The organism is Pedobacter folensis (genome assembly GCF_056490665.1).
Map to the genome: position 1 here is coordinate 1 of NZ_JBWJIF010000006.1, position 57,671 is coordinate 57,671.

The following is a 57,671-nucleotide window of genomic DNA, read 5'->3' on the forward strand; positions in this document are numbered from 1 at the left end:
CAAAGCTGTACCCGAAGCCAGGGCTGTTCCGCCTGTTGCCTGTGTATACCATTTAACTGAAGTCCCTGCCGCAGCTAAATTCGCAACTGTAGCATTCGAGATTTCGCAGAAAGTCTGGTTGCTTGCCGTTGGTGCTGGTGTAGCCGTGATCGTTACGGTGATCTGTGCACGGGTTGCACTTTCGCAACTGTTTAAAGTCTGGCTGGCATAATAAGTGCCATTAGTCAAAGCTGTACCCGAAGCTAAGGCAGTTCCACCTGTTGCCTGGGTATACCATTTAACTGAAGTTCCTGCCGCCGCTAAATTCGCAACTGTAGCATTGGAGATTTCGCAGAAAGTCTGGTTGCTTGCCGTTGGTGCTGGTGTAGCTGTGATCGTTACCGTGATCTGTGCACGGCTTGCACTTTCACAACTGTTTAAAGTCTGACTGGCATAATAAGTGCCATTGGTCAAAGCTGTACCCGAAGCCAGGGCTGTTCCGCCTGTTGCCTGGGTATACCATTTAACTGAAGTCCCTGCTGCAGCTAAATTGGCAACCGTAGCATTCGAGATTTCGCAGAAAGTCTGGTTGCTTGCCGTTGGTGCTGGTGTAGCTGTTCTTACAATCACATCGAAAGTAAAAGTAGCGCCGCTACAACCATTATAAATTGGTGTTACGGTATATCTTACAGTGGCATCGGCTCCCGAAGTGTTTGTTAAGGTTTGCGAAATTGGCGCATTAACCGCAGTAGATTGATTCGAAAACCCCGAGGCTGTTCCGTTTGCTAAAGCTGCTGTCCAGGTATAGCTTGTTCCATTTACATTACTATTTGGCGTAACACTAAACGCAGATGCAGAACAGATGCTTGTTCCGCTTGCTGTAGCCGTAAGCGTTGGCACCACATATACAGTAATAGTGAAAGCATTACCCGAACATGATGAATAAGTAGGCGTAACCATGTAGGTTGCCGTTTGTAATGTTGTACCCGAATTGGTTAAGGTTTGATTAACCGAAAGCTGATCATTACCAGCAGTTCCGCCAGTAATATTTGCAGAAGAAAGCGTCGGACTAGACCATGTGTAGGTTGTTCCATTAGGCACATCAATTGGTGCAAAAGTAAAACTACCTGTTTTACAGATGTAATAAGTTTGGTTAGCAATTACCGGACGAGGTGTTACCGTTACATTTGCTGTTCCTGAAGCGGCATTGCTACAGCCTCCACCAGAAACAATTGCTCTGTAAAGCGTAGTTGCAGCAATATTGCTATAATTTAAAGTTGTTGTGGTATTTGCAATTGTCGTCCAGTTTATACCATTATCTGTTGATGATTCCCAACGCACCACAGTTGAAGGCGCACCAGATAAGGTCAATGTTCCGTTTGAACCTGAACATACGGTAGCCGACCCGCTAATCGTTCCTGTCGAATTAATCGTTACGGTATGATTTGCTGTTTTAGTTCCGCATATCCCTACAGCAGTCGCCATAATCGTTGCAGTACCATTATAAACAGACGACCAGGTTACCGCACCGGTATTGGCATTAACTACACCGGAATTTGCCGGACTAATGCTATAGGTAATTCCAGTCGCGTTGCTGGCTGTTGCCGAATAGGTTTGTGTACCGAAGCCCTGACAGCGGGATGAGGTAGCACCTAGCGCAAAAACGGGGGTAGTTACCTGAGGACTTACAACGATAGATCCTGTTGCATTAATAACCGTAACAGATGGGGACGCATATGTTGCCCTTACCGTATAATTATAATTGCCAGCATTAGATACCGTCCCAGCATCAATAGTTAAAATAGTATTTCCATTGGAAGTTGTGGTTCCATAATTCAGCCCTGATGAACCTAAACCTGTTACTAAAACGATAGGTGTTCCTGTAATCAGATATTGGATTGCTGTTGTAGTTCCACCAACACAGATCGATTGGTTATCTGTTCCCGTAGCCGATGTTAATGAAATATTTACCGGTGTAACACTTGCCGAAGCGGTATTATTTGACAATACAGGATCTGCCTGTGGTCCGGTTACTGTTGCAGTATTATTGTAATTTCCAGAATTATTAACCTTAGCGGTTATAGTAAGCGTAAGGCTCTGACCGGCATTCATACTTCCAATCGACCACAAACCTGTAGTTGGATCGTAAGATGTTCCGGTAGCGGCCACACTTGAAACATAAGTATATCCGGAAGGAAGCAAATCTGTTGCCGAAACGGCTATTGCATTACCTGTACCCGTAACTGTACCTGAAGCAACGTTCGAATTTTTTACGGTGATGGTAAAATTAACCGTCCCTCCTTTTGCTGGTGATGTATCGTCAACCGCTTTGGTTAAAATCAAGTCAACATTACATAAGGCAATGGTTACCGGCAGCGATTGTGAACTGATTCCGCAATCTAATGTCGACGTGATGGTATAAGAACCAGAAACTGTGGCCTGATAGGTCCTCGCAGTTGCACCCGCAATAGCCACTCCATTTAGATACCATTGAAAAGGAGCATTACTATTGGCATCGGCACTTAATAGCGCAGATGCACAATCGGCTTGTGCAAAGGTTGGTTTTAGTGCTTTCTCCGGAAATGGGGAAAGAAAATTCGACATCGAAAAACCACCACCCGATTGTACCATGGCAACAGTCCATCTGGTATTACTGCTTAAATAAAATGAATTTGGGTTGCCAATATTCGTATTCTCAAAATCGATAGCATAAGCACCAGAACTTCCCAATTGTCTACGTACCCCCACCCCAGGGATAGTTTCCACATCTGTATTGTTAAATGCCGGCGAACCTCCGTTGGTGGTTAGATAGATTTTATCAGTAGAACTTTTGGTAATCAGATAAGCGAAGTATGGCAAATCTCCCAGATTATTACCTCTAAACTTGTAGGTTTCTGCTTTTAACGAACCTCCACAGGCACTCAGCGGTGCTAAAGTAGCTATATCAACTTCACATTGATTTGCAGTACCCGAATAGGCTACTACATTTTTTGTTGCTACAATCCTCGACCCCGAAGATGCATCCCCCACCTGAACGTTTCCTGTATTGGTTCCAGTAGATACGCCATTGGGAAAAGTGATAAAACTTCCCTCAGCAATGAGGTTATAGGTATTGGTTGATTGCAATACACCATTATGATCAAAATTAGATACGGTCACATTGGTGTTCGCTTCTGAAGCTATAATAGTTGTTTGTTCAGCCGTATTATTTCCTTTTCCCCTGATCACCACATATTCATTGCCCAAAGAAGAAATTGGAGGAACCGGATTATAAGCACCATCACCACAGGCTTCTGGCGCATCTACGTTTATTCCGGTATTCATTACAACAGGGCCTGATGTTTCCACCAAACTCCCCATAGCAGCCTGTAAAATATAACTTTGACCGGCATTTAATGTGGTAATAGCGGTACCATTAAGTTTGATTGTGGTATTATTTTCGATCGCCAGAATACTATATACCGGCCGCTTGGTAGAAACACTGGCTGCCACGCCATTCAAATCGCCATCGCGATAATAACCTACCCTAAAAGCATTACCAACAGCAGCATCTCCAAAGCTGAATAATGAAGCATTCCCTTTAATATACTGATCATTGGTAGAGCTATATGCACCAGCAGGAATATCGTCAGAAGCTACGTTCCTGATATTTACCGCAATTGGATTGTTACCGGTAACAATAATTCCTGCAGCATTAAGTATCGTATTCAGGCTGTTTTTTGCCAAACCAACCGGATCACCGGCAAACCTGTAAACTGCCGGGTTGCCGGGAGTGGGTGTTAAAGTCGTGATTGAACTTCCATCACTTTTCTTAATGGTTGCAGTAGTTCCGGCAGTATTGGTGGAAATGACAATTTCATTGGCGCTACTCCAATATTGCCATGGTGCAGGAGCAATATAGTGTGTTTTGTAAGTTTGCGCAGTAGCTGAAGAATAAGAAACCAGTAAAAATAACGACAATGCCATTAGTTTGAACCTTGTTTCTTTTTGAAAACTGAAGAGAAAGCGTTGTATAATTTTATTCATTTTCCACCTGGAAATAATTGGTTAATCACTGCATGTAAATGATCTCATCCGATGAGCACAAAATCTTCCTAAAAAGGTTGTTTTTCAATAAAAATTTCTCTTTATAGGATGCAGTAAAAACCGCGTTTGTACGCTGATTATAAAACACTTTTGAAGAGATAGAGACTATTATAAAATGCCGTTTTTAAGGGCGGCAAAAGTATGTTATTTTTAACACTCCTGCAAGTACCAAAAAACCACAATATTGTTAACGATTTTTGTACTTAAATTGTCAAAAACTGTATTACCAATACTACAAAGTAAACAAAAAAAGAAATTAACTTTTACTATGCTGGCATACAACAACCAGTCTGCGAAGTGTTTTTTTGATATTAATCAACAACTATCTAATCACATGTAGTATTTATACTACTGATTAAAACTAGAAATGTAATTTTCAGGCATAAACAAAAAGGGTTTAAGATCTGTTAAAATCCTAAACCCTTCACCTTAAAAAAAGCAAGAAAATAAATCGAATGATAAGAATTAAATCTTCGCCCTGATCCTACTCAATGTTTCGAGCCTGATGGCTAAAAAAGAAGCAATATGTTTTAAAGAAACGCGGTTAATTAAATCAGGGAAGGAGAGTAAAAACCGTTTATATCTTTTCTCGGCTGACGAAATCCGGCACAGGTAAGCACGCTCTTCTGCCGAGCGGTAATACAACTCCATCATCTTTCTGCCAACGATATTCGCTTCCGGAAAATTTTCATAAAGATATTCGGATAATACATGCGGGATAGCAACTAAATCTACATCTTCTAATGCCTGTAAATACTCTTCCGAATCGCCATCTATCCACAAATTACGTATGGTACCTACCACTTCATTCTCTTTGGCAATCCATGTGGTAATCTCGTTATCTCCATCTTTTATAAAACCCCTCACCACACCTTTAACAATTAAAAAAAGGAACTTGTTGCGATCAACAGGTGAAACGAGGTATTTATTCTTTTTGTAGCTGATTGGAAAAGTGTGCTGGTTAATCCGCTTTTCTATTTCATCATTAAGCGGGTGAAATTTCTTGAAAATTGAGACTAGTGGCGAAAAATTGTTGTATTTCTTCCACCTATCTTCATCAGATAAATTAACTGCAATCATAGCGAAACTGTTGGGATAGACACAATCCTGCTAAACCGAAGCAAGACCACTATGTAAGTATAGGAAGATTGAATTGAAAAAAAGAATTTTTTTTTGACATTTCTCAATTTCACTAAGCTTATAACAGCTTTTCTACACCCAGGCCAAATAAAGCAAAATCATACTTCACCGGATCGGACGGATCAAACTGTTTCAAATTCTCGGTTAATTCAATTGCGGTCAACCAATCCGTTTGCTTTCTGTTAATCAGCCCAAGCAACCGCCCTACCCGATCTACGTGCACATCGCAGGGACAAATCAGATCTTTAGGCTGAAGTGTATTCCAGATACCAAAATCGACACCCTTTTGATCTACCCTAACCATCCACCGCAAAAACATGTTTAAACGTTTACAGGTAGATTTTTGCTTCGGTGAGGAAATATGTTTCTTCGTGCGGTGAGGAAAATCTTCCAGGGAGAAAAAATACTGCCTGAAATGGTTCAGTGCCTGTTCTATTGAAAAGTTAAGATCAGCAGCATAACATACTTCAGAGGCATAAGTTATTTCTGGTTTTACAGGTGAAACGGCTAAATACTCCGCACGAAAAACATCTTGCCCAGGCACAAATGCCTGCTCTAAACTATCGTAGTTTTGATAGTGCTGTTTAAAAAACGAGATGAAATACAGTAAATCGGTATCGTTAAATGTGCGGTGTTTAAAGTTCAGCAGACGTTTTAAATCGCCATCGGTATGATGAACAACAAAATCGTAAGGTGCATTATCCATCCGCGCAAGCAGTTCCTTACATTTATTAATAATGGTTTTCCGCTGCCCCCAGGCTAAAACTGCAGCAAAAAAGCCTGCAATTTCTATATCCTGTTTTTTTTCGAAAAGATGGGGAATACAAACCGGATCGTTTGCTATAAAATCTGGCTGATTGTATTGTTCAACTTTACTATCCAGAAAATTCTTTAACTCCAGAAATTGCATGATTAGTTTTGTTTAGACGTAAACAGCAGCACAATTGCGGCCATTTAAACCGGATTGAAACGGTATCCTTTTTTGTTTTTCCTCATTTTGATGAAATAGATACCTCCACAAAAAAGATTTAGTGTAAAGCCGGACGAGCACTAATGCTGGCACAGCCTGGCTTTACAAAAAGAAAAACCGGACAGGTATTTATGACCTGCCCAATTGAAATATTATGCCAATGCATTAGCCAGATCTTCTAAAAGATCGTCGATATCTTCTACGCCCACACTTAAACGAAGTAAGTTATCGGTTACCCCTACTTTCTCTCTTTCTTCTTTCGGAATAGAGCCATGCGTCATCGTTGCAGGGTGATTAATCAGCGATTCGACACCACCTAATGATTCGGCCAGGGTGAACACTTTAAAATTAGAAGAAATTCTAAAAGTTTCTTCCAGATCAGCACCCTTTAGCGTGATCGAAATCATCCCACCGAAACCACGCATTTGTTTCTTAGCGACATCATGGTTAGGATGGTCTTCAAAACCCGGCCAATAGATTTTATCAACCTTTGGATGTGTTTTTAAATAATGTGCAATACGCTCCCCATTTTCGCAATGTGCTTTCATGCGAAGATGAAGCGTTTTAATCCCTCTCAAAACTAAAAAAGCATCCTGCGGACCTGGTGTTGCACCACAGGCGTTGTAAATGAACCAAAGATCTTTATACAATTGCTCATCATTGGTTACCAAAGCACCCATCACCACGTCAGAGTGGCCACCAATATATTTAGTAACCGAATGCATCACAATATCAGCGCCGAGATCGATCGGGTTTTGTAAATAGGGCGATGCAAATGTATTATCAACAGTAAGGATTAAGTTTTTCTCTTTCGTAATTTTTGCCACCCCTTCAATATCGATAATCTGCATGGTCGGATTAGTAGGTGTTTCAATCCAAACCAATTTGGTTTTATCGTTGATGTACGGCAATATATTCTCTGGTTTAGAAAGATCCAGAAAGTGGAATTTGATACCGTATTTAGTAAAGATTTTGGTAAAAATACGGTACGAACCTCCATACAAATCATTACCGGTAATCACTTCATCGCCTGGTTGCAATAACTTTAATACGGCATCTGTTGCCCCCATTCCACTCGAGAAAGCCAGACCATATTTAGCATTTTCTAAGGCAGCTAAACAATCTTCCAAAGCTTTACGCGTTGGGTTGGTTCCTCTCGAATACTCGTAGCCCTTATTATCTCCGGGAGATTTTTGCCAATAGGTAGAAGTTTGGTATATCGGTGTCATTACCGCACCGGTGGTTGGATCAGGCTCTTGACCTGCATGTATAGCTTTAGTTGCGAATTTCATTTTTATAATATAGAGATGATTAACAAGTATCGAAATAAGATTTCAAAACATCCCACATCCCGATACTATTTTACATTAAAATTTAAAATCGTTAGCCAGAAGGAGCAAAATTTCTAACTAACGACTTCAAAACTTATTTTTAAAGAGATTGCAGGGAGACTCCAAACGCCAAGCGCCCAACTCAGGACTAATTAATACGCTCTTGCGAACAACACTCTTTGTGTAGATGGTTTTCCTGAATAAATACAAACACCATCTTCCAGTTTATTGTCTAGAGGAATACAACGAATGGTAGCTTTTGTTTCTTCTTTTATTTTTTGCTCAGTTTCCGGCGTTCCATCCCAATGTGCTGAAATAAAACCAGCTTTGGTATCTAACAATTCCTGAAACTCAGTATAACTGTTGGCTTCAGTAATATGCTCATCACGATAAGCCAATGCCTTATTGAACATACTTTGCTGAATATCTTCCAGTAGTTTGATGATGTAAATATCCAATCCTTCCTGAGGAACAGTTTGTTTCACCTTGGTATCTCTTCGGGCAATTTCGACTGTTTTATTTTCTAAATCGCGGCCACCAATGGCAATACGGATGGGCACACCCTTCAACTCATAATCAGCGAACTTAAATCCAGGGCGCTGTGTATCCCGATCATCATATTTAACCGAAACCCCCAGGCCTTTTAAACGCATGGTTAATTCGTTTACATAGGTAGAGATTTTGGCTAAATCTTCGTCACCTTTGTAAATTGGTACAATAACCACTTGAATTGGTGCTAATTTCGGTGGAATAATCAAGCCTGAATCATCACTGTGTGCCATAATCAAAGCCCCCATTAAACGTGTAGAAACACCCCATGAAGTAGCCCAAACATGGTCTAATTTCCCGTCTTTACCTGTAAACTTAACATCAAAAGCTTTGGCAAAATTCTGCCCTAAAAAGTGAGAAGTACCTGCCTGTAAAGCTTTGCCATCTTGCATTAAAGCCTCAATACAATAAGTATCTAAAGCACCTGCAAATCTTTCATTTGGCGATTTACGACCTCTGATTACTGGAACGGCCAACCAATTTTCGGCAAAATCGGCATAGATATGTAACATACGTTCTGTTTCCTCGATTGCCTCTTCTGCTGTAGCATGCGCGGTATGCCCTTCCTGCCACAAAAATTCGGCTGTACGCAGAAACAACCTGGTACGCATTTCCCATCTGACCACATTCGCCCATTGATTGATCAATATGGGTAGATCACGGTAGGATTGGATCCATCCTTTATAGGTGTTCCAAATAATGGTTTCGGAAGTTGGGCGGACAATTAATTCCTCCTCTAATTTTGCAGTTTCATCAACCACAATATTTCCGTTACCGTCATTTTTAAGGCGGTAATGTGTTACCACTGCACATTCTGTCGCAAAACCCTCAACGTGAGAAGCTTCCTTAGAGAAAAATGACTTTGGGATGAATAATGGAAAATAGGCATTCTGATGGCCTGTATCCTTAAACATCTTATCTAAAACAGCCTGCATTTTTTCCCATATAGCATACCCATTTGGCTTTATAACCATACAACCACGCACAGCAGAGTGCTCTGCTAAATCTGCTTTTAACACAATATCATTATACCACTGGGAATAATCTGCTTCTCTACTTGTAATTTCTTTGCTCATGTTATGTATTTGGAACGTAATTTGTATGTTAAAAAGTGTAAAATTCGATGGCAAATTTATAAATTTATGCCTACAAACGATTAACAAAATAATATCAATTATTTTATATCATTTTTTTTGACTAAATAAATAGTTAATAATTAGTTACTTTTGAAACTGTTTATTAAATTCGTGAACACACACAACTAAATATAAACACAATGAAACCAATTAAATTTTTACCCATTGTAATGATTGCTGCTGCAGGGTTGGTGGCATCATGCTCTACATCAAAATTGGCTCAAACTAAGCCAGCAGATGATGTTTATAACTCTGTAGCAAAAGCTAGAGAGGTTGAAGTAATTGCTCCCCCTCAACGTCAGCAGGCACAAAACCAGGCTCAGGGACAGGAAGAATACGATGAATATTATGGAACCAGTAATCCTTATTACGATATGGATTACTCATCTAGAATAAACCGTTTTTATAATGGTTATAGCTTTCAAGGCTACTACGACCCTTACTTTGACAATTATTATTACGGAAACAGTTACGGTGCTTCAAACTATTTAGGTTATGGCCTGGGCTGGAACAGCGGATACGGTTTAGGTGGCTGGGGCGGTAGCTTTGGTTATGGCAGTATCTGGAGCAATCCGTTTTATTATGGCAACTTTGGTTACGGCTGGAACAATCCTTATGGCTGGAACTCCTGGGGACCATATTCATACTACGACCGTTACGGTTGGGGCGGTGGATACTACGGCGGTGGCTGGGGTATCGGCGGCGGCTATTATGGTGGTGGTGGTTTCGCCAACAGAGGTGGTTCTTACAGACCAAGGCCAGGAAGCAATGATAGAGGTGTGCCAAGATACGGTGGCAATACAAACGCCGGAAACGCTGGCAGACCGAGCAGATCGGGTGTAAGCAATCCAAATGGCGGCGTAGGTTATGTACCAAATAATAATGCAGGTAGACCAACCAGAAGCCAGGCTAATGGTAACTATGCTCAACCTCAGGGCTCGCAAGCTGGCAGACCGACCAGGAATGACAGTTATAGTCCTCAAGGTACTCAAAGTAGCAGACCTACCAGAAACGAAACTTACACACCTTCACAACCTACCAGAACCGAGAGCAGACCTAGCTACTCTCCTCCTCCATCAAGTGGCGGCGGAAATAGTGGTGGTGGTTCAACCGGCGGTGGCGGCGGTGGTGGTGGTTCAAGACCATCTAGAGCAGGAAGAGGTTAATTTAAATTTAAACACACAACATGAAAAAATATATTTTAGCTTCACTAGTAGCTACAGTAGCTGCTATGGGAACGTCATACGCCCAAAGTTATGCACCTGATGCATTCCGTTTCTCTCAAACCAATTATGGTAGCTCTGCCCGATTTAAAGGAATGGGTGGTGCACAAATTGGGGTTGGTGGCGATATCGGTTCAATTAATGCAAACCCCGCGGGATTAGGCCTCTTCACCAAATCAGAGTTTAGCCTTACGCCAGAATTTAATTCAGTTTCTAATAACAGTGCTTATTTAGGCAATAATACAAAAGCCAATAAAAGTCAGATTAACCTGAATAATATCGGTGTGGTATTTTACAGTCCGGCAGCAAGAATGAAAGGTGCTGATGTGAACAAAGGACTGGTAAGTACAGTATTTGGCTTAAGTTATACCCGGAATAACGATTTCTTAAATAACATCAACTATAACGGAACAAATAGCAATAGCTCAATAAGAGATGCTTATGTTGACCAGGCCAATGGTGGTGGAATTGATAATTCGATAGCCGGTGATGCATACGACAGTTATTTAATCAATAAAAATGCAACGAACTACCCAAACCGATATTCTGCAGAGCCTTACAACAATGCGAGTTTTAAACAGAATTGGGATGAATCGAGATTAGGTTCAACTTCAGAATTTAACGTTGCAGGAGCCCTTAACTTTGGCAACAAAGTATATATTGGCGCAACCGCTAGTTTTGTTAATGTAAAATACATCAGTGATGCCACTTTTACTGAATCGGGTATTGTGAACTCTTTTGATGATGGCTTACCAATTCCTGCGTATACCGGAAATGAAAATTATAACTTAACCCATTTCAGAAACCAGGAAACAAAAGGTGGTGGTTTTAATTTAAAACTGGGGATGATTTTCAGACCAGTTAATGAATTAAGAATCGGCATCAATTTTCAAACACCAACCTGGATGAATGTTGAAGATAATACTGCTGAAACCTTACAGGCAAATTTAGCAGGAAATGCAACAAATGCACCTTCTAGTTCAAATAATCCAACTAAATATTATACGTTCAGTTATAACTTACGTACGCCATTAAAAGCTTCGGCTGGTATTAGTTATGTAATAGGTGGTACTGCATTAATATCTGCAGATGTGGATTATGTAGATTATGCTTCGATGCGTTTTTCTGATGTGGATGGATATGACCGTAATACCATAAACGATAATAATGCTTTCATTAAAGAATCGTATAAAGAGGCGATTAACTACAGGGTTGGTGCTGAAGTAAAAGTTACTAACGAGTTTAGCTTAAGAGCAGGTTATGGCGTAAATGGAAACGGCGTTAAAGGTGGTGACAATAAATTTTATCAGGGTCAATACTACACCGGTGGTATTGGATACCGTATCGATAACTATTATTTCGATTTAGCCTATCAGAACTACAAAACAAATTTCAGCTCAAGCCCTTATTTATTAGACGATTATACAGAACCTGTTGCAGATGTTAAAAGCAATAGAAACAACGTATTCTTGACTTTTGGTGTAAGATTTTAAGCGCTAACACTAGCATATCAAAAAAGGCATCAGTAAATTTACTGATGCCTTTTTTGTTTATTCCAATTAACATCTACCCTATAAAATCCTTAACGTTATAGCTCTAAATCACCTGTTAAGCAAAGAATTCGCTTAAATTTTAACTATACCATTTTTAACGGCATAAAGTGCCAGGCCGGTACGGCTTTTTAATTGTAGTTTTTCACATAAAGAATTTCTATAACCATCAATAGTACGTGGACTCACAAACATTTCAGCTGCAATTTCATTATAGGTTTTTTCAGTGCAGGTATATTTTAAAAATTCCATCTCCCGCTCTGTTAATTTCACAAAATCGGATATCTTTGAACCTGATGACAATGCACTTAACGACTGCATGACCTTCCTTGTAACCAAATCATTGTAGAAATATCCTTTACTCATTACTTCATCAAAAGCACGTTTTAGCTCTTCCGGTTCAGCATCTTTTAACACATAGCCTTTAGCGCCATTGGTTATCATTTTAATAATAGCACCTTCGGCATCCATGGTACTCAAAGCAAGTATATTTACCTCAGGGTGATTGATGCGAAGCCAGGAAGCGGTACTGTAACCATCCATCTCGGGCATATTGATATCAAGCAGCACAATGTCGGGCACTCCATAGATCTTGAGTTGCTGCATAAGATCTTTTCCGTTTGCAGCTTCGAATAGTATTTTGTAATCCGGGAAATAGCTGATTAGGGCTGCCATTCCTTTTCTGAACAGGACGTGGTCGTCAACCAGGGCTATATTTTTAATTTGATCAGACATAAGGGATGATTAGTATGATATGAGTTCCATGATTAATAACACTGGAAATGGTAGCTTCTCCCATAATCAGGGCTGTACGCTTTATAATATTCTGAAGTCCGAGTCCAGTTTCTATTTTATCTTTTCCAGCTGAGCTGAATCCGATGCCATTATCTTCAATACTTATTTTAAACCGCTCTTTTAAAAAATCAAAACCAATGTTGATTATAGTGGCATCTGCATGTTTAAGTATATTTTGCAGGCTTTCCTGCACGATACGGAAAATGATAATTTTCTTTTGTTCAGCAATTTGCTGTTCATCACCTGTTACCACTACATTACATTTAAGAACGCCTGCCTTTGCTATCCGCTGCAGCTCCTGCTCTACAGCCTGCAACAAGGTAAGTTCCTGTATGCGGCTTGTACTCAAACTTTTTGCGATATCCCGCAAATCGGTAAGCGCATTTCCAACATTGCCCTTAATTTCCATAATTAACGGTCTATTGCTCGTCTCATTTTGTTCTACAACGCTCAATTGCAGTTTGGCCAGGCTCAATAACTGGCCTACATTATCATGTATTTCCTGGCTTATGGTATCAAAAGTTTGCTCCTGCATCTCCAAACGCGATTGAAGGAGCTGTTCTGCATATTGTTTTTCCATCTCCCCCTTTTCCTTTGCGTACTGAAATTTCTTTTTCTGAAAATAGAGCATCAGGAAAACGATTGCTGTTGAAAGAAACAGAAATATAAATGAGGTGAGTAATACCCCTAAGAATACTTCATTGTACTGGTCTTTTTGCATAGAAAAGCGTAAGTAAACAAAGAATACATAATAATATTAGCAACCTGAAGGCCCATCTGAAGCTTCATAATCAGTGAAGGATAATTCGTTCTGAGAAAGTTAAATACCCCCATAAAAGGCAGCTCACAAGAATAAAAAATAATAATTCCAAGTGCAATCCAGAATTCACCACAACTGCTGAGCGATATATCCTCTACTGAAGTTAACAATTGATAACAATAAATCAATGCCCAAACAATGGTAATGGTACCACCAACCAAAAAAACGTAACTGTTCCATTCGGTAATCTTAAAGATAAAGAAAACACATATATACCAAAATACAGGAAAAAGAATCATGAAAACCGATATTAGCTTTTTTACGAATGCAGAAATAATAATTTCCCTAAAAAAATAAGCAAACACCAAAAACTCAACCAGCATAACGATATTGTATTGCGGTAATACATTATTGTCTTTAATCAGCCTTCTAAAAAACACTACACTTATTTCTACAAGCAAAACATAAGGCAATAACAAAATAATACCTTTTAGATGAATCGGAAATTCCTTACGAAATTTCATTATTCCTGCTATTGTTGCTACAGTCAGTGATGCTATGTAAAAATAAGTTAGTATGGACATGTTGACTTAATTAAATTTCATAATCTAATACAGCCATATTATCATTGGTGGGTGGCGGCGGAGCTGGTACACCGGTATCGAAAGTATCTCCAAAGAATCTCTCCTTATTTCTTCTTGTAGCTTCAAGCCTTTCTTTAAATTCTACAGGGTCGATATCTTCAATTCCAATATCATTTTTCCCAGACATAAAGGTAAAACCAATAGTAAGTCTTTTGTGGTATTGAATTTTTTTAGAAAAAAGGTCAATATAATCCGCATCAGTATATGATGTAAAACGAACACCAAATCCGGTAGCAACGCTAGAATGTGTCGACATTTGATATCTTATTTCGTTAGTTATTGATTTTATTTGCTTTAAAGAGAAAAATATATGTTTAGTTTCTTTGCAAGGATCATTGGTATCCATTGTATATTTTGAAAGTGTATCTCTTTTATTCTTCTGATAATTATGTACCCATGTTCTTGCGCTGTCAACTCCAATGGTGACTAAAATATCATCTTTAAATGCATAGTAATTTCCAACATCGATATTCTTTTTACCTACAGTAGCCGTAAAAATAAGGGTGAGCTTTCCACAACCACCTGATTTTATCGGTTGTGATGCAAAATAAACACGAACCCCTGTCGTTGTATCTTTATTTGGCTTATTAATAATGAGTGAATCTAAAAAATTAGCCGCCGCTTCTATACCTTTAAAATTGAGACCTTTAGCCTCATTCAAACTCTCTTCTTTCATTGTCATCGCATCTAAAATTTGGTATTTATGCCTGTAAAACCAATTTTGCCTTTTTTCACTTTCAATTTTTGTAACATAGGTAACTGGTAAAGGGATTGTATCTGCCGCAATTGAAATTTTCGCCTGCTGATTTCTACATGATGTAAGTGTTAATGAGATGGAACAAATAAATAGTCCCCCCCATCTGACTGTTTTTTTGAAGTCAATTAATTTTAGATAATTCATAGCTTTTAATTTAGTTTGAGGTTTATAAAATAGTTTGTACCTAAATATACATGAACCTTATTTGAATTTAAAAGAACAGATATAGGTTAATAGTAATGTGAATTTTAATTTTTCTTTTGAAATACTGCCTTCCAACATCTTTTAAACTATTTTCTAGTTATAGCCTTCCTTGCCATTTATTTTAAAATACCGCGATTTTACGGTACACCATTGCGCTTTTCACGCGTATAAATTCGCATGTTTTCACGCTTGATTTAGATATAAGCTCAATGGTAGTTTTGGATAAGAAAATGGCTGAACAAAAATTCATCTTTTTATAAAGTCCGCCTTACCTAAAAGCGGCAAATTAATTAGGCAGGAACCAAAAACTAAAATCATGACAAAACTATCATTAAACAAGGTTGAAACCTTTATTAAAGGTCTCGATCAAAACCCTCAACTAAAGCAGCAATTCGATGCTGACCCAAAGGATACATTAATTAAAAATACAGCTATAAATCCTAAAAATGATGTTTGGATTTATAGGTTAGTTGTAGCTGCCTTAAGTCTGGTTGTGATAATTATAACAACGGGTATTCTTACCAACATTCAAGCAATACAAGAAGCCGACAAGGTGATTACTATTATTGCATCTTTAGCTTCCGCAGCTATTGGCGCATTAGCGGGATTGTTAGCACCATCACCTGGAACTGAAGAACAGTCATAAACATTAATACATTATAAAACACTTCAAATCAATCATTTAATTAACTCAATCATGGCAAAAGGAATCTCATTACACATTGGTCTCAATTACGTAGACCCAATTCATTATTCAGGCTGGGACGGCAAACTGAATGCTGCTGAATATGATGCAAACGATATGTATTTAATAGCAAAATCCCAAGGAATACAAGCTTCTAAATTGATTAGAACTGAGGCAACAAGAAATGCAGTCATTTCTTCAATCAAAAAAGCTGCTACAACTTTAACCACAAATGATTTATTCGTAATCACGTATTCTGGGCATGGTGGACAAGTACCAGATGTAAATGGAGATGAAGATGATAGCTTAGATGAAACATGGTGTTTATTTGATGGGCAATTAATTGATGACGAGTTGCATGAATTATGGAATTCATTCCAGAAAGGGGTGCGTATCTTAGTTATATCTGATAGTTGCCATAGTGGCACAATTACAAAAATGGCACTAAACTGTACCCAGCTAGTTAAAGGCCTGGCACAAAAATTTATGCCCGACGAAATTGCGGCAACAACATATTTCAATCATCAGGAATTTTATGATAATATCCTCAAAAAGATCAAAGGCGTAGATCCACAAAACATCAAGGCAAGTGTGAAATTAATCTCGGGATGTCAAGATAGTCAATATTCCTATGATGGCCCTTTTAATGGTCGGTTTACCGGAGCGTTAAAAAAGGTTTGGAATGGTGGAAAGTTTAGTGGTAACTACCTGTCTTTTCATAAACAGATTATGAATTCATTGCCACCAGAGCAAACTCCGAATTATTATAATACAGGTCAGCAAAACCTGGTCTTCGATAATCAGAAACCATTTCTAATTTAAAAGATTATGAAAAATATAATTTTATTGATTTCACTATTTTTTATATCAATATCTTCAATCAGGGCACAAAAGACACTGGATTTTCATGGTCAAAAAATAACAGATTCAAGAATCTACATTATTTTAAATGGCACTGAAATAGAATGCTTCACATACAACACCTCACAAGATGGCAAATTCAAAATCAAGAACAACGAGAAATTTTCTTTAATGAATGGCAATAACTGCAATATCTATATGGATTGGCTAAATCCACTGAAATACCAAATTATTTGGAAAGATAGCATCTCAATTGATGGTAGAGATAAGATTGTTAAAGATTTTGTTGATTTACTTGCAGGTCAGTTTGGATCTACAGTAACTTCTTTAAATAAATCTAAAAATATGGATAACCTGAAAAGATCGATACAAATCCTTAAAAGTAAAGAAACTCCCCTGATTGGACTTGATAAGGGCTTTAACAGTTTAGATTTAACTTCATTATTTGTTCAGATCAATTTAAGTATTAAAGATTTAACTGAAGAAGAAAGAAAAAAGATAAATGAGTTAATCCCTTTTCTGGTTACACTGGATGAAGCTAATAATAAGAATATATCAGATGAGTTAGATAATCTTTTTATTGAATTTTTTAATGAATCGGATCCTGTTGAAGCTAAAAGTAAAGTTGAAAAATATAAAATCATAAATAAAGACTATGAATTATATTTTAAAAATGATATTGAGGCAAATCTTAAATTAATTGCAAATAAACTTACTGAACTAAAAATATCAAACCAGTTACTCAATTCATTGGTAAACTTATCTGTAAATAAGTTTACCAATGAAGTAAAATCAAACCTGGTAAAGAACAGGGCTTTGGTAAGTAAATTAAATCCAATAATTACACTTGTAAATAATTCCTTACTAGACAAATCAATCCATCCTTTCACCACCAATTATTACAAGATAAAGGACATCACATTCAATGATGGTGAAAAACTCGAAACATCGGTTAGAATTTCACAATTTAAGTACGATGATGAAAAAAAGGATTTTATCAAAGAAAAAGACATTGTTTCAAAAAAAATGCTCTTTGAAAAATATGATTTCTTTGCCATTACTGTTAGTACAGGGTTATTTTATACAAGCAGTACATTAAAAGGCTATGGGATATCAAATAATGGAAATGGTCAATTTAATATTGTTGAGGATGATATAACAAAAAATGGTGTTGCTCCAGCATTATTCTTAAATTTCAATTTCGGCATTAATTCCAGATACTTCTCTCCTTTGATCCAGCTAGGTATTGACCCTACTAAAAAAAGGCCACTTATGTTAGCGGGTGGTGGATTTTCTATACCTAGTGCTAGAATTGCATTTTCAGCTGGCCCTATCTGGACCTGGAACCAAAGTTTGAATAAGCTTTCTATTGGACAGACAATAGATTCTACAACAGATCTCGAGCAAGATATCAAATATAAATTCGAAATTGAACCAAAAGGTTGGTACTTGGGAATACAATATAATTTCTAATAATGCTTAAAACATCAAATAATCCCAAATAACGCTTTCCCCTCTTTACCCAACTCATCAACCTGAGCCTCTACCACTGCATCCTTGATCAACTCGGGTGCGTGGTGAGGCTTTTTCCTGGCATCGATAATCAACGAGCCTTTACAGCCCCAGTGTTTATTGATGGTAAAATCATTAATACCATATATATCTGCCGCTGGGTTACTCCTTGTAAAAGCTACCCAAACCAGATTATCAATGTTAGCAGCCGTAAACGTTGCATCATCTGCCAATATAATCAAAGGCAGGCCCGATAAATCCTGACTCATTAAAGCCATGTTCAATAAAGCAATTTCGGCGGCTGTTTTCTCAGGGTTTAAATATTTGTTGCTTTCCAAAACCAAAATACCTGGAATGGCTATTTTTGGCTGATAGAATCCATCGCTTAATGTCAACGCCTCCGGAATTTCATCCCACAGTTCACGTCGCTTATCCCCTGCTGCTGCAATTACAACCTTCGATCCGCTGTTTAATCCATCGCCACTATAATCAAGCGTATCAATAGTGGTATTGGTATAAAAGTGAACATCTCTCGTTAAATCAATCCTTTCTAAAATGTGGGTTAGAAAGGCTTCTATATGATGTGTGCTTAAGTGCAGGTCATCTTCTTTGGCTGCAATAAACAGGTATTTAGCCAAACTCAGTTGGTTTTTCCCTAAAATATGGTTGGCTATGGTTAAAATTTCCTGTGGTCTGCGCGCTTTTAAATATGGGGTATAACGTTCGCTACCAATGGCAAAAAGCAAAGGATGAACGCCGGCAGCATCAACCGCATGAACTTCTTTTAAACCATGTATTTCCTGCGGTATTGCCGAGCCTGTAATTTCATGGATCAAAGCCCCAAAACTGGTATCCTCCTGCGGTGGGCGGCCAACAACCGTAAACGACCAAATGGCATCCTTTTTATGATAGACGTTGTGCACCTTCATCAAAGGAAAAGGATGCGTTAAACTGTAATAACCCAGGTGATCGCCAAAAGGCCCTTCTGGTTTATTTTCGTTCGGATAAACGGTTCCGGTAATGATAAAATCGGCATCTGCCGAGATGCAAAAGCCTTCGTCATCGTAAAAATAACGAAATCTTCTGTCGCCTAAAGCACCAGCAAAAGTCATTTCGGATAAGCCTTCAGGCAAAGGCATTACAGCAGCTAAAGGGTGTGACGGAGGTCCGCCAACAAAAATGCTCACTTTTAAGGGTTGACCCAGTGCATTGGCTTTCGATTGGTGCACCCCAATCCCCCTGTGAATCTGATAGTGTAATCCAATCTCCTGGTCCTGAATATAATCGTTCCCACCTAACTGGATGCGGTACATGCCCAGGTTTGCATTTAAAACACCTGGTTTATCTACATCCTCGGTATAAACTTGTGGCATGGTTACAAAAGGGCCACCATCCATAGGCCAGTTTACGATCTGTGGCAGCTGGCTGATACTGGTTTTTAAAAATTTGCTTTTTGCAGAAGGTGTTTTAAGTGGTAAGGCCGATAAAGCCGACATGGCAGAACCCGCATATTTGAAAGGATTTTTCAACGCTTTTATAGGGTCGTTCCGTAAGGCCACCAACTGCTGTACTTTTGGCAAAGTATCTCTAAAAATAAACTTCGACCGTTCTAAAGTTCCAAACAAGTTTGAAACAGCAGGAAAAGGACTTCCTTTAACTTTTTCGAATAAAATAGCTGGTCCTTTATTTTCATAAACCCTTAAATGGATGGCTGCCATTTCTAAATAGGGATCTACTTCTTCTTTTATTCTGATTAAATGACCGTGCTTTTCAAGATCGGATACACATTCTGCTAAACTTTTGTACGCCATGCCCAAAGATAAATAATTAGATTTTTTCAGAAACAAAAAAGCCTCATATAAGCAGATTTTACAATTAAGCTACTTACATGAGGCTTTTAACCTAAATTTTTAATGTTATTTTTTTCCTGCAAAAGAACGTAACATCCAGGTATTTTTCTCTTTAAACTGCATAAAACGATTAACCATATCGTTAGAGCCATCATCTCCGGCAGCATCTGTAGCTTCTAAAAGTTCTCTTTCCAACTCAATTAACGAGGCCATATCATCTAAAATGGCGTCAACCATATCGAGGTCTTTTAACCCAATGGTATCAATCTCTTTAATTTTAGATTCTTTGATATAATCGGCAAAACGGCTGTGTGGTGCTTTACCCAGGGTTAATACACGTTCGGCTATTTCATCAATAGTTAACTGTGCGTTGGTATATAATTCTTCAAACTTAACATGTAAAGTAAAAAAGTTTTGTCCTTTAATGTTCCAGTGGCAACCTCTTAATTTTTGATAATGAATGTGGTAATTAGCCAAATAATCGTTTAACAGATCTACAACTGGTTTAACTTCTTTCTCGTTTAAGCTTATTTCTTTAGCGTCCATTTTTTTATTATTTATGATGTATTTTAATGTCTGAGTAACAACTCAAATTTATAAAAGTTTTGCTCAAAAATCGCTTTTGAACAATACCTTATTTATAAGATCGTTTAATATTCAATGTTGTACAAAATAACAATTTTATAAACATTTGTTAATGAATAGCATATTGATATTACGAAGCTAAAGTCATCTAATTTTTACTAAAAAACGAACAACAGAACTTAAGATGGTTAACAATATTATTCGTATAATTGCTCCCTTTGACTAAGAAATTTACATAAAAATAAATGCATAAAATATATTTATCTGCTGTAGTGTTATTTGCCTTAAACATTGCAAATGCCAAAGCCAGTACAGTGAGAGACTCTATCGGTGTAGAAAATAATAAAGGCAAAAAACTGATTGTTCATCAAACCGTAGCAAAAGACACTTATTATTCTATAGGAAGAAGATATAATGTTTTGCCTAAAGATATCATGAGCTTTAATGATAACAAATACCTTCAGGTTGGGGTAATTATTAAGGTACCTACCAATATCCCTTTTACGGGTAATGGTTCGTCGAATACCGCACCAAACACATCAACTTCAAATGTTATCGAACATACCATAAAGCCAAAAGAAAATTTAAATATGCTGGCCGAAAAATATGGCACAACTATAAATGAGATTAAGGCTTTAAACAACCTCAGCGGAAATAATTTAAGTATTGGCCAGGTTTTAAAAATTCCTGCAAAAAACACAGAACAGACTGGTACTTCAGCTCCGGTAACACCACCTGCAAAAAACAATACGGAGACTGCAACAGCGAATACCTCATCGGCAGATCAAACCATGATTGAGCATACGGTGGCACCAAAAGAGTTTTTAGGCAAAATAGCCGAAAAATATGGTACCACAGTTGAAGAGGTAAAAAAAGCCAATAACCTTTCGGGAAACAACCTGCGCATTGGGCAGAAACTTAAAATTCCGGCAACAAAAAATATCGACGAAAACAAGGTAGTAGCTGCTGCAGAAGAAAAACCAGTACAGGAAAACAAATCTGCAGATGCTGCCGGTACACATACGGTTTTAAGAAACGAAACCATTTTCACCATCGCCAAACAATATGGCATTACGGCTTACCAGATTAGAAAACTGAACGATTTACCCGATAATGCCATTACCATTGGTCAGGTTTTAAAAGTACCCGGAGGTATCATTACGGATGTTCAGGTTCCAAAAGAAAAGCAGGCAGAAGCTAAAGTTAAAGAGGTAGAAGCAAAAGTTAAAGAAGCCCCTGCAGCAAAAGAAGAGAGTTTTATCCATACCGTGGCTACCGGAGAAAACATTTTTACCATTGCTAAAAAATATAATTTAACCGCTTATCAGATCAGAACGGCAAACAAACTTGAAGATAATGCCATTAAAGTTGATCAGAAACTGATCATTCCTAAACCGCCACAACCTAAATCGGTGAACGATTTATCGAAAGAGGAACAGGAAAATGAACCAGATAGCACAATGGTTAAAGACCCTAAACTTCGCCGCGATCCGAGCGTATATGGCTTAAGTCAGATCGAAGAAAAAGGTACCGCAGTTTGGATTGCAGATCAGGATCTTGATGGCACAAAAATGTTGGTTTTACACCGTACAGCACCTGTAGGCAGGGTAATTAAGATTACCAATCCCATGACCAACCGTACTACCTTTGCCAAAGTTGTTGGTAAATTTACAGAGAACGAATCCACAAAAGATGTTATCATTGTAATGACTAAAGCGGTAGCCGATTCATTGGGTGCTTTAGACAAACGTTTTTTCTGCAATTTAACCTATAGTGCTCAATGAGTTTGAACAAAAAGCCATTTATAATTGGTATTGCCGGTGGTAGCGGATCGGGTAAAACATTTTTCTTAAACTGCTTTCTTCATCATTTTAAACAGGATGAAGTAACACTCGTATCGCAAGATGACTATTATATTCCTGCAGGCGAAATGACTCAGGAAGAAAATAAACTATATAATTTCGATCTCCCCTCAACAATTGATAGCGAGCAGTTTTTGAGAGACATTAAGCAATTGATGAGTGGCGAAGTGGTTTATAAAAAAGAATATAACTTCAACAATCCATTAGCTGTTGTTAAAATACTGGAGATCAAATCGGCTCCAATTATTATTGTTGAAGGGCTTTTTATCCTCCACTTTAAAGAAATTGCGGCATTATTAGATCATACCATTTTTGTTGATGCGGATGAGCAGGTGGCTTTAGATCGCCGTATAAAAAGAGATGGTTTAGAGCGTGGTTACCCTGAAGAAGATGTATTGTACAAATGGCATAACCACGTGGTACCTGCCTATAAAGAGTATTTATTACCCTACCGCGACCAGTGCAATAAGGTGGTCATGAATAATACCAATGAACCTGAAGAAATTATCGGTATCACAGAGGATATTTCGAATGATTTAAGAAACAGTATTTTAGTTGATATACAATAAATATCAAAGAAGTCAAGTTTTTAAAAACTTGACTTCTTTTTTGTAGGTAATCATAATGCCTGGATAGGCTTACAGTATACATTAAGGTTCCAGCGTGTGCGGGAATGACGACCGTTTTTTAGCATCAGCCACCAGTTTAATCCAGTCTCATTTCCGGGATGTCTCCTTCAACAATCAATCTCCCTGCTGTAGATTGTTGTATAAATTCGATACTTACACCAGGTGCACGTTCTAAAAGTTTAAAACCACCTTCAGGTAGAATATCTAAAACCGCCAGTTCAGTTACAATTTTTTTAATGCATTTTACCCCGGTTAATGGCAAAGTACATTTTGGTAACAATTTGCTTTCTCCAGCTTTATTAATGTGCTGCATTGCCACAATAATGTTTTTGGCTGAAGCCACCAGATCCATCGCTCCACCCATTCCTTTTACCATTTTCCCAGGTATTTTCCAGTTGGCAATGTCACCATTTTCTGATACCTCCATGGCTCCGAGAATAGTTAAATCCACTTTTTGCGCACGGATCATCCCAAAACTCATGGCCGAATCAAAAATAGATGAGCCTGGCAAGGTGGTAATGGTTTGTTTCCCCGCGTTAATTAAATCGGCATCTTCCTCTCCCTCAAAAGGAAATGGTCCCATGCCTAATAAACCGTTTTCTGACTGTAATACTACGTTAATTCCCTTTGGAATATAATTGGCCACCAAAGTAGGTATGCCGATACCAAGGTTAACATAGTATCCGTCTTTTATTTCTTTAGCAATACGCTGTGCAATTTCTTCTTTTGAAAACATAAATAAATGTAAATGAATGAATTTGAATGATAGAATGAGTAGAATGATCAGAATCTGCAAGCCGACCTCGGACTCCGGACTTCAGACTTCGGACTTTCTAACTGTCCGCTGTTCAATTCTTTTCTCATAATCTTTACCCTGGAAAATGCGGTGAACATAAATACCAGGCGTATGAATATAATCCGGGTCTAGTTCACCTGCTTCTACCAATTCTTCTACCTCGGCAATGGTTATTTTACCTGCCATAGCCATAACCGGATTAAAATTCCGACTGGTAGACCTGAAGATTAAATTCCCGGCGGTATCGCCTTTCCAGGCTTTAACAATTGCAAAATCGGCATCAAATGCATATTCCATCAAATAATCCTTACCATCAAAATTGCGTATTTCTTTGCCTTCTGCCACTTCCGTACCGACTCCTGCAGGTGTAAAAATTGCTGGCATCCCATACCCGGCTGCCAGGCAACGGGTAGCTAAAGTACCTTGTGGGATAAGGTCTACCTCGAGTTCACCACTCAGCAATTGTCGTTCAAATTCTGCATTTTCACCTACATAAGAAGAAATCATTTTTTTAACCTGGCGTTGTTTCAGCATTAAACCAATACCAAAATCATCAACCCCCGCATTATTAGAGATACAGGTTAAATTTTTCACCTGTTTGTTGACCAAAGCTTTTATGCAATTTTCCGGAATACCACAAAGCCCAAAACCACCGAGCATGAGGGTCACACCATCTGATATATCTTTGATAGCCTCTTCAGCTCCAGATACCACTTTATTTATCATCTTATGAATTTTTGGTTAGTTCGCTAAATTACAAATTGCCTTCAAAATTGCTGCATTTAAAATTTTTAAATCTACCTGGAATGTTAATTAATTGGAATTAATCTAAATAACTATTACCTTTGTGCTGCAATGATTTACGAGAGAGAAGAAAGTCTATTCATATTACCCACCGACCCTGAATTTCAAAAGGGCATGGGTTTTATTTTCAGCTGTACCGCTGAGCACAAAAAGTGCTGTGAGAAATTTAAAAAAGGTAAACGCTGTAAAAAGTGTCCGGGGCGGAAAAAATAATTCGTCTACTTCGCTATTTCCACTATTTTATCGTCGCTTCCATTACTGGTACAGATATAAATTTTCCCTTCAGATGATTGACAAATCGCCCTGATCCTGCCATAAGTATTCACATAAAAATCTTTCGTTCCTGTGATTTTTGTTTGTGCATCATCCAATTTAAGCTGCATTAACTTAGTTCCTTTTAATACAGCCAGCAACAACGAATTTTTAAACTGCGGAATATAATCGGAATTGTAATAAGCCAAACCGCTGGGTGCAATGGTTGGTGTCCAATTGATTAGCGGCTCTGCCACATTGTTCGAACTGCAAAACGACTGCTCCCCGCTTTCATTACAATAACCTTTAATATTTGGCCATCCATAATTTCTTCCCTTTTCAATGATATTAATCTCATCATCAGAATCAGGTCCATGTTCTGAAGAGAAAATTTTATTGCCCACCTGGGTCAATCCTTGTGCATTTCGATGCCCTAGAGACCAAAGCGGGTTATTGGGATATGGATTATCGGCAGGGATAGTGCCATCTAAATTTATCCTTAAGATTTTCCCTGCTAAAGAATTAACATTTTGAGGATTGCCAGTATCAGCAGCATCACCGGTACTGATAAAAAGTTTACCACCGCTGATCAGCAAACGTGAACCATTATGGATAGAAGCAGCAGGAATCTGATCCAATAAAACCTGAGGACTTGTTAAACCTCCTCCGCTGTAGGTATAACGTACAACCTTGGCTTTATAGGTGCTTCCATAGCCATAAACGACATAAACATAAGGATTGCCGGCAAAATCGGGATGTAATGTCATTCCAAGCAGGCCACCTTCTCCGTTAGTCCGTACTTCAGTGATGGTAAGTAAGGGTGTTACTTGTCCGTTTGCAGGATTTAAACGGCTAATTTTACCTGCTTTTTCGGTAAACCAGATAAAATTATCCGGTCCGTATACCATCTCCCACGGGAGACTTAATCCGGAAACAACTACTTTTGATTTGAGATCTACATCAGGCAAGGTACCTGGATCTTCATTATCATCACCATTCTTTTTGCAGTTTGTAACGAATAGCATTACAAACAAGCAGAGTAGTATTGCCCTCATAACCGTAACGTTTTAGAAATAACAACGTTACGGTTATAAAGTTTTATTGTTTTACTGGGCGGACGTCATTTCGAGCGAAGCACAGCGCAGCCGGGAACAACGAAGTGCTCAGCGTAGCTAAATCTAACTCGAGATAGATCTCTCCATTCCACTGCGTTTCAGTCGAGATGACGATTACATCAGTATTTTACCCACTTATCGTCATCCCAGCGCATGAGCGGATCTTATAATCAAAGTATTATAAGGCATTAAGGTTCCCAATCAAGTTGGGAATGACGCCTACACGAGAACAGATGAGTTTTCCATTTTCCATCCTCCATCTCACTCCTTCCATCAATTCAAATACACATACGTAATCCCATCCCCGCCTCTATCAGCGTGTTCATCTTCCATCCTGTTTACCTGACTATATTTACGCAAGTATTCCCTGATCATTTTCCTCAGAATTCCATCACCTTTTCCGTGGATTAGTTTAATGGATGGGAAACCGAGCATAATGGCCTTATCTAAATATTTCTCTACTTCGAACAAGGCATCTTCTGTACGTTTTCCACGAAGGTCGAGTTCGGCCCTAAAGCCCGATACAGCCTCGTTCATCCGCCCTGCAAATGAGTTCGCACTGCTTTGGATTACTTTTTTAGCTTCACGGTTACTTACCTTTTGAACGCGGTTCTTTTTCACCGTCGATCGTAAATCGCCTATGGCCAAAACCAGTTCGTTGCGGTTAATCTCTAAAACCTGACCAATGGTTTCACTATCGATAAATTTCACTAAATCACCAATTTCAATTTCACCACCCACAACGACCTGCACTGGTTTAGGTCGTTCTTTCGGAACCGTATTTTTAACCAGTTCTTTTTGCAAATTCTGGCGAAGTTCTTTCGTTACTTCTTTATCAGCTTGCTTTTCCTTAATCTCCGCAATGGTATTCTCGACCAGTTTATTGGCATTTTTAATAATATTCTGCGCTTCCTGCTTCGCCTCCTTAATCAGCACCTTTTTGTTTTCCTCTAAAAATGCTTTTAACTTTTCATTTTCTGCAACCAGGTTTTTGGCTTTATTCTGTTGGTTGGCCAGGCTTACTTTGGCATCGTAAACATTTTTCTTTTCGCGCTCCAGATCAACCAGCATGGTATCTACCCGATTCTGGTTCGAGCCTGTTTTTTCTTTCGCCAGCTGGATAACTTCCTTAGGCAAACCAATATTCTGCGCAATTTCGAAAGCATAAGAACTTCCTGGTTTACCCATTTCTAAAACGTAGAGCGGTTTCATTTTGGCATTATCGAAAAGCATGGAAGCATTTTCCAAACCAGGGGTATTACCTGCAAAGAGCTTTAAATTAGAATAGTGGGTGGTAATTACCCCCCTCACCTTTTTATTGTTCAATACCTCTAAAACAGCCTCGGCCATTGGCCCGCCAAACTGCGGATCGGTACCGGTACCAAACTCATCAATCAGCACCATCGTTTTTGGCGAAGCATGTTCTACAAAATAGCGCATCTTTTTCAGGTGTGCACTATACGTACTCAAATCACTTTCTATCGATTGATCATCGCCGATATCGGCAAAAATATTTTCAAAAATACCCACTTCGCTGTTTGCATCAACCGGAATCAATAGACCTGTTTGCAACATAATCTGCAAAAGGCCAACCGTTTTCATACAAACCGATTTACCGCCGGCATTTGGTCCTGATACCAATACCACCCGGGTTTCGGCATCGATATGAATATTTAAAGGTGTAACGGTTTTCTTTTCGGCAGCAAATGAGATCGACAACAATGGGTGTCTGGCATTTATCAGCCTGGTTTTAGGTTCTTTTAACAAACCGGGCATTTCAGCTTCAATATCCATGGCAAATAAAGCCTTGGCTCGAACAAAATCCAGTTTGGTCAGGAAACCATGATAAGAAAGCAATAATGGCGAATACGGGCGTAAATCATCCGTTAAAGCAATTAAAATCTTAATAATTTCACGGCGTTTATCAAATTCTAAATCGCGTAGCTTATTATTTAGCGTAAAAACTTCTTCAGGCTCAATATAAACGGTCTGCCCTGTCGCCGATTCATCGTGTACAAAGCCTTTCAGCTTACGTTTATTTTCGGCCAAAACCGGTATACACATCCTGCCATCACGAATGGTTAAACTACCATCGGCAACCCAATTATTGGCAATAGCCTGTTTGTAAATCGAATCCATGCGCTTACGCACATCTTGCTCTGCTTTGGAAATGGCAGAGGTAATCTCCTGCAATTCTTTTGATGCATTGGGTTTGATCTTTCCTTTGGCATCGATTACGGTTTCGATCTTACGGAGGATTGTTTTTTCGATGGGTAAATGCTCAAACAAAGCTTCGAGTGTGGGGTATACTTCTGCACGTTCTTCGAAAAAACGAAGTACCGAGAAAACAGTATGCAATGAAGTATATACCTGAAACCACTCATCCTCTAAAAGGTAAGTGCCTTCAACCCTGATTTTTTCAACCAGCGATTTAATATCAAAAAAGGTATTAATCTGTAGCGGTTCCTGATTTTGCAGGATGCTCTTAAATTCGTTTGTTTGACGTAAAAATTTATCAATCTGATCAAAACGGTTCATCACCTGCATCTTCTCTACCATTGTTTGCCCCATAGGGCTTAAACAATGTTTGCTAATCAGTTGCCTGATCTCTACAAAACCTAAACGTTCTAAACAGTTTTCGGGATATAACATATTAGTGTACTATAGCTGGAGTTGGGGTTGTAACCACTTCCGGTGCCCCAGCTTTTTTTATATTTATGAGTGAATCGGCCTGCTTTTTCTTCTTTGCAATTTCAGCAACTGCTTTAACTTTTGACAAGGAATCTGGTTTCATTTTTTTTCTGATCGCAAGAGAATCGGCCTTAAATTTCTTTGCAATCACCAACGAGTCGGCTTTAAATTTCTTTTTCTTAATCATTAAATCGGCTAACTCAGTTCCTTTTTTTTGCCTGGCTAAAGCTTTTTGAATGTTTTTATACATTGCTTCCAGCTCTTTAGGGTTGGTGTTATACCAAATTAAACTCCTGTTATATTCGGCAGAATCCGTTTCAAATTTTTTATAAATCCCCTTATAATAAGCTGCAGCCACCTTCTTTGCTGAATCTACCATGTAAATACTGGAAAGGTAGCCATCTACAATGTGCATATCGTATAAAATCTTCTCCATTTTATCGGGTTTAATAATGCCATCAGGTATGCCAGGCTTACAGCCAAACCATAATATAGCAGTCATTAAAACCCATATTAATCTCTTCATGCTTAATTTAAATATTATTTTTTGCCCAAATTGCGGCAAGGTTATTAATTTTACCAAAAATAGTTATAAATGAGCATAGCTGATAATCTTAAACAATATAAAAGCGAAGTTGAAGCAGACGGGGTTAAACTCATTGCAGTTTCCAAAACACAACCAGTAGAATCAATTTTAGAAGCATACAATGCCGGACAGCGCATTTTTGGAGAAAACCATGTACAGGAAATGGTTGATAAACAGGCGCAACTCCCTAATGATATCGAATGGCACCTTATTGGCCATTTACAAAGCAATAAGGTAAAATACATTGCCCCATTTGTCCAACTTATCCACGGCGTAGACAGTTTGAAATTGCTCCAGGAAATCAACAAACAAGCCGCTAAAAACAAACGCGTAATTGATTGTTTATTACAGGTTTATATCGCTGATGAAGACACTAAATTCGGACTTGGTTTTGATGAAGTGATCGAACTGTTACGTGCCGAAGAGTTTGCTGAATTGAAAAATATCCGTATTGTAGGTCTAATGGGAATTGCCACCAATACCAGGAACGAAAAGCAGATTACGACCGAGTTTCATGAACTGAAAGTATTTTTTGATGGTATTAAAGTGAGCTTCTTCCGTAAAGATGATGCTTTTAAAGAAATATCTACCGGAATGAGCGCAGATTATAAAATCGCCATAGAAGAAGGAAGTACAATGGTGCGTATTGGTAGCAGTATTTTCGGCAAAAGGGTAATTAAACATTTCAAAAACGACATTACAACCAATTAATATGGATTTTAACATCAGGTTTGCAACCGCTGAAGACTGTCCGAGAATATTAGAGTTAATTAATGAGCTGGCCGTTTATGAGCGTGCTCCGGAAGAAGTAACGGTTAGTTTAGACCATTTTATTGATGCTGGCTTTGGCGAAAATCCGGTTTGGAAAGCTTACGTAGCTGAAGTAAATGATACGGTAGTGGGCTTTGCATTATATTACACGCGTTATTCTACCTGGAAAGGATGCAGATTATACCTCGAAGATTTTATTGTAACCGAAGAATTTAGGGGAAAAGGCCTGGGCAAGGTATTATTCGAAAAAGTAATAGAAGAAGCCAAAAACGGTAATTACAGTGGCATGGTTTGGCAAGTGTTAGACTGGAATGAACCTGCAATTAATTTTTACAACAAATATAAAGCACATTTAGAAAGTGGCTGGTTAAACGCGGCTTTCTCTAAAGAACAAATCAAGGCATTTTAATATGGATATTTTTAAGTTTGGTGGTGCCTCGGTAAAAGATGCAGATGGAGTGAAAAATGTGGCCAATATTGTCCGCGATTACAAAAAAGGAAACCTACTGATTGTAATTTCGGCGATGGGTAAGATCACTGATAAACTGGAAAAGTTAACGCAGGCATTCTTATCACAAAATGATGAAGCGCATGCAATTTTTGATGAGATTAAACATTTCCATTTCAGCATTATTGATGAACTGTTTCAAGGCAAAGCCAATCCGGTTTATGATGATGTAGCGAACACCTTTGTTGAAATTGACTGGTTGATTGAAGATGAACCCGATAACAATGAAGATTATATTTATGATCAGATTGTATCTATCGGTGAAGTGGTTTCTACGAAAATTGTGGCGGCCTGGTTAAACGAAACCGGCAATAAAACCCTTTGGGCTGATGCCAGGAACTATATCCAAACGGATAATAGCTACCGTGAAGGAAAAGTAGACTGGGCTAAAACCAATCAGATGATACAAAAAGATTTATTGCCGTTTTTAAACGACAACATTATTGTAACACAAGGCTTTATTGGTGGTACCAGCGAAAACTACACGACAACTTTAGGTCGGGAAGGTTCTGATTACTCGGCTGCAATATTTGCCTCCTGTTTAAATGCTGCTGCACTAACCATCTGGAAAGATGTTCCCGGTGTATTAAATGCTGACCCGAAATGGTTTGATGAAACAGAGAAAATTGCCCAGTTATCTTACCACGATGCAATAGAGCTTACCTATTATGGTGCAACGGTAATACACCCAAAAACTATAAAACCACTTCAAAATAAAGGTATTCCACTTTTTGTAAGGTCATTTATCCAGCCGGAAGGTTCAGGAACGGCAATTACCAAAGAAAATAACCCATTGCCTATCCCCTCTTTTATTTTTAAGGTGAATCAGGCATTGATTTCTATCTTCCCAAAGGATTATTCTTTTATTATCGAAGAAAATCTGAGCAATATTTTTGAACTTTTTCATACGCACAGGATCAAAATCAACACCATGCTCAATTCTGCGATCAGCTTTTCGGTCAGCGTTGATGATCATCCGACTCAGATTGAAAAACTGATCAAAGACCTGTCGGAAGAATTTACCGTAAAATACAATAAGGGCCTGGAGCTGGTAACCATCCGTTATTATAACCAACAAACGATAGATCGAGTAACAGTGGATAAAGATATCTTATTAGAAGTGAAGAGCCGCCATACCTGTCAGATGGTGATGAAAAATAAATCCGCATAGAATTGGTCATTGTGAGCATTAAATGTGTTCGTCATTTCGACCGCAGTGGAGAAACCTATCTAAATAGATTTCTCCATTTCGTTGCACTACAGTCGAAATGACGATCTCTTTTGAAATAACCGATTAACACATGAACAATAAACTTTTAGCTAAAGCTGTACAAGATTATATCAATGCACATTTGAATGCGGATGTAAATCAGATTGCTTTAGCAAAAAGTCCGTTCGAAGGTATTACGGCAGCCGAACTGGCCACCCAGATTACCGCAAAAAGAAAATCGGAAAAGAAATTACCAACCTGGTTTAATACGAAAGATATTTATTATCCCCCAGTACTATCCATCGAACAAACTTCTTCTGAAATTACTGCTCAATATAAATCTAAACTTGCCAAAGGCAATACTTTAATAGATATAACCGGAGGCTTTGGAATAGACAGTTATTACTTTGCAAAACAGATAAAAGCGGTTACGCATTGCGAAATCAATCCCGAACTCTCCACAATCGCACAACACAATGCTCAGGCTTTACAAGCCACAAATATCGAATTTAAAGCAGAAGATGGAATTGCTTATATCCAGACCAGTGATACATCATTTGATACCATTTATGTAGATCCTGCCCGAAGAGCCGAAAAAGGAAAAGTTTTCATGCTAAAAGACTGCACACCAGATGTTGCAAGCAACCTGGATGCCTTATTAGAAAAATCTTCGAGAATAATGATCAAAACTGCCCCATTACTCGATATTTCTGCGGGATTATCAGAATTGAAACAGGTAAGTGAAATCCATATTGTCAGTGTGAAAAATGAGTGCAAAGAACTTTTATGGATCATCGATAAAGATTACAATGACGACACGAAAATTATCGCTGTAACTTTAAATAACGGCATTGAAAAAGATTTTTCCTTTTATAAATCTGCTTCAAATGGTTCGGTGCAGTTTACAGACAATTTAAACATTGGCAATTACCTGTACGAACCAGATGCTGCTTTACTAAAATCAGGTGCTTTTAATTTAATTGGCAGCACCTACGATCTCTCAAAATTACATCCTCAAACACAGCTTTTTAGTTCGGCAATAGCAAATGAAGATTTCTCCGGCAGGATTTTTAAAATTGAAGCTGTACTCACGACCACAGCTCTTAAGAAACAAGGTAATTTAAAAGGAAATGTAATTGTGCGGAATTATCCGGCAAAGCCTGAAGATTTGGTTAAGAAATATAAAATTAAAGCAGATCAGGATCAGTTTTTAATTTTCACCAAAGTCGCCAATGGCGAAAACATTGTGATTAAAGCGTCGATTATTCAATACTATTAAGGAGTTCAATGATCATTCATAGTTTGCTTTACGTCATGCTGAACTTGTTTCAGCATCTTTATAAGCAGCCCCTGAAATAAATTCAGGGTGACGAACCATTTAATACAAAAAGCCTCTCAACTGAAAGGCTTTTTGTAGGGATGAAGAAATAATTATGATATTATTACTTAAACTTTCTTAACGTTTACTGCTTGTAAACCTTTTCTGCCTTCAGCTACTTCAAATTCTACTGTGTCGTTTTCTTTCAAGCTTTCGATTCCACCTAAAACATCTTTAAAATGTACAAATAAGTCTTTATTGTCTTCTTGCACAATAAATCCAAAGCCTTTTTGAGTGTTAAACCATTTAACTTTTCCGGTTGCCATAAAAAAATAAAAATTGTATAAAATAAATAAACATTTTACGCCTTGATCAGCATTTCATTTAACCAATTGCGTATTAATATGAATAAAACAACCAGTTTAAGCGTTAATATTGAAACAAAACTACCAAATATAATAATTTACGAATATAATGCAAGCCATTTCGGGCCATTCAACAAGAATGTTGCGTTTCTAATTAAATTTTCTTTGAACTACTTATTTGGCTGAGGTGTGGTACGTAAATACGGTTTGATTACCTGATGTCCTTTAGGAAATTTAGCCGGAATATCTTCAGTTTTAATGCTGTTTACCACAATTACATCTTCACCATCTTTCCAGTCGGCCGGTGTAGCTACACTATAATTTGCCGTAAGCTGTAAAGAATCAATTACCCGTAATACTTCATTAAAATTTCTGCCGGTTGATGCCGGATAAGTAATGGTTAACTTCACCTTTTTATCAGGACTGATTACGAACAATGACCGAACGGTTAACGTTTCGGAAGCATTTGGGTGAATCATATCGTATAGATTTGCCACTGTTTTATCTGGATCGGCAATAATTGGAAATTCTACAGATGTATGCTGCGTTTCGTTAATATCGTTAATCCAACCTTTATGCGACTCAGCAGAATCAACACTTAGTGCCAGAACTTTAACGTTTCTTTTTTCAAACTCACCTTTTAAAGCTGCAGTTCTACCCAGTTCTGTGGTACAAACAGGGGTATAATCGGCAGGGTGCGAAAACAATACGCCCCAGCTATCGCCTAAATAATCGTAAAAATCTATTTCACCAATGGATGTGTTGGCTTGGAAATTCGGTGCGGTATCGCCTAATCTTATACTCATGATATTATTAAATTTAAATTTGACTAAAACAAATCTAAACAATAGTATAGTAAATACATAGACTTAATATTAATTTAAGACCTCCAAATTACAATTCCAACAAAAAACCCTGAAGAAGCAATCTCCAGGGTTTAAGAATATTAATTTGTTTGGGGTATTACATTTAGTATGCTTTTATCATAAATACATAATCTTGTATTTTTTCAATCTGTTTGGTCCGTTTTAAACCAGACAGCAAGCTTTTTTTGCTGGCAGAAAGTTTATTTACACCTAATGAATCCTGAGGAATAGCCCTCATCGCTTCTAAAATATATTTTGATTTAATGGCAAAGGCTGCACCTTCGGTCTGATCTGGCTTACCACTAATAATACCAACCAAATTTCCGTTATTATCTAAAACAGGGCCGCCGCTATTTCCAGGATTAACTGAAATGGCTACCTGATACTGAGTGGTATCTCCAATAAAACCATTTTTAGAACTCACATAACCCTCTCCAAGTACAGCATCATCTTTTGGATAACCTAAGGTATATACAATTTCGCCTATGTTACTTGTATTCCTTTTAATGGTGTAAGGAATAGAAGATAAGTTACTGAAGTGTTTATCGTTTATTTTAAGAATGGCGATATCGTTTTGAGGATCTGTATAAACCGATTTTACTTTAAACGATTCTCCTTTACTGTTTTGCACATATAAAGAATCAGCACCATTAATAATATGCAGGTTGGTTAGGATGTAACCATTTGTAGAAATGGCAAAACCAGTACCCCCAAAACTATTCTGTGCATTTGGCTTATCAGAAGTGGTATTATTATGCTTAATTTTTCTGATTAAGCTATTTTGTGTTTTAATGGCATTATTTACCTGATTACTTAACTGTCTGTAGCGCTCAGCCTGTTGCGTATTATGTTGGATAGAGTAAATAGAAACCAGAGAGAGTACCACGAAAGATGCGGCAACTGCAATAGCAGATTTATGTTTGCGCCATAACTGAACCACACGTGAAGGATGAGGCCTAAGCGTAGAGGCCAAACTTTCCACATCAATTTCGGCATGAATATGATTCAACTGCTCTTTTAAGCGTAACTGCTCAGCAAATATCCCCATAGATTCTAAAAAGAACTTATGTGAAACTACTTTATGATCTACTGTGGCATCATTACGACGTAACTGTTCAAAAGCTTCAGTTTCCTGTGCATTAAGTTTACCTAAAAGATAATCTTCAATAATTGCATCTAACTCCAAATCGTTTCTCATTTCAAATTATGGTTGAAAAAATATTTTCTTTAACCTTTGCAGGCATTTATATTTCTGCGTTTTTGCATTATCGGTATTGGTATAGCCGAACTTTTCGCAGATATCCTGCATGGATAAATTGTGGATATAAAAATCCTGAATAATGGTTTTACAAGGTTCGCCCAGGTGATCGAGTGCGGATTGCATTTTTACAAAAGCAGCATCTTTCTCTTCGTGGTGTTCTACATCTTCCTCAACAGCAAATACATCTTCATAATCGGTAATACTACCGGTTTTTTTACTGTTTAGGCTAAGTTTCTTTAGCCAAATACGCCTGCAAACCGAATAGATATAAGTTTTCAGTTTGCTGCTGAGCTCAAAATTACCTGCCTTAATTTTGTTATATAAAATGATTATGCCTTCCTGGTAAACGTCTTTTGCATCATCTTCATCACCGTTATTATTCAGGATAAACTGCAAAACCATCGCATAATAAGCCTTGTATAACTTGTTAAGTGTATCTTCTGAGTTATTTAGAATACCTAAAATAACCTCTCTATCTGTTGGAACTGAACTCTTTAAACTGTTATTCACTAGTTAATACATTTTTCTATAAATAGTAACCCAATATTAGACAAAAAAATATTTATAGCTACTATAATTGCTTAATACAAACTTAAAGCAAACGGTAACCCAATATGCCGAAAAAAAATATTTTAACTTTTTTGTAAATTATCGGGTTACCTTTTTACCTTTGCGGCATTAATAAGAAATTAATTACTTAAAAAAATTCAAAAATGAAAAATGCATTCAAATTAGGCTTTTTAGCTTTAGCTTTATCTTTATCAGTTGTTGCTTGTAACTCAGAAAAAAAAGCTGAAGGTGCTGATACAACTTTAACTGATTCTTCTACTATCGTTACTGATACTACTGCAAAAGATACTACAGTTAAAGATTCTACAGTAAAAGATACTACTGTAAAAACTACTACAACTACAGAAGAAGTTAAACACTAGTCTAACTTTACTTATAAAAAAAGGCTCCTGATCTAGCATCAGGAGCCTTTTTTATTTTTTTTTATTTTTTTGGGTTACCTTTTCGGGTTACCGGTATTAAGGATAAATTAATTAATTACTTAAAAAATACTCAAAAATGAAAAATGCATTCAAATTAGGCTTTTTAGCTTTAGCTTTATCTTTATCAGTTGTTGCTTGTAACTCAGAAAAAAAAGCTGAAGGTACTGATACAACAGCTACAGATTCTTCAACTATCGTTACTGATACTACTGCAAAAGATACTACAGTTAAAGATTCTACAGTAAAAGATACTACTGTAAAAACTACTACAGAAAAAACTGAAGTTAAACACTAGTCTAACTTACTTATAAGAAGAGCCTCCCGATGTAAATCAGGGAGGCTTTTTTATTTTATCAAAATTAAAAGGGTTACCTTTTAACATTTTAGGTATTAACAGTAGATTTAACCCTAAAACTAAGATCAAAATGAAAAATGCATTCAAATTAGGCTTTTTAGCCCTTGCTTTATCTTTAACAGTAGCTGCTTGTGGCGAATCAGGTAAAAAAGCTGATGGCGCTGATACAACAGTTACAGATTCTTCAACTATTATTACTGACACAACTGCTGTTGATACTACGGTAAAAGATTCTACAGTAAAAGATACTACTGTAAAAGCGACTACTACTACTGAAGAAGTAAAACACTAATTTATTTCACAATTTTTTATAAAAAAGCTCACGATTTCAAAATCGTGAGCTTTTTTATTTAGGATAAACGGATTAATTTTTAAGTATTTTATATAAATTAGCATTAATTAACTTTTCAAAACCAAACAAATTAAGAAAAAAAATGAAAAATGCATTTAAATTCGGCTTTTTAGCTTTGGCGCTATCTCTATCTGTTGTTGCCTGTAACTCAGAAAAAAAAGCTGAAGGTGGCGATTCATCTGCCGTTGATACTTCAGTTGTTGATACCACAGTAAAAGATACCACAGTAAAAGACACAACCGTTAAAGACACTACAGCAACTGATACAACTAAAAAATAGTTTATCGGTTACCGAAAAAAGGCCTTAGAAATACTAAGGTCTTTTTTATTTATATTAATTTCTAGCAATCAAGACCTTAAAATCCATCAATTGTAGTAAATTTGCGGCAAAAATATAATCCGCATAATGAATTTAACATCACTACAAGCTATTTCACCAGTTGATGGTCGTTACAGAAAAACAACCGAAAGTTTAGCTGCTTACTTTTCTGAAGAAGCTTTAATCAAATACCGTGTTTTTGTAGAAATCGAATATTTTATCGCACTTTGCGAAATCAACTTGCCTGGCTTAGAAAATTTTGACCGAAATCTTTATGCTGAATTACGCAAAATCCACGAAAATTTCTCAGAAGTTGACGCTTTAGAAATTAAAGAAACTGAAAAGGTAACCAATCATGATGTTAAAGCTGTTGAATATTTTATCAAAAGTAAATTCGACGCCTTATCACTTCAAAATTATAAAGAGTTTATCCACTTTGGCTTAACCTCTCAGGATATTAATAACACGGCCATCCCATATTCAATAAAACTGGCATTGAATGACAGCTATTATCCGGCAATTAACACTTTAATCGAAAAAATAAATGCCCTGGCTACCGAGTGGAAGGATATTCCGATGTTGGCACACACACATGGACAGCCAGCCTCTCCTACCAAGTTGGGTAAAGAGTTTTTGGTTTTTGCTGAGCGTTTGGCTATTCAGGTAGAAAGTTTAAAAAACATTCCGAATAGTGCAAAATTTGGTGGCGCTACCGGCAACTTCAATGCACACCATATTGCTTACCCTGAGGTTAACTGGGTTAATTTTTCGAACCAGTTTGTTAACGAGACTTTAGGTCTGACACGTGCACAGCATACGACTCAAATTGAACATTACGATCAGTTTGCAGCGCAATGCGATGCCTTAAAACGTATCAATAACATTATTATAGATTTAGACCGCGATATCTGGACTTATATTTCTAAAAACTACTTCAAACAGAAAATCAAAGCAGGAGAAATTGGTTCATCGGCCATGCCGCATAAAGTTAACCCAATCGATTTTGAAAACGCTGAAGGAAATGCCGGAATTGCCAATGCTTTATTCGAGTTTTTCGCCGCTAAATTACCAATCTCACGTTTACAGAGAGACTTAACCGACTCTACTGTGTTAAGAAACGTAGGTGTTCCTTTCGGACATACCTTAATTGCCATTAACTCTACGCTACGTGGATTAAACAAAATTTTATTAAATGAAGCTGCTTTACATGCCGATTTAGACGAGAACTGGGCGGTTGTGGCCGAAGCGATTCAAACGATTTTAAGAAGAGAGAACTACCCTAACCCTTACGAAGCCTTAAAAGAATTAACCAGAACAAATTCAAAAATCAATGCAGCAAGTATTGCCGAATTTATTGAAGGTTTAGCCGTTTCCGAAGCTGTTAAAGTACAATTGAGAACCATTACACCTTTTAATTATACCGGCGTTTTCTAGTCAAATTAAATTGACGTTAAGCAGACAGCTAACCAAGGTTTTATTAGTGAGTAATTGTTAATTTTGTTTATTCAAATTGATTAAGACATGACGATTAACGTATATACAGAACAGACTCCAAATCCAGCGACCATGAAATTCATGGTAAACAAGCTGTTAATAAACGGCAGTGAGGATTTTGCAACAAAAGAGAGTGCAGAGCATTCGCCTTTTGCCAAAGAGTTATTTAAGTTCAACTTTGTTTCTGGCGTTTTTTTCGCCAGCAATTTTGTGACCATCACCAAAACAGATGATGCAGAATGGGCTGATATTGAAGCTATTTTAAAAGAATTTGTTAAAGGAGCTGTAGAATCTGAATTAAAAATTAAAGAAGCAACTACCGAAGAAGCACCTGCTTTTGAAGGTACTGAAACTGAAATTAAAATTCAGCAGATTCTACACGATTATGTACGTCCGGCTGTTGAGCAGGATGGTGGTGCAATTACATACAAATCTTTTGATGAAGGTGTGGTTACCGTAGAGCTGCGTGGCTCTTGCAGTGGTTGTCCGTCTTCTACCATTACGCTTAAATCGGGTATCCAAAACTTATTGCAAAGAATGGTACCTGAAGTTACAGAAGTGGTTTCTGAAGCGCTTTAAAATTGTGCATTTTTCATAGTATATATAGTGAAAAGGTCCCGATGAGAATCGGGACCTTTTTTTTGTTATCGTGTTGTTAAGGCTCGTCATGCTGAATTTATTTCAGCATCTTCAAGAAAAGACCCTTAAATAAATTCAGGGTGACGGCATTAATTAAAATACCGTTTAATCGCAGCCAACATTTCATCTGTAAGTTTACCATTGGTAGCCAATATTTCCCTTTTTTCAAAGTAATCATTTCCACCGGCGAAATCGTATACCTCTCCTCCTGCCTGCTGCACAATAAAACATCCGGCTGCAAAATCCCATTGCTGTAGATTGTATTCAAAAAAAGCATCGAAACGTCCGCAGGCTGTATATACCAAATCTATTGCCGCTGCACCAATTCTACGTACCCCATGGCTTTTCTGCATCATCTCCGTCAGTAATTTTAAGTACTGAGGTTGTTTATCAAACTGATAATATGGGAAGCCTGTGGCCAACAAACTCGATTTCAGATCAGGATTAGCGGAAACTTTAATTTCTTTCTTATTCATAAGCGCAGGTCCGCCTTTATACGAATAAAACATTTCTCCCCTGTTTAATTCATAAACCACGCCAATAACGGGCAATCCATCTTCATAAAGCGCTACGCTAATGCCGTAAGCCGGAATGCCATGGATAAAATTGGTGGTACCATCCAAGGGGTCAATTATCCACGTATAGGTTTTACCTGTGCGGTTAATCGTTTTCTCTTCGGTTATAAAACCTGCATCGGGAATTAATTTTTCGAGATTTTGAACCAGTTTCTGCTCTGCTGTTTTATCAACATAAGAAACCATATCATTTAATCCTTTATATTCTATTTTTTGAACATCAAACTGCATCGCTTCTTTACGGATAAAATTTCCGGTAAGCCTTACAATCGATATCACCTTTGTGCACAGTAATTCGTAATTCATAGCTATTTAACAATAAAACGAGGCGTTTATCGGATGATAAATGAACTTATAAAAATTTTTAAGCCAGTTGATTCTTGTTCCTTAAGGCATAAGCACTTAGTGCAATACCGCCAACAACAAGAAAAGTGGAAATCATTTCTGCCTGAGTAAAAGACAGACCAAAAACATGATATTTTGAGTTTACACGAATTAATTCGATGCAGAAACGCTCCAAACCGTTTAAGATCATGTAAATACCAAACATTAAACCCGGTGCTTTTATTTTATCCCTGATCTTCCACAAGAAGGCAAAAAGGATTAAACAGATAATGACTTCGTAAATCGGTGTTGGATATACACCCTGCGCCAATTCGTTACAAAACTTACCGGTACAACCAGGAATTGGAATGCCTTCTCCTACCACGTTATTCGGGTATTTGTACGACCACAACCAATCTGGCAACCAGGAAAATGGTTTTGGATTATTATTGACAATACCCCAGTCGCCATCTCCAGCTAAGTGGCAACCAATACGGCCCACAGCATAAGCCAGCATCATTCCCGGCCCGCCTACGTCAAGCATATGCAGCGGTTTAATGCCGTTTCTTTTGGCAATAATTAATACAGCCGCTCCACCACAAATTAAACCACCATAAAAAGTTAAACCGCTAAATGACAATAACCGCTCGATAGGATGTTGAACAAAATCATCCCAATACTCTAAATTATCGAAAAATTTAGCGCCTAAAAAACCCCAGATGGCTGCCCAAACAATCAGGTTGCTCATCGTTTGGTATGGATGGATGGTTACCTGTGTTTCTTTTGGCTTATCCAGCTTGTGTTTATTCTTTTCGGTATAATCCCAGTAAGCAAACAAACCGGCAAAAAACAAACCACCAATGATATTTCCTTTGGTCGACATTAAAATCGACTGTGCATCGTTTACAAAAAGTTTATAGTTCAACAACGCATAAACCAGTTTATAACCAATAACGAAGCCGAAAAGGCCATTCATGATCAGTTCAGATGTGGTAGCAGGTTTACCCACCACAATTGTTTTTTTAATGGGGTGAAGTATGCCTAACGCTTCTTTACGCTTAAGTTCTTTGGTAAAAGCCCAGTAGCCAGCAACAAAAGCGAGCGCTACAAAAACACCAAAAGTATTAAACGGAAGCGGTAAATTAATGCCGAATAAATATTCTAAGAAATGTGAAACGGTAGGAAACATACAAATAATTTGTTGCGAAGATAGGAAAGAAAGACCAAAGCTGAAAGATTAAAGAGGAAAGCTTAAAGACTAAAGGAGAAAGGCTTCAAGCTCAAACTGGAAAGACCAAAGTTGATCGTTAATAGCTAGAAAAAGTATGTAAATCTCTTTGTTTTTTTTGAAAAGAAAGGTTCTGTTGTTATCGGTTAGTACAGTCCTGCGCTCCGCTTTACTCACCCGATTGAAAAAATCGGGATTCGTGCCCGCTCCGATCAGGTTTAATTAAATTATTACAGTAGTTCTTAGGTAAAATTAAAGAAGAATATCAATTCCATCATCCATCTTACCTCATCCATCTTACATCTTACATCATCAAAGATCTTTCAACTCCGCTCAGAATGGACCGACAATGGTATTATAGACTTCGGACTGAGGACTTCCGACTAAGGACTAAACTAATGATGTGCGTGAACAGTTTCCAGCTCAGCTACTTCCACTTCTCCATCGGCAGTAATTTCTAAAAGCTTAACCGCTTTCAATTCATTTACCATTACCGGATCGTATTTGGCGCGTACTTTTACATAGTTCTTGGTAAAACCATGCATGTAACCCGATTTCTGATCCGCTTCGAAAAGCACTTCAGCTTCAGTATCCATTTGAGATTCGTAGAAAGCCCTGCGTTTTTTATCAGATAAAATATGGAGCATTTTACTGCGCTCATTACGCTCGCTGCCAGCCACAACACCTTTCATTTCGGCTGCAGCAGTTAATTCGCGCTCCGAGTAAGTAAATACGTGCAGATAAGAAATATCAAGCTGATTTAAGAACTGATAGGTATCCAGGAAATCTTCTTTCGTTTCACCAGGGAAGCCAACAATTACATCTACGCCAATACAACAATGCGGCATTACCTCCTTAATTTTGGCAACACGCTCCACATACAAATCGCTACGGTAACGACGGCGCATTAAACCCAAAATTTTATCAGAACCCGATTGCAGGGGAATATGGAAATGCGGGACAAACCTTTTTGAAGTAGATACAAACTGAATGATCTCATTGCTCAAAAGATTTGGTTCAATAGATGAAATGCGGATTCTTTCAATTCCTTCTACCTCATCTAAAGCTTTAACCAGGTCGAAAAATTTATCTTCACGCTGGCCATTTCTAATGCCGAAATCGCCAAGATTTACACCGGTCAAAACAATTTCCTTTACACCGCCTTCTGCAATCATTTTTGCACGGTTAACCACATTTTCGATGGTATCGCTACGGCTAGCACCGCGTGCTAAAGGAATGGTACAGTAGGTACAAGGATAATCGCAACCATCCTGCACTTTCAAAAAAGTACGTGTTCTATCGCCAATTGAATAAGAGGCAATAAAATTATGATTTACTTTCTCTATATTTTGTTGATGGATAAGGGTTTTCGGTTGCTTGGTTAAATCGGTAATATATTCTACTATCCTGAATTTTTCTGCAGCACCCAAAACCATATCAACGCCTTCTATTTCGGCAATTTCCTGCGGTTTTAGCTGCGCATAACAACCCACAATGGTTACAAAAGCATTAGGAGAATATTTTAAAGCTTCCTTAACAACTTTACGGCATTTTTTATCAGCATGCTCAGTAACAGAACAGGTATTGATTACATAAACATCAGCCTGGTCCTGAAATTCTACTACGGCATAACCTGCATCGGTAAATAAACGACCGATGGTGGATGTTTCAGAGAAATTGAGTTTACAACCTAATGTATAAAATGCGACCTTTTTCATTGAGGCTGCAAAGATAGGAAATTTGTTCGGAGTTGTTGGTTTTGAGTTTTGAGAACTGACAAATTACAGACTATAAATTGTTTGGAACACAGATTGTAGTACCATCTTTTAAACGTTGTTCATGCATGCCTTCTGGGCAAGCTCTTTTTTCACAGCCAAACAAACAGATAACTGAAGCGAACAAAACAACTACAATAAAGCTTAATTTTAACATGAGTGTCGGCTACTTAGTTTGAGTTATATAATTTAATGCATTCTTTTACAGCTTCAAAACTATAACTATCATCTTTTTTAAATTTCTCTAACAGTTCGGGTTTATCACTGATTCTATCTTTACGTTCAGTGCGAGAGCCAAAGATATGGTTACTCTTTACCTCCAACAGTTCTCCATTTTCTTTACTTGCATACCAAACGATATCAACCTGATTATTACCAGTCTGTCTATAATATTCAAACAAATCAATTTTGCCCTTAACTAATCTTTGTAAAAAATCAGGGCTTCTTTTATCGGGGCGTACTTTAACCAGATAATTTATCTCTTTTTCTACTTTATAAAACTCTTTTGTTTCACGGATTGGGATCTTATTAAAGCTGGTGCCTCCTTCGGGCTTAAATCTATAAAAACCAATAAATTGTTTTTTTATTTCGCCTTTTAAAGTGTCGTTTTTTGAATTAATTAGAAAATCCTGCTGAGCATTAACCTGAGAAAAAAAAGTGCATAACATTGCGCAGCATAAGATAGAGCGTAAAAATAGTTTCATGATATTGGTTTAATCGGCCAAAAATATCTAAACTTTGGTAAAATACCAACTACTTCTCCTGCCACCGGTAACTTTCCTGTTCGAAACCTGCCAGGTCTAACACCCTGCTAATTACCGTTCCGGCAACTTCTTCTATCGTTTGAGGCAAACTGTAAAAAGATGGATTGGCGGGGCAAATGATTCCGCCCGCTTCAGTTACTGCTTTCATGTTATTGATATGGATTAAGCTAAACGGGGTATCTCTTACTACAGCTATTAATTTCCTCCGTTCTTTTAACACCACATCTGCAGCCCTCGAAATCAAATCGTTCGATATGCCGTGTGCCACCCTACCCAAAGTACCCATAGAACAGGGAACGATAATCATGGTATCATATTTTGCCGATCCCGAGGCAAAAGGGGCATTAAAATCGTTTTTGTTATAAAAGGTAAAGTCTTTAAAAAGGTTATAATCCTGGTTCCCCAGTTCGAATTGCCAAACCGCTTTTGCATTATCGCTCATCACTACACCAACCGCCTCCATCTGATCTTTTAATTTTAACAACTGGTCAAATAAAACCTTTGCATAAATAGAACCACTGGCACCAGTAACCGCAACAATCACTTTCTTTTTTATCATAACACAAAAATAGTTTTTCTAAATCCATTAAAACAAAAAAGGGCCAGAACATTGTTCTGACCCTACATCTACCTATGAAAAACATACCCTCGAAAGGGTAAGAACAAATATATATAAATTTTTAAAAAAATGTAAGTGAGAAATGTTAAATCGCTTAAATCGAATATTTAATTCAAAAACACAATGTAACATACTGATTACCAAATAAATAATTTTCTTAAAAAATGTATAAAAACTTTTTTTCTGCTTAAAAAGACACCATTTTTAACAAAATAAAGCTTAAGATTGTCTTACAAATCAGTCATAATCGCCAAGTAAAGCCCTAATTCATCTTTTCGTTTTTCATTTTATGCTTTAAACTTTACATTTTTTTGATATTGATCTAACATAAAATAAAATCGATTGCATAAAAATATCAAGGCGGTTTTTAAAAACTTAATCATCTTTACAGGCTTTAAATTTTCTTACACCAAAGCCAATTTCGATCGTACGCGGCTTAATGTTTCCAGGCGCATACATAAAAATGAGGCAATATATTTAAGTGGAACCCGATCTACCAGTTCAGGATAGGATTTAATAAAGCGGATATACCTTTTTTCTGCTGATTGTAACCTCGAAATGAGCGCCCTTTCGCAAGCTTGTAAATAGTGAAGCTGTGTTACTTTTCGGCCGATATAATTGGCTATATGATAATTTAAATATAGTTGTTTCGACATGGTATGTGGAATGGCAATTGCCACAACGTCTTCTAAAGCCTGTACATACCCGTCAATGGCCTCATTATTATTCCAAACATTACACACATTTCCTACCAATTCATTTTCTTTCGCAATCCAGGTGGTAATTTCTTTATCCTCATCTTTCATATACCCCCTGGTAATCCCGTTAAGGATGAGGTACACATATTTATCGTGGTGCAACGGGGAAGAAATAAATTTGTTTTTTTTAAAAGTAACCGGAAAAGTTTCGTTATTGATGATAAATTCCATGTCCGGGGTCAAATCATGAAATGATCTAAAAACGGTAATTAATGGCGAAAAACCATTAAATGGCAACCACTTATCTTGGGTATTATAGTCGTATTCGGGATTCATGATCTTTATCTATTGTGTAACTGCTACTAATATTTATTGAAGAACAAACGAAATAATATCTACCTTTTTTTATAACACCCATCCATCTGAAATGTTTTAAGCTTAGCAGACCAGACACATCTCACAAGATCACTAGCCACTGAAATACAAGAACTTACAAACAATTAAAAAGGAAATCCACTTACAAGTTATACCATTTTGTATGATAAATATTATGCCATCTTTAGAATTCGGTTGGCGATTAACTGCCTAACGATTATATTTGGGAAAGTGTCAACTTAAATTTATGATAGATTTAGCCTCTCCATTCTTAAAAGCACTGTTAAAACATTCTAAAAACCCGATAATCATTTTTAAAGTGAAACCGATATTGGTGGTGGTAGAACATAACGATGCTTACCAGGCTTTAATAGCGCGGGTGGGTGGCAAATTAAAATTCTATGATATTAACATTATCCCAAACCTCCTGTCTGATACTGAAAAGGTAATCCTGGTTAAAACCGTTCAGAAAGTGAGCGACCTTAAAGAAAAGCACACGCTGGTTATTCATCCCATTTATTCTAATTCGCCAAACGTAAAATGGGAATTGGAATTTTCGCCGGTATTACAAAACGATCGTCCGGTTGAATACATCATTTGTTCATTAAGGGAAATTCCATTGGATGAAAACGACCTTGAGCATATTTTATTCGAACTTTCTGAAAGTGAAGCCCGTTTTAGGGGATTTTTCGAGCAGGCCCCTTTGGGCATGTGTGTATTAAAAGGTCCGGCACTTATTACAGAATATGCAAACGATAACATCTTAAAACTTTGGAATAAAAGCAGAAAAGAAGTAATCGGGATTCCGCAGGAAGAGGCACGGCCAGAACTCGAAAAACAGCAGGCACTTGTAGAGCGTGTAAAAGATATTTTTAAAAACGGACAACCTTTAACGCTTAATGAATTAAAGCTTTCAACACCGGTTTCTGACGGCTATTTCATCGCATTTTATGAACCCTTAAAAAACGACAAAAATGAAGTAACCCGGATTTTAGTCATTATTAAGGATATTACAGAGCAGGTAAATTTCAAAAAAGAACTACTTAAAGCTAAAGACATCCTAAAAATAGCTATGGATGCATCAGAAATGGGTTCATGGAATATCGATCTGGAAAGTAAACAGGTGCTTTTATCCGAAAGGGCGCAACAAATTTATGAACTGGAAAATAACAGGCTGGGTATAGAAGAAGCCAAATCATTGATCAGCCCGGAAGACATGGGGCATCTTACCAGCAGTATTAGGCGTGCCTTACACCTCCGGAGTGCTTTTAATGTCGAATACCAAATTAACCTGAACGGCATAAGCGCAAAAAGCAAATGGTTAAGAACGGCGGGAAAAGCTTATTACAATGAAGAAGGAAAAGCCGTTTATATTGCTGGCGCCGTTTTGGATATTACAGAACATAAACAGGATGAAATTAGGAAAAACGACTTTATCGGCATGGTAAGCCATGAGCTTAAAACACCCTTAACATCCTTAAGCGCATACATACAACTTTTACAGTATAAATTTAAAGAGACCGATAACGATTTTACCATTCAGATACTGGATAAGGTAAATGTTCAGTTAAAGCGGATGTCGTTAATGATTGATGGTTTTTTAAATGTATCCTTATTAGAATCGGGCAAAATTTTATTAAACAAAACAAATTTTAACCTTGTTGATTTAATTAAAACCATCGCTGAGGAAAATAGAACTGTTTTACCCAGCCATTTTATCCAGGTGATTGGTTCAGAAGAAATGATTGTATATGCGGATATCGAAAAAATTGGCAATGTGATCAATAACCTGATTGGCAATGCAGCGAAATACTCAAAAAAAGAATCTTTAATTGCCATAAAGTGCGAAATACAAAAAGGTTATGTAATTGTTAGCGTGGAAGATGAAGGCATAGGCATTAAAGAAAATGATATCCCCAGACTTTTTGACCGTTTTTATCGTGTAGAGAGTCCTGACACTAAAACAATTGCAGGATTTGGAGTAGGCCTGTACATTTGTGCCGAAGTAATAGAAAGGCATGAAGGAAAAATTTGGGTAGAAAGCAAATTCGGGGAAGGTTCTACATTTTATTTCAGTCTACCTATATCAAATGATTAATGATATCGTATAAAATTTATTGCGAAGTAATTAAGCCCTGATTTCTGCCATTGCTAACTTAACTTTAACGGCTGCTAAGCCATGCTCGCCTAATTCTATCTCAAAAATTACTTTCGAATTTATATTAATTTGACCAGATACGTTATCTAACTGAAAGTGAATATCCTGGCCATTTTCATCAATAATGATCCCATGTCCGTATTCAAAATCAATCTGAGTAACCTCACCCTTCCTCATATCGCCCATTACAGAGTATTTTTTTTTATAAATAATGGACAATTATAGTCAATTTACGTATAATTAAAAATACATAAATTCATTTTTTTGAACAATTATTAATTTGATCAGGCAATTTTAATGACTACTAAAACGAATTAACGACACCAGATAGAATCATTCCTCTGTTTTGTTATAAATAAAAAAACTAAGATAAAATTTTAAACAGCTGTTATACAGCTTGTTATTTCAAATAAAAAAATCTATTTTTATAGAACCAAATCGAGCTTGTGCGTGTTACTAACTGAATTAATCATCCCAATTATGAAAAATCTCACCCAAACCCCGAGCCTTAAAGAAGAAATCATCTTATTATCCGAAGAAACAGACCGAAATTATTGGGCAAACCGCTTAGGCGTAAGTTCTGAAGTTTTAAAATCTGCAGTACGGGCAACAAGAAGTATTATGTTAAATCAAATCGCGGCTTATTTAAGCCAGCAAAAAAATAAAATCAGTATTTCTTGATTTTATTTGTCAGTGTATATCTGATTAGAAATTTATTTTTCATTTTAGAAAAGTATTAACACTGGCAGGTGCTTTTTGTATTTGACTGGGATTGTTTTAAGCTTTGCATCAATGTACTGGTTCTTTACACACAAAGCAGAAAGCTTTTTATAAACCAGGGCGATGCTGCTGAGTAAACAATTAAATCTAGATAAGAAAGTTCTTAAAGCTTATTTAAGAACTTTCTTATTTTAAATGTAACCATTACTTTAATCTGCCTGTACAATAAGCTAATAAATGGGCTGGCTCTTTTAAGCTTTTTTTGACGCTTAGACTATCTTTGATATGATCTACGGCCTTTCCAAGCTTCTCTTGTAAAAGATCAAGCATATCCACCATATTTTCAGGCGCAATGTTTAGTGATAATACGGGATAATATTTATCCTCCAGGTCTTTCTTCTGACCATTCGTTACCAAGTCAAATGTCCATTCTTCGTTTGCCGAAAAACCATATTCATGTCTGGTGTTATTTAGTTCGTACAAAAAATCCTTTGCCTGAGCCCGTTGGTCGCTATTTACCATTTTTACCAGGTTTTTTAGCGAAAAGATCAATTTCAGTTTTTACCGATTTACCTTTTCCCGATTGATAATCTGAGGGCGCTTTTTTGTTTACACTTGCCTCTTTCTTTTTGTCTCTACTCATTGCATTAAACGATTACAGTTTCATAAGACCCATCATCATTGCATAAACAATTCGGTGATCGGAATACCCATTTAAGATTAGCGCATACCGCTATGGTAAATCAGTGAGAGAAAAGTGTTGTAAAAGATTACTGATATAACCAAATATACATTTATAATCAGGTATAATCGTCATATCAATATGGTTATCGAGATATATTTTACCTGCGGTAACGGTGCCAGACCCTATACCATTTTTTATTATTGGGATAACTGCGGTGTGAGGTCCTGTTGTTTACTATAATGGCCACCAGAAGTAAAATACTCGCGCCGGATAATACCGGGCATAATACATACAGGTAACCTAAAGATTGGATTTTGGCAGATCCGATGTTGGCTATCAGTGCGGTTGCCCCACCCGGGGGATGCAGTGTTTTGGTGATCTGCATCAATACAATCGATAAAGAAACCGACAAAGCAGAAGATAACCACACTTCGCCGGGAATAAGTTTGTGGATAGTAACGCCTACCAAGGCACAAAGCACATGCCCACCGATTAAATTCCTCGGCTGTGCCAGCGGGCTATTAATAATCCCATAAATAAGTACAGATGAGGCTCCAAATGAACCGATTAGAAATAAATTATCGTTGGCCGTAAAATATTTGGAATGGAGTAAGCCGATAATGCCAATACCTAAAAATGCGCCTATAAATGTCCAAACGTGTTCTTTAAAATCAACTAAAGTTTCTTTATACACAATATATTTTGCTGTCCGAAGGTGTCTTCTTATCCGTTTTCTCATAACCACATAATGGAGCGCGTGCAAAATTAGCAAAATATTAGGCAGAAGTTGAAAGCTGTTTATACAAAAAAGGGTCGGAAAAATAAATTCCAACCCTTTATATGCTTAATTATTTGCTTTTATTTTTGAGATTGCTCAGGCGCTTTTCCGATCAGATCCATAAACTGATCTAATTTAGGGGTAATAATAATTTGTGTACGTCTGTTTTTCGCTTTTCCGCCTGCGGTGGTATTATCGGCAATTGGATTAAATTCTCCACGTCCACCAGCAGTTAAACGTTTGGGATCGACAGCATACTTAGTTTGCAATACCTGAACTACTGATGAAGCACGTAAAGCACTTAAATCCCAGTTGTTGCGGATATTGGTTTGCGCGATAGGCACATTATCGGTATTACCTTCAATCAATACATCGTAGGTATCATAGTCTTTAATAATTTTGGCAATTTTGCTAAGCGTTTCTCCAGCTTTATCAGACACTTCGTAACTACCTGATTTATACAACATGTTATCGGCTAAAGAGATGTATACTACGCCTTTAAGTACCTGCACATCAACATCACCCAGTTCTTCCCTGCTTAACGATCGTGTTAAGTTATTCGTTAACACCATATTAAGCGAGTCGCTTTTGTTTTTCGCATTAACGAGTTGTTTGATGTATTTATTTGAGCTATTAATCTCATCAACCAGTTTTGAAATGTTAACATTTCCCTGGCTACTAGAATTTAAACATTTGTTCAAAGCATCTTGTAAGGCGGTTACATTGGCTTTTTCTGATGCGATTTGCTCCTCTAAACTTTTAACCCTACTGGTGCTGCCACTAAGCTCACGCTGGCTGTCCTGGTATTTATTGCTTAACTCCTGATTTCTTTCTCTCAGCTTTGCATAAGTATCCTGCAGTTCGGCATATTTCTTATTGCTTACACAACCTGCAGCGAGTGCAAGGGTAAAGAGCATTATGGGTATTGATTTGTATAATTTCATAATTTACTTTATTTATTGATAATACATTAACAAATTCCTTGCCGCAATGTTTAAAATCGCCTTGGGCTGACGTTAAAAAGCGTTAATCTTCACTGAATCGAAACTTGCCAATGCTTTATATGTTCTTAATCCTATACTACCAGAGGGGTATTGATTATCTGTTGCAGAAAGAACGGGCTGAGCTGATCCGTTAATAAAAATATCAAATTTATCTCCCTTCGCCACTATCTTTAAGGTATACATTTTGTTCATTTCAACAGGATATTTTCCTGAACTGATCACGGTCCATTTTTGCCCGCCTGCTTTCCCTAATACTACCGTTCCATTGAGTTGATCCAAACCCACGTAATAGCCTTCGTAAGCATCTGGGCCAATTGCCGGATGAGAAACCCTGAACATTAAACCTGCATCGCCTGCAGTATTGATTTTAACATCTGCCTGATAAGTAAAATCTTTAAAGTCTGTTCCATTAGCCACATATTTAGATCCATTTATGCCATAACCACCAGAACCTGCGTTGGATGCCGCGTTAACCTGTCCATCTTTCCAAAACCAGCCACCACCATAAAAAACCCAGTTGCTCGCCATTCCCTGATCAAAATTTTCAACCAAAGTTTTATTTATTTTTTTTGGCTGACCGATGACAGGAAAACAGCTCAACCGTATATTTTCAGATCCGTAAGGTACAAGGGTAATTTCTTCCAGTTTTTCGGCAGATGCAATTGGACTAAAGGGCACATCAAAAGCGGCCACCTTATTGTAGCTTAGGCCCCATGATGGAATCTTTTTTGCCCGAACCTTTAATTTAACCGGTGCATTTTCTGCAATAAAAGGGTTTTCTGGCATTGTGGAGTTCAACACGCTCACCTTACTTAAGTTACCTTTATCCAATACCAGGCCATAGTTCCATGCTGATTCAGGACGGATTTCGTAATCTGTAAAGCCAGCAACCGGATGCGTTTTGGTGACCTTATTTACGGCCTTAATTTCCAGGGCATAAACCATAGGGCCGCGTTCTACACTTAGCGAATTGTTTACTTGTACCTGGGTGGTAACCTGCATCGGAAAATCCAGCTCTAACTGATCCTGATCTTTCCATTCACGGGCTATGGTAAACATTTCTCCTGCTTTTACGCTTTTTAATATTGTTCCATTTAATTTTATACCTGGTTTTACACTCCAGTTCGGGATCCTTAAAATCAAAGGAAAGGATACCGAACTGGTAAGTTCTACTTTTAACCTGATCTTTTCTTCGAAAGGGTAATTGGTTTCTTCAGTAATTTTAATTTTTTTGTTCCCGGCTACCACAGTTTCTATTTCCATCGGGCCATAGGTAATGACCGCCAATCCCTTTTCAGGAGTAGCCACTACACTGCTTTTTACAAAATAAGGCCAGCCCATGTGCATATTATAACGGCAGCAGCCATAACCTGAATAGGGACTAGAAACGATCCCTGAGCTATAATCCTGATTAAAGCCATGCTCTCCATGAATACTTTGAACCTGATTAGGTAATGTATAATACGAGTGGTTTTTAAAATCCCGGTTAAATTGCGCCGGCAAAGCATTAAAAGCTATTTTTTCCAACTGATCGCCAATTTTCGCATCATGAATAACCTTTGCGGCAGTTTCTAAACTTTGCATCCATTCTACCACGGTGCAGGTTTCTACACCTTCAATACTGCTGGTACCCGCCAGGAATTCAGTTCCAGAGCCTAAACCTTCCGGCTGACCGTGGTCGTGCATAATGTGAGCGACGCCTTTAGAAAGTGCTTCCAGATTAGCAGGAAGATCCTGAACTTGTGCATAAACCACTGGAAATTTTAAGGCCTGGGCCACATTAACCATATGTTTCGGTTGAAAATCATCACCGAAAAAGTAAAATCCGTTGTTACTATAAATATCTATCCAGGGGTAAGCCTGTTGTTTTAACTTTTCTACCAGCTTTAATAAATCCTGATCACCGGTTTTATTGTAAAGCCAAATGGCTATTTCCATATTATCGCCGGCTCTTGATTTAGCCCATTCTTTTAATGGATCAGCATCGAGGTTGTCGAGTTCGTATTTAAAATATTTGGAGAGAAAGGGAATAACCCTTTTATCATTTGTGGCTTCGTAATAGCTTTGCAAAGCATACATCATTGGCATGCGCGGCCACCAATCTTTCATTTTCGGTGGACCGAATAATCCGTTGGCTTGTTGATTGTTCAACGTCCAATCGATATACTTTTGTGCTTTCGCTTTCAGTATAGGATCATCCAAGGTATAAGCCAATGCCACTAAACCTTTAACATAATAAGGTACCCGCTCCCATCCGTTTCCATCGCCCCCCAGCCAATCGGAATTTTTGCCCAGATTATCTTTTTCCGGGTATAGCGCTTCTGCCATTCCTGTTGCACCGTCTCTTTGCTGTTCCAGCTGCTTTAACAACCATCCTTTGGCTTTAATACTGCCTATAGGCAATTGCACATAAACATGTTGTTTTAGCGGTGCCTTATTGAACTCCGTTAAATGTTGAGCATTCGAAGTATAAATAGATAGACAGGAAACCAGCAGATAGACTGAGGCAAATATTCTTTTCATAAAAGGATTATTGGTTAGACAATATTTCATAAAAATAATAAATATGGGCGAATATTAAAACGATTTAGTAACCTAGATTCAAATAATTAAAAAACGATATCCAGTTGGGCCAATGCAAGTGTAAATGATGAGGATAAAAAATTGAGTGATAAAAAATTATACAGTTAGCAAAGCCAGAGGTTTACACCAAGATTGTGATATATGCCTGTTTTTAGCGCGTTGTGGTCAGCACTGACCTGGTTCGCCCATCAGGTTTTTGGTGGAAACGGAGATTAGTTCTATATTAGATTCAGAGAGCGTTAATTTAGAATCGGGGGATAGCCATTGGTTATTCCCCGTTCTTATTTTTAAGCAAATATTTTATATTGAAATGCTTGTACAGCTGGCAGAAATTACTTTCCATTCTTCTTTAACTTTGCCCCAAACCCTTAACCATTGATATTTGCCGTTCAGCAGTAAATCGGCATAATTTCCTTTAATAAAAAGGCTTGCAGAAACAATAACAATAGATTCAAAAACACGTATTTCCCGCTTGGATACATTGATTTTGGTAATTTTTATCCTGCCGCTCCGGTAAGCATCCAGGTCCATCTCTTTATCCAACACATTTCCATACTGATCGTGAAAGAGCATCCCATCGGCAAACAATAAATCGAGTGTGTTCAGGTCTGTTTTTTTAAACCCATCTAATAATTTTTCTTCCAAGTCGGCAATCAGGAGAATGGTTTCCTGGTCTGATAAGGTATTTGGCATAATTTCCGGTTAGCCAGTAAAAATATAAAGTAAGCCACAAAGAATAGTGCAACTTTAAATATTGCCTGCATTGCACGGATTTCACCTCACATATTGCACAAATTTTTATGAATTACTTTTTCGCAAAGGTAATGCCCTGCCAGGTATCTGTTCTGAATGGTGATGCCGGCAAGCCATCGTTACTCACCAGGTTACATACGGGATTATTTCCCCATGCATAACGAACGGCAACAGGATTAGCCACCTGAGGACTACTAACTATAATCTGATTGCCCAGGATGCTGGCTTTGGCCCAATAAAATTTCTTATCTGCCCCAGCGATGGCGAAACCTGTTAGTGCTTCTCCATCCGCAGTTTTTAATCCGTTTTGGCTATTGCCAAAGGTTAAAACGATCTGTTTTCCTTCAATTTTATTTGATTGATAAACCGGGCCAGCATAGTTTATTTTTTGTCCATAGGTTTTAGCCAGCGCAATTAATGCCAGCCTTCTGCCCACCTCCTGTTTATTTTTGGGGTGGATATCTTTTGCATCACCAATATCAATAATAGTTGCCATGCCTGTATTTGGCAAAGCAAGTGTTTTTTGCTGTGCCTCCCTAAGCTCTGCCCATGCAGATTCTATTGGTTTTTGATCAATCTGCATAAAATTGGCTAATTGAACAAAATAGAAAGGAAAATCGCCCTGCGCCCATTTCTGCCGCCAATCTTTAATCATCGTGGGAAATAATTCGCGATATTGATAAGCCCTATCAGCATTACTTTCGCCCTGGTACCAGATAGCTCCTTTAATGGAGAATTGCTGGTAAGGGTGAACCATGGCATTATATAAAACGGTTGGTCGGTTAGGGCCATTTTCTTCGGAAGGTTTAGGCTCAATATTTTTAAAATCCAAACCTATTTTATATTTCCACTCACCAGCTAAGGAAATTTTATCTGCAGCACCATTTGTTAAATTTAAATCTTTAATATCACCGTATATTCCACCGCCTCCTCCGCTATCAAAAACCCTGACAGTGATGGTATTTTCACCAACTTTAAGCAAGTTAGCTGGTATAGTATATTTTCTTTCAATGTTATAACCTACCGTTTCGCCAACTTTTACACCATTTATATAAGTAATGTCGTTATCATCAATAGTACCCAAATTAAGCTTTGCCCCATCCCTTTTCCAGTTTTCGGGAATTGTAATCTTTTTTGTAAACCAAACCACACCATCGAAATTTTTAAGCGCTGCATCTTCCCACAAGGTTGGCAAAGTCATATTTTTCCAGCTGGCACTTTCTGTCAATGCCCATTTCATCTGCCCGTCTTGATTACCTGAATCTTTATCGTTAGTGATTTTAACCCAATTGTAGAGCTTTTCTTCATAGGAAATTGTTGATGGATTTTTAGCTGATTGCTGAATCTTATCAACTGCAGCTGAGAAATCCGCCATCTTTTTTAACGATTCGGCACTTGTCCACGCTTCAGCAATTGTTCCTCCCCACGAGGTATGGATCAGTCCAATCGGAATTTTGGTTTTTTCATACACTTCGCGTGCAAAGAAATAAGCCGTTGAAGAAAACTCTGCAATGTACTTAGGGTTGCATTCCTGCCAACCACCATTAGCCACTTTGGCATCATTAAGCGGGAAATTACTGGTCACATGCTCTGCCTGTAATAAACGGATATTTGGATATTGAGCTGCTGCAATTTCTTTTTCACTATTGAGGATTTTGCCCCAGCCTGCCAATGGCATTTCCATGTTCGATTGTCCGGAGCAGATCCACACATCGCCAATTAATACATTATTGAGCACCAACAATTCTCCATCTGATATGGTGATGGTATAGGGCCCTCCATAACCCGGCGTTGCCACTTTAATTTTCCAATTACCACCGGCATCGGCAATAGCGCCATAATTAATTTTATTCCACGAAACCGTTACTTTAACTGCTTTACCCGCATCAGTTTTACCCCAGATTGCTGCATTGTTTTTTTGTTGTAAAACCATGTTATTGCTAAAAACTGAGGGCAATAAAATTTTAGCCTGTATAAACTGAGAGGTGAAAAGTAAAAACGCGATGAGAAGTATAGATTTTAACCTGGGGATGCTCATATTTTAACCTATTATTTGATGATTAGAAAGCGAATGTACATTTTCTGATGGTCAACATCAATATATATGCCTGCTCTTCACAAATTTATGATAAAAATGAGGCAAAATTCATACAATTAGTTTGGGTAAGAACATCATTTTGCTTATTTTGCAGGTCTAAAAGAACAGCTCTGGATTTAAGATTTATTGACCCAAATGTTCTCTCAAATTAAAGAATTAATGGTTAAGATTTTCATAGGTGGCCTTCCTGACAATATCCAGGAGATGGATTTGGCAATATTGGTTAGCCTTCATGGCAGGGTAGAAACAATTAAAATTGTTCGCGACAGGGCGACGGGCAAATGTAAAGGCTATGCTTTTTTGGAAATTTACAGTCTTCCAGATGCTAAAAACATTGTATCAACCTTAAATGGCGAAACTTTTAAAGGGAATGTCATTACAGTTAAAATATCTGAAGAGGAAAGCGGTGTTCAGGCAGCAAAGCCAAAAGCCAACCAGGCTTTTAAAAGCAAAAGACCCCGGTTACAGCGTTAGTTTCTGATTAAAGTTTTCTTTGTTATAATTTTCCAGTATTTTAAGCTATCGCCTCGTTTCAGCAATTAATTTAGCGTTTTTTTTGTTGACCATTAAGAATTGAAGATCATTAAGGATTTCTTCAATAAATCTAAATGTATTTATCAATCTGAGACTGCTTACAGCGTTAATTTCTCATTAAAGCGTTCCTTTTGTTATAATTTTCCAGTTTTTTTTTTAAAAAAAGAGATACTGCCTCGTTTCAGCAATTAATTTAGC

Annotated in this window: 54 protein-coding genes; 20 read left to right on the forward strand and 34 right to left on the reverse strand. The window is 37.6% G+C overall.

The features are described from left to right. The 5 genes from AC04QZ_RS24025 to proS all read right to left on the reverse strand — a co-directional run. Positions 1-4,005: Ig-like domain-containing protein (locus tag AC04QZ_RS24025; protein WP_478359766.1), on the reverse strand; the 4,005-nt coding region annotated here is incomplete at its 3' end. A 525-nt stretch (positions 4,006-4,530) separates the two neighbouring features. Further along, positions 4,531-5,145 carry a Crp/Fnr family transcriptional regulator gene (locus AC04QZ_RS24030; RefSeq protein ID WP_086545767.1) on the reverse strand — a complete coding sequence of 205 codons (615 nt, stop codon included), beginning with the start codon at positions 5,143-5,145 and terminating at the stop codon, positions 4,531-4,533. A gap of 118 nt (positions 5,146-5,263) precedes the next feature. Further along, positions 5,264-6,115: a TIGR02757 family protein gene (locus AC04QZ_RS24035; protein ID WP_478359767.1), complete on the reverse strand. Its 852-nt coding sequence runs from the start codon at positions 6,113-6,115 to the stop codon at positions 5,264-5,266. A 212-nt stretch (positions 6,116-6,327) separates the two neighbouring features. Continuing rightward, a complete protein-coding gene (locus tag AC04QZ_RS24040; RefSeq protein WP_057934296.1) occupies positions 6,328-7,467 on the reverse strand; it encodes a cystathionine gamma-synthase in 1,140 nt (379 codons plus the stop codon). A 191-nt stretch (positions 7,468-7,658) separates the two neighbouring features. After that, entirely contained in the window at positions 7,659-9,131 is a 1,473-nt protein-coding gene (proS, locus tag AC04QZ_RS24045) for a proline--tRNA ligase (RefSeq protein WP_086545764.1), read from the reverse strand. Positions 9,132-9,331: 200 nt separating this feature from the next. Between proS and AC04QZ_RS24050 the strand changes: the two genes are divergently transcribed. Both AC04QZ_RS24050 and AC04QZ_RS24055 read left to right on the forward strand, forming a co-directional pair. Next, positions 9,332-10,357, forward strand: a complete 1,026-nt coding sequence (locus AC04QZ_RS24050) for a hypothetical protein (protein ID WP_478359768.1) — start codon at positions 9,332-9,334, stop codon at positions 10,355-10,357. A gap of 20 nt (positions 10,358-10,377) precedes the next feature. Beyond that, entirely contained in the window at positions 10,378-11,907 is a 1,530-nt protein-coding gene (locus AC04QZ_RS24055; protein WP_478359769.1) for an OmpP1/FadL family transporter, read from the forward strand. Positions 11,908-12,039: 132 nt separating this feature from the next. Here AC04QZ_RS24055 and AC04QZ_RS24060 read toward each other — a convergent pair whose 3' ends face one another. From AC04QZ_RS24060 to AC04QZ_RS24075, 4 genes are read right to left on the reverse strand one after another with little or no spacing between them, the layout of a single operon-like run. Next, the gene (locus AC04QZ_RS24060; RefSeq protein ID WP_478359770.1) at positions 12,040-12,699 is read right to left on the reverse strand and encodes a response regulator; all 660 of its coding nucleotides are present in this window, start codon (positions 12,697-12,699) and stop codon (positions 12,040-12,042) included. Continuing rightward, positions 12,692-13,480 carry a sensor histidine kinase gene (locus tag AC04QZ_RS24065; RefSeq protein WP_478359771.1) on the reverse strand — a complete coding sequence of 263 codons (789 nt, stop codon included), beginning with the start codon at positions 13,478-13,480 and terminating at the stop codon, positions 12,692-12,694. The genes AC04QZ_RS24060 and AC04QZ_RS24065 overlap by 8 nt, the downstream gene beginning before the upstream one ends. Next, the gene (locus tag AC04QZ_RS24070; RefSeq protein ID WP_478359772.1) at positions 13,447-14,103 is read right to left on the reverse strand and encodes a hypothetical protein; all 657 of its coding nucleotides are present in this window, start codon (positions 14,101-14,103) and stop codon (positions 13,447-13,449) included. The genes AC04QZ_RS24065 and AC04QZ_RS24070 overlap by 34 nt, the downstream gene beginning before the upstream one ends. A 10-nt stretch (positions 14,104-14,113) precedes the next feature. Next, entirely contained in the window at positions 14,114-15,064 is a 951-nt protein-coding gene (locus AC04QZ_RS24075; RefSeq protein ID WP_478359773.1) for a hypothetical protein, read from the reverse strand. A 376-nt stretch (positions 15,065-15,440) separates the two neighbouring features. Between AC04QZ_RS24075 and AC04QZ_RS24080 the strand changes: the two genes are divergently transcribed. Genes AC04QZ_RS24080 through AC04QZ_RS24090 form a run of 3 tightly spaced genes read left to right on the forward strand, consistent with a single transcriptional unit; the run spans position 15,441 to position 18,143 of the window. Beyond that, on the forward strand, positions 15,441-15,770 hold the full coding sequence (locus tag AC04QZ_RS24080; protein ID WP_478359774.1) for a hypothetical protein: 330 nt from the start codon (positions 15,441-15,443) through the stop codon (positions 15,768-15,770). 51 nt (positions 15,771-15,821) lie between these two features. Next, positions 15,822-16,631 (forward strand): caspase family protein, encoded by an 810-nt coding sequence (locus AC04QZ_RS24085; protein WP_478359775.1) that lies wholly within the window; start codon positions 15,822-15,824, stop codon positions 16,629-16,631. A 6-nt stretch (positions 16,632-16,637) separates the two neighbouring features. Next, positions 16,638-18,143, forward strand: a complete 1,506-nt coding sequence (locus AC04QZ_RS24090) for a hypothetical protein (RefSeq protein ID WP_478359776.1) — start codon at positions 16,638-16,640, stop codon at positions 18,141-18,143. Positions 18,144-18,157: 14 nt separating this feature from the next. Here the strand turns inward: AC04QZ_RS24090 and AC04QZ_RS24095 are convergent, their stop codons facing one another. Then, on the reverse strand, positions 18,158-19,993 hold the full coding sequence (locus AC04QZ_RS24095) for a UbiD family decarboxylase (protein WP_478359777.1): 1,836 nt from the start codon (positions 19,991-19,993) through the stop codon (positions 18,158-18,160). Between the two features lie 105 nt (positions 19,994-20,098). Further along, a complete protein-coding gene (locus AC04QZ_RS24100) occupies positions 20,099-20,578 on the reverse strand; it encodes a Dps family protein (RefSeq protein WP_086545755.1) in 480 nt (159 codons plus the stop codon). 284 nt (positions 20,579-20,862) lie between these two features. Here AC04QZ_RS24100 and AC04QZ_RS24105 point away from each other — a divergent pair, with 284 nt between their 5' ends. Both AC04QZ_RS24105 and AC04QZ_RS24110 read left to right on the forward strand, forming a co-directional pair. Then, on the forward strand, positions 20,863-22,401 hold the full coding sequence (locus AC04QZ_RS24105; protein ID WP_478359778.1) for a muramidase family protein: 1,539 nt from the start codon (positions 20,863-20,865) through the stop codon (positions 22,399-22,401). Between the two features lie 2 nt (positions 22,402-22,403). Beyond that, positions 22,404-23,048 (forward strand): uridine kinase family protein, encoded by a 645-nt coding sequence (locus AC04QZ_RS24110; protein WP_478359921.1) that lies wholly within the window; start codon positions 22,404-22,406, stop codon positions 23,046-23,048. Positions 23,049-23,184: 136 nt separating this feature from the next. On the opposite strand, the gene AC04QZ_RS24115 is transcribed toward AC04QZ_RS24110, so the two are convergent. The 5 genes from AC04QZ_RS24115 to AC04QZ_RS24135 all read right to left on the reverse strand — a co-directional run bounded on the left by AC04QZ_RS24115 (position 23,185) and on the right by AC04QZ_RS24135 (position 29,292). Then, positions 23,185-23,844, reverse strand: coding sequence for a CoA transferase subunit B (locus tag AC04QZ_RS24115; protein WP_478359779.1), 660 nt, complete (start codon positions 23,842-23,844; stop codon positions 23,185-23,187). An 81-nt stretch (positions 23,845-23,925) separates the two neighbouring features. After that, the gene (locus AC04QZ_RS24120; protein WP_086545752.1) at positions 23,926-24,630 is read right to left on the reverse strand and encodes a CoA transferase subunit A; all 705 of its coding nucleotides are present in this window, start codon (positions 24,628-24,630) and stop codon (positions 23,926-23,928) included. 296 nt (positions 24,631-24,926) lie between these two features. Beyond that, a complete protein-coding gene (locus AC04QZ_RS24125) occupies positions 24,927-26,015 on the reverse strand; it encodes a PQQ-dependent sugar dehydrogenase (protein WP_478359780.1) in 1,089 nt (362 codons plus the stop codon). A gap of 333 nt (positions 26,016-26,348) precedes the next feature. Further along, complete coding sequence (locus AC04QZ_RS24130) at positions 26,349-28,727, reverse strand: endonuclease MutS2 (RefSeq protein ID WP_478359781.1); 2,379 nt, start codon at positions 28,725-28,727, stop codon at positions 26,349-26,351. A gap of 1 nt (position 28,728) precedes the next feature. Beyond that, the gene (locus AC04QZ_RS24135) at positions 28,729-29,292 is read right to left on the reverse strand and encodes a DUF4296 domain-containing protein (protein WP_478359782.1); all 564 of its coding nucleotides are present in this window, start codon (positions 29,290-29,292) and stop codon (positions 28,729-28,731) included. Positions 29,293-29,361: 69 nt separating this feature from the next. Between AC04QZ_RS24135 and AC04QZ_RS24140 the strand changes: the two genes are divergently transcribed. The 4 genes from AC04QZ_RS24140 (at position 29,362) to AC04QZ_RS24155 (ending at position 33,120) form a co-directional block, all read left to right on the forward strand. Beyond that, the gene (locus AC04QZ_RS24140) at positions 29,362-30,063 is read left to right on the forward strand and encodes a YggS family pyridoxal phosphate-dependent enzyme (RefSeq protein ID WP_478359783.1); all 702 of its coding nucleotides are present in this window, start codon (positions 29,362-29,364) and stop codon (positions 30,061-30,063) included. A gap of 1 nt (position 30,064) precedes the next feature. Further along, positions 30,065-30,532 carry an N-acetyltransferase family protein gene (locus AC04QZ_RS24145; protein WP_478359784.1) on the forward strand — a complete coding sequence of 156 codons (468 nt, stop codon included), beginning with the start codon at positions 30,065-30,067 and terminating at the stop codon, positions 30,530-30,532. 1 nt (position 30,533) lies between these two features. Beyond that, positions 30,534-31,802: an aspartate kinase gene (locus AC04QZ_RS24150; protein ID WP_478359785.1), complete on the forward strand. Its 1,269-nt coding sequence runs from the start codon at positions 30,534-30,536 to the stop codon at positions 31,800-31,802. Positions 31,803-31,932: 130 nt separating this feature from the next. Further along, on the forward strand, positions 31,933-33,120 hold the full coding sequence (locus tag AC04QZ_RS24155; RefSeq protein ID WP_478359786.1) for a class I SAM-dependent methyltransferase: 1,188 nt from the start codon (positions 31,933-31,935) through the stop codon (positions 33,118-33,120). Positions 33,121-33,287: 167 nt separating this feature from the next. On the opposite strand, the gene AC04QZ_RS24160 is transcribed toward AC04QZ_RS24155, so the two are convergent. From AC04QZ_RS24160 to AC04QZ_RS24175, 4 genes are all read right to left on the reverse strand, one after another. Continuing rightward, positions 33,288-33,485, reverse strand: a complete 198-nt coding sequence (locus AC04QZ_RS24160; RefSeq protein WP_029276380.1) for a cold-shock protein — start codon at positions 33,483-33,485, stop codon at positions 33,288-33,290. A 209-nt stretch (positions 33,486-33,694) separates the two neighbouring features. Continuing rightward, positions 33,695-34,330: a peroxiredoxin gene (locus AC04QZ_RS24165; protein ID WP_478359787.1), complete on the reverse strand. Its 636-nt coding sequence runs from the start codon at positions 34,328-34,330 to the stop codon at positions 33,695-33,697. 163 nt (positions 34,331-34,493) lie between these two features. Further along, the gene (locus tag AC04QZ_RS24170; protein ID WP_086545743.1) at positions 34,494-35,588 is read right to left on the reverse strand and encodes a S1C family serine protease; all 1,095 of its coding nucleotides are present in this window, start codon (positions 35,586-35,588) and stop codon (positions 34,494-34,496) included. Between the two features lie 6 nt (positions 35,589-35,594). After that, a complete protein-coding gene (locus tag AC04QZ_RS24175) occupies positions 35,595-36,161 on the reverse strand; it encodes an RNA polymerase sigma factor (RefSeq protein WP_086545742.1) in 567 nt (188 codons plus the stop codon). 203 nt (positions 36,162-36,364) lie between these two features. On the opposite strand from AC04QZ_RS24175, the gene AC04QZ_RS24180 reads away from it, so the two are divergent. The 6 genes from AC04QZ_RS24180 (at position 36,365) to AC04QZ_RS24205 (ending at position 39,742) form a co-directional block, all read left to right on the forward strand. Next, positions 36,365-36,583, forward strand: coding sequence for a hypothetical protein (locus AC04QZ_RS24180; protein ID WP_057934272.1), 219 nt, complete (start codon positions 36,365-36,367; stop codon positions 36,581-36,583). A gap of 136 nt (positions 36,584-36,719) precedes the next feature. Then, positions 36,720-36,938 carry a hypothetical protein gene (locus tag AC04QZ_RS24185; protein WP_057934271.1) on the forward strand — a complete coding sequence of 73 codons (219 nt, stop codon included), beginning with the start codon at positions 36,720-36,722 and terminating at the stop codon, positions 36,936-36,938. A gap of 130 nt (positions 36,939-37,068) precedes the next feature. Next, the gene (locus AC04QZ_RS24190; RefSeq protein ID WP_086545741.1) at positions 37,069-37,290 is read left to right on the forward strand and encodes a hypothetical protein; all 222 of its coding nucleotides are present in this window, start codon (positions 37,069-37,071) and stop codon (positions 37,288-37,290) included. Between the two features lie 142 nt (positions 37,291-37,432). Continuing rightward, a complete protein-coding gene (locus tag AC04QZ_RS24195) occupies positions 37,433-37,630 on the forward strand; it encodes a hypothetical protein (RefSeq protein ID WP_086545740.1) in 198 nt (65 codons plus the stop codon). A 126-nt stretch (positions 37,631-37,756) separates the two neighbouring features. Further along, positions 37,757-39,103 carry an adenylosuccinate lyase gene (purB, locus tag AC04QZ_RS24200; protein ID WP_478359788.1) on the forward strand — a complete coding sequence of 449 codons (1,347 nt, stop codon included), beginning with the start codon at positions 37,757-37,759 and terminating at the stop codon, positions 39,101-39,103. 87 nt (positions 39,104-39,190) lie between these two features. After that, the gene (locus AC04QZ_RS24205; RefSeq protein WP_057934267.1) at positions 39,191-39,742 is read left to right on the forward strand and encodes a NifU family protein; all 552 of its coding nucleotides are present in this window, start codon (positions 39,191-39,193) and stop codon (positions 39,740-39,742) included. Positions 39,743-39,891: 149 nt separating this feature from the next. On the opposite strand, the gene AC04QZ_RS24210 is transcribed toward AC04QZ_RS24205, so the two are convergent. The 6 genes from AC04QZ_RS24210 to AC04QZ_RS24235 all read right to left on the reverse strand — a co-directional run bounded on the left by AC04QZ_RS24210 (position 39,892) and on the right by AC04QZ_RS24235 (position 46,121). Beyond that, entirely contained in the window at positions 39,892-40,683 is a 792-nt protein-coding gene (locus tag AC04QZ_RS24210; protein ID WP_478359789.1) for an inositol monophosphatase family protein, read from the reverse strand. 58 nt (positions 40,684-40,741) lie between these two features. Further along, entirely contained in the window at positions 40,742-41,890 is a 1,149-nt protein-coding gene (locus AC04QZ_RS24215) for a prolipoprotein diacylglyceryl transferase (RefSeq protein WP_086545737.1), read from the reverse strand. 434 nt (positions 41,891-42,324) lie between these two features. Then, positions 42,325-43,647, reverse strand: a complete 1,323-nt coding sequence (gene mtaB / locus AC04QZ_RS24220; protein WP_478359790.1) for a tRNA (N(6)-L-threonylcarbamoyladenosine(37)-C(2))-methylthiotransferase MtaB — start codon at positions 43,645-43,647, stop codon at positions 42,325-42,327. A 227-nt stretch (positions 43,648-43,874) separates the two neighbouring features. Beyond that, positions 43,875-44,408, reverse strand: coding sequence for a hypothetical protein (locus tag AC04QZ_RS24225; protein ID WP_478359791.1), 534 nt, complete (start codon positions 44,406-44,408; stop codon positions 43,875-43,877). 49 nt (positions 44,409-44,457) lie between these two features. Next, positions 44,458-45,027, reverse strand: a complete 570-nt coding sequence (locus AC04QZ_RS24230) for a UbiX family flavin prenyltransferase (protein WP_478359792.1) — start codon at positions 45,025-45,027, stop codon at positions 44,458-44,460. Positions 45,028-45,491: 464 nt separating this feature from the next. Next, positions 45,492-46,121, reverse strand: a complete 630-nt coding sequence (locus AC04QZ_RS24235; protein ID WP_086545734.1) for a Crp/Fnr family transcriptional regulator — start codon at positions 46,119-46,121, stop codon at positions 45,492-45,494. A gap of 286 nt (positions 46,122-46,407) precedes the next feature. Here AC04QZ_RS24235 and AC04QZ_RS24240 point away from each other — a divergent pair, with 286 nt between their 5' ends. After that, entirely contained in the window at positions 46,408-48,258 is a 1,851-nt protein-coding gene (locus AC04QZ_RS24240) for a PAS domain-containing sensor histidine kinase (RefSeq protein WP_478359793.1), read from the forward strand. 30 nt (positions 48,259-48,288) lie between these two features. On the opposite strand, the gene AC04QZ_RS24245 is transcribed toward AC04QZ_RS24240, so the two are convergent. Further along, positions 48,289-48,504, reverse strand: coding sequence for a hypothetical protein (locus AC04QZ_RS24245; RefSeq protein ID WP_086545732.1), 216 nt, complete (start codon positions 48,502-48,504; stop codon positions 48,289-48,291). A gap of 294 nt (positions 48,505-48,798) precedes the next feature. On the opposite strand from AC04QZ_RS24245, the gene AC04QZ_RS24250 reads away from it, so the two are divergent. Then, on the forward strand, positions 48,799-48,999 hold the full coding sequence (locus AC04QZ_RS24250) for a DUF3606 domain-containing protein (RefSeq protein ID WP_086545731.1): 201 nt from the start codon (positions 48,799-48,801) through the stop codon (positions 48,997-48,999). 243 nt (positions 49,000-49,242) lie between these two features. On the opposite strand, the gene AC04QZ_RS24255 is transcribed toward AC04QZ_RS24250, so the two are convergent. The 7 genes from AC04QZ_RS24255 to AC04QZ_RS24285 all read right to left on the reverse strand — a co-directional run bounded on the left by AC04QZ_RS24255 (position 49,243) and on the right by AC04QZ_RS24285 (position 56,879). After that, entirely contained in the window at positions 49,243-49,560 is a 318-nt protein-coding gene (locus AC04QZ_RS24255; protein ID WP_086545730.1) for a hypothetical protein, read from the reverse strand. Further along, positions 49,550-49,681: a hypothetical protein gene (locus tag AC04QZ_RS24260; RefSeq protein WP_478359794.1), complete on the reverse strand. Its 132-nt coding sequence runs from the start codon at positions 49,679-49,681 to the stop codon at positions 49,550-49,552. Before AC04QZ_RS24260 ends, AC04QZ_RS24255 begins: the two co-directional genes overlap by 11 nt. Positions 49,682-49,880: 199 nt before the next feature. Further along, complete coding sequence (locus AC04QZ_RS24265) at positions 49,881-50,462, reverse strand: HPP family protein (RefSeq protein WP_478359795.1); 582 nt, start codon at positions 50,460-50,462, stop codon at positions 49,881-49,883. Positions 50,463-50,581: 119 nt separating this feature from the next. Next, a complete protein-coding gene (locus AC04QZ_RS24270) occupies positions 50,582-51,445 on the reverse strand; it encodes an OmpA/MotB family protein (RefSeq protein ID WP_478359796.1) in 864 nt (287 codons plus the stop codon). Positions 51,446-51,517: 72 nt separating this feature from the next. After that, positions 51,518-54,028 (reverse strand): beta-L-arabinofuranosidase domain-containing protein, encoded by a 2,511-nt coding sequence (locus AC04QZ_RS24275; protein WP_478359797.1) that lies wholly within the window; start codon positions 54,026-54,028, stop codon positions 51,518-51,520. A 360-nt stretch (positions 54,029-54,388) separates the two neighbouring features. Beyond that, positions 54,389-54,781, reverse strand: a complete 393-nt coding sequence (locus AC04QZ_RS24280; protein WP_086545726.1) for a nuclear transport factor 2 family protein — start codon at positions 54,779-54,781, stop codon at positions 54,389-54,391. A 112-nt stretch (positions 54,782-54,893) separates the two neighbouring features. Then, positions 54,894-56,879, reverse strand: coding sequence for a sialate O-acetylesterase (locus AC04QZ_RS24285; protein ID WP_478359798.1), 1,986 nt, complete (start codon positions 56,877-56,879; stop codon positions 54,894-54,896). Between the two features lie 219 nt (positions 56,880-57,098). Here AC04QZ_RS24285 and AC04QZ_RS24290 point away from each other — a divergent pair, with 219 nt between their 5' ends. Then, positions 57,099-57,413: an RNA recognition motif domain-containing protein gene (locus AC04QZ_RS24290; protein ID WP_307530258.1), complete on the forward strand. Its 315-nt coding sequence runs from the start codon at positions 57,099-57,101 to the stop codon at positions 57,411-57,413. Positions 57,414-57,671: the final 258 nt, after the last annotated feature.

What these genes read in the sequence shown, in the direction of transcription:
- AC04QZ_RS24030 (WP_086545767.1), bottom strand. Translation starts at nt 5,145, where the DNA reads ATGATTGCAGTTAATTTATCTGATGAAGATAGGTGGAAGAAATACAAC.
- AC04QZ_RS24035 (WP_478359767.1), bottom strand. Translation starts at nt 6,115, where the DNA reads ATGCAATTTCTGGAGTTAAAGAATTTTCTGGATAGTAAAGTTGAACAA.
- AC04QZ_RS24040 (WP_057934296.1), bottom strand. Translation starts at nt 7,467, where the DNA reads ATGAAATTCGCAACTAAAGCTATACATGCAGGTCAAGAGCCTGATCCA.
- proS (WP_086545764.1), bottom strand. Translation starts at nt 9,131, where the DNA reads ATGAGCAAAGAAATTACAAGTAGAGAAGCAGATTATTCCCAGTGGTAT.
- AC04QZ_RS24050 (WP_478359768.1), top strand. Translation starts at nt 9,332, where the DNA reads ATGAAACCAATTAAATTTTTACCCATTGTAATGATTGCTGCTGCAGGG.
- AC04QZ_RS24055 (WP_478359769.1), top strand. Translation starts at nt 10,378, where the DNA reads ATGAAAAAATATATTTTAGCTTCACTAGTAGCTACAGTAGCTGCTATG.
- AC04QZ_RS24060 (WP_478359770.1), bottom strand. Translation starts at nt 12,699, where the DNA reads ATGTCTGATCAAATTAAAAATATAGCCCTGGTTGACGACCACGTCCTG.
- AC04QZ_RS24065 (WP_478359771.1), bottom strand. Translation starts at nt 13,480, where the DNA reads ATGCAAAAAGACCAGTACAATGAAGTATTCTTAGGGGTATTACTCACC.
- AC04QZ_RS24070 (WP_478359772.1), bottom strand. Translation starts at nt 14,103, where the DNA reads ATGTCCATACTAACTTATTTTTACATAGCATCACTGACTGTAGCAACA.
- AC04QZ_RS24075 (WP_478359773.1), bottom strand. Translation starts at nt 15,064, where the DNA reads ATGAATTATCTAAAATTAATTGACTTCAAAAAAACAGTCAGATGGGGG.
- AC04QZ_RS24080 (WP_478359774.1), top strand. Translation starts at nt 15,441, where the DNA reads ATGACAAAACTATCATTAAACAAGGTTGAAACCTTTATTAAAGGTCTC.
- AC04QZ_RS24085 (WP_478359775.1), top strand. Translation starts at nt 15,822, where the DNA reads ATGGCAAAAGGAATCTCATTACACATTGGTCTCAATTACGTAGACCCA.
- AC04QZ_RS24090 (WP_478359776.1), top strand. Translation starts at nt 16,638, where the DNA reads ATGAAAAATATAATTTTATTGATTTCACTATTTTTTATATCAATATCT.
- AC04QZ_RS24095 (WP_478359777.1), bottom strand. Translation starts at nt 19,993, where the DNA reads ATGGCGTACAAAAGTTTAGCAGAATGTGTATCCGATCTTGAAAAGCAC.
- AC04QZ_RS24100 (WP_086545755.1), bottom strand. Translation starts at nt 20,578, where the DNA reads ATGGACGCTAAAGAAATAAGCTTAAACGAGAAAGAAGTTAAACCAGTT.
- AC04QZ_RS24105 (WP_478359778.1), top strand. Translation starts at nt 20,863, where the DNA reads ATGCATAAAATATATTTATCTGCTGTAGTGTTATTTGCCTTAAACATT.
- AC04QZ_RS24115 (WP_478359779.1), bottom strand. Translation starts at nt 23,844, where the DNA reads ATGTTTTCAAAAGAAGAAATTGCACAGCGTATTGCTAAAGAAATAAAA.
- AC04QZ_RS24120 (WP_086545752.1), bottom strand. Translation starts at nt 24,630, where the DNA reads ATGATAAATAAAGTGGTATCTGGAGCTGAAGAGGCTATCAAAGATATA.
- AC04QZ_RS24125 (WP_478359780.1), bottom strand. Translation starts at nt 26,015, where the DNA reads ATGAGGGCAATACTACTCTGCTTGTTTGTAATGCTATTCGTTACAAAC.
- AC04QZ_RS24130 (WP_478359781.1), bottom strand. Translation starts at nt 28,727, where the DNA reads ATGTTATATCCCGAAAACTGTTTAGAACGTTTAGGTTTTGTAGAGATC.
- AC04QZ_RS24135 (WP_478359782.1), bottom strand. Translation starts at nt 29,292, where the DNA reads ATGAAGAGATTAATATGGGTTTTAATGACTGCTATATTATGGTTTGGC.
- AC04QZ_RS24140 (WP_478359783.1), top strand. Translation starts at nt 29,362, where the DNA reads ATGAGCATAGCTGATAATCTTAAACAATATAAAAGCGAAGTTGAAGCA.
- AC04QZ_RS24145 (WP_478359784.1), top strand. Translation starts at nt 30,065, where the DNA reads ATGGATTTTAACATCAGGTTTGCAACCGCTGAAGACTGTCCGAGAATA.
- AC04QZ_RS24150 (WP_478359785.1), top strand. Translation starts at nt 30,534, where the DNA reads ATGGATATTTTTAAGTTTGGTGGTGCCTCGGTAAAAGATGCAGATGGA.
- AC04QZ_RS24155 (WP_478359786.1), top strand. Translation starts at nt 31,933, where the DNA reads ATGAACAATAAACTTTTAGCTAAAGCTGTACAAGATTATATCAATGCA.
- AC04QZ_RS24160 (WP_029276380.1), bottom strand. Translation starts at nt 33,485, where the DNA reads ATGGCAACCGGAAAAGTTAAATGGTTTAACACTCAAAAAGGCTTTGGA.
- AC04QZ_RS24165 (WP_478359787.1), bottom strand. Translation starts at nt 34,330, where the DNA reads ATGAGTATAAGATTAGGCGATACCGCACCGAATTTCCAAGCCAACACA.
- AC04QZ_RS24170 (WP_086545743.1), bottom strand. Translation starts at nt 35,588, where the DNA reads ATGAGAAACGATTTGGAGTTAGATGCAATTATTGAAGATTATCTTTTA.
- AC04QZ_RS24180 (WP_057934272.1), top strand. Translation starts at nt 36,365, where the DNA reads ATGAAAAATGCATTCAAATTAGGCTTTTTAGCTTTAGCTTTATCTTTA.
- AC04QZ_RS24185 (WP_057934271.1), top strand. Translation starts at nt 36,720, where the DNA reads ATGAAAAATGCATTCAAATTAGGCTTTTTAGCTTTAGCTTTATCTTTA.
- AC04QZ_RS24190 (WP_086545741.1), top strand. Translation starts at nt 37,069, where the DNA reads ATGAAAAATGCATTCAAATTAGGCTTTTTAGCCCTTGCTTTATCTTTA.
- AC04QZ_RS24195 (WP_086545740.1), top strand. Translation starts at nt 37,433, where the DNA reads ATGAAAAATGCATTTAAATTCGGCTTTTTAGCTTTGGCGCTATCTCTA.
- purB (WP_478359788.1), top strand. Translation starts at nt 37,757, where the DNA reads ATGAATTTAACATCACTACAAGCTATTTCACCAGTTGATGGTCGTTAC.
- AC04QZ_RS24205 (WP_057934267.1), top strand. Translation starts at nt 39,191, where the DNA reads ATGACGATTAACGTATATACAGAACAGACTCCAAATCCAGCGACCATG.
- AC04QZ_RS24210 (WP_478359789.1), bottom strand. Translation starts at nt 40,683, where the DNA reads ATGAATTACGAATTACTGTGCACAAAGGTGATATCGATTGTAAGGCTT.
- AC04QZ_RS24215 (WP_086545737.1), bottom strand. Translation starts at nt 41,890, where the DNA reads ATGTTTCCTACCGTTTCACATTTCTTAGAATATTTATTCGGCATTAAT.
- mtaB (WP_478359790.1), bottom strand. Translation starts at nt 43,647, where the DNA reads ATGAAAAAGGTCGCATTTTATACATTAGGTTGTAAACTCAATTTCTCT.
- AC04QZ_RS24225 (WP_478359791.1), bottom strand. Translation starts at nt 44,408, where the DNA reads ATGAAACTATTTTTACGCTCTATCTTATGCTGCGCAATGTTATGCACT.
- AC04QZ_RS24230 (WP_478359792.1), bottom strand. Translation starts at nt 45,027, where the DNA reads ATGATAAAAAAGAAAGTGATTGTTGCGGTTACTGGTGCCAGTGGTTCT.
- AC04QZ_RS24235 (WP_086545734.1), bottom strand. Translation starts at nt 46,121, where the DNA reads ATGAATCCCGAATACGACTATAATACCCAAGATAAGTGGTTGCCATTT.
- AC04QZ_RS24240 (WP_478359793.1), top strand. Translation starts at nt 46,408, where the DNA reads ATGATAGATTTAGCCTCTCCATTCTTAAAAGCACTGTTAAAACATTCT.
- AC04QZ_RS24245 (WP_086545732.1), bottom strand. Translation starts at nt 48,504, where the DNA reads ATGGGCGATATGAGGAAGGGTGAGGTTACTCAGATTGATTTTGAATAC.
- AC04QZ_RS24250 (WP_086545731.1), top strand. Translation starts at nt 48,799, where the DNA reads ATGAAAAATCTCACCCAAACCCCGAGCCTTAAAGAAGAAATCATCTTA.
- AC04QZ_RS24255 (WP_086545730.1), bottom strand. Translation starts at nt 49,560, where the DNA reads ATGGTAAATAGCGACCAACGGGCTCAGGCAAAGGATTTTTTGTACGAA.
- AC04QZ_RS24260 (WP_478359794.1), bottom strand. Translation starts at nt 49,681, where the DNA reads ATGAGTAGAGACAAAAAGAAAGAGGCAAGTGTAAACAAAAAAGCGCCC.
- AC04QZ_RS24265 (WP_478359795.1), bottom strand. Translation starts at nt 50,462, where the DNA reads ATGAGAAAACGGATAAGAAGACACCTTCGGACAGCAAAATATATTGTG.
- AC04QZ_RS24270 (WP_478359796.1), bottom strand. Translation starts at nt 51,445, where the DNA reads ATGAAATTATACAAATCAATACCCATAATGCTCTTTACCCTTGCACTC.
- AC04QZ_RS24275 (WP_478359797.1), bottom strand. Translation starts at nt 54,028, where the DNA reads ATGAAAAGAATATTTGCCTCAGTCTATCTGCTGGTTTCCTGTCTATCT.
- AC04QZ_RS24280 (WP_086545726.1), bottom strand. Translation starts at nt 54,781, where the DNA reads ATGCCAAATACCTTATCAGACCAGGAAACCATTCTCCTGATTGCCGAC.
- AC04QZ_RS24285 (WP_478359798.1), bottom strand. Translation starts at nt 56,879, where the DNA reads ATGAGCATCCCCAGGTTAAAATCTATACTTCTCATCGCGTTTTTACTT.
- AC04QZ_RS24290 (WP_307530258.1), top strand. Translation starts at nt 57,099, where the DNA reads ATGGTTAAGATTTTCATAGGTGGCCTTCCTGACAATATCCAGGAGATG.